We start from the raw sequence: 41270 nt of genomic DNA, 5'->3' as shown, positions 1-41270 counted from the left end.
AACGGGCATTTTTATAGTGGTTCATCCGGGCTCTTTGGGGTCTGGAGAGGTGTGGTAACCACCATTTTCCAAAGATGTCCCGGATGAACAACGTACAGAGAGATCACAACTAACAGTCGACTCTACCCCCGTGCCGGTGCCGCGCGTTCCAGATATGCGTTGCGGCCAGCAGCAGGCTGCCGGTGACCGTCATCGGCGTTTCCCAGTCATGTGAGGGCAGCGCCAGCGCGCCGGCCAGCAACAGGCCCAGACCGGCGCCGGCGGTGGCCCAGGCCAGCACCGGCAGCGGGTGACGTCGCTCGGCCCGCCACAGCGCGTAGCCGGTCAGCGGCAGGGCGATGGCCACGAACAGCAAGTGCACCCATTCCGCTTCGGCCCAGGTGCCGAACAGGGGGAGCGCGGCGGCCAGCAGGGGCAGCGCCAGGCAGTGCAGCAGGCACAGGCTGGACAGGGCGACCGCGCCGGCATCAAGCAGGGCGGCAGACGGCGACTTCATCGGGGGAGGTTCCTTGCGCAACAATTGTTATAAGGTAACATTTTCATTCCGCAGCCAACCCGCTCCGACATGAACACTGTTTCCCGCGCCGACCGTCGCCTTCCGGTCACCGTACTGTCCGGCTTCCTGGGGGCCGGCAAGACCACCCTGCTCAACCAGATCCTGCGCAACCGCGAAGGCCTGCGCGTGGCGGTCATCGTCAATGACATGAGCGAGGTCAACATCGATGCGCAGCTGGTGCGCGAAGGTGGCGCCGAGCTGCGCCGCACCGAAGAAACGCTGGTGGAATTCAGCAACGGCTGCATCTGCTGCACGCTGCGCGACGACCTGTTGCAGGAAGTGCGGCGTCTGGCCGATGCAGGTCGCTATGACTATCTGCTGATCGAATCGACGGGCATCGGTGAACCGATGCCGGTGGCGGCCACCTTCGCGGTGCGCGACGAGCATGGCTTCAGCCTGAGTGACATCGCGCGGCTGGACACGATGGTGACGGTGGTCGACGGCAGCGCGTTCCTTGCCGACTTCGGTTCGACCCTGCGCCTGGCCGAGCGCGGCCAGCAGGCCGGCCCGGATGACGACCGGGGTGTGGTTGACCTGCTGTGCGAGCAGGTCGAATTCGCCGACGTGATCGTGGTCAGCAAGGTGGACCAGGTGGATGACGAAGTGCTGCAGGACACGCTGGCCGTGCTGCGCGGGCTGAACCGCGACGCCAAGCTGCTGCTGTCCAGCTTCGGCGATGTGCCGCTGGCCGAGCTGCTGGATACCGGTCGCTTCGACATGGAGCGTGCGCAACGTGCGCCGGGCTGGGTGAAGGAACTGCGGGGCGAGCACACACCGGAAACCGAGGAGTACGGCATCGGCAGCTTCGTCTACCGCTCGCGACGTCCGTTCCACCCGGCGCGCTTCGCCCGCGCGCTGCAGTCCGGCATGCCCGGCGTGATCCGCAGCAAAGGCTGGTTCTGGCTGGCCAACCGCATGGACTGGGTGGGTGAGCTGAACACCGTGGGCGCTGCGACGCGCACGCAGGCGGCGGGCTTCTGGTACGCCGCACGTGACCGCGTGCGGGCCGGGCTGGAAGATACCGCGCCGTTGTTGCCGCCCACGCCGCTGCCTTACAGCGACCTGGGATGGGCGCGGCAGCAGGCCGACTGCTGGAGCGCGCCGCTGCCGGGGCCGGAAGAATTCCCGGATTCGGCCGCGCACGCGGCGATGCAACGGCTGTGGCATCCCTTGTGGGGCGACCGTCGCCAGGAACTGGTGGTGATTGGCGTGCACATGGATGAGCGCGCGGTGCGTGCGGAGCTGGATGCGTGCCTGCTCAACGACCAGGAGCTGCGTGCGGGGCCATTGCTGTGGCAGCAGTTGCCGCAGGCGTTCCCGGTGTGGAAGCGCTGAGCGGGCGCTGAGGGTTCGGGGTGTGCCGGCCAGCGGCCGGCACTGCCCGCCCCGAGTCGATCCACACAGGGCGTGGATCTACAAGGCGTCACGCCACTGCCAACCCCCGGTGCTCACCTGCAGTACGTGGGTTGGTCGCAATGCCTGCAGCAGGTGCCGGTCGTGGCTCACCATCAGCAGCGCGCCCGGCCACGCCGCAAGCAGTTCCTCCAACGCCTGCAATGCGCTCAGGTCCAGCGCATTGCCGGGTTCGTCCAACAGCAACAGCTGGGGCGCGGGATCGGCGTACAGCACGCTGGCCAGCGCACCTTTCACGCGTTCGCCATCGCTGAGGCTGCGGGCTGCCCGCTGGATGCGCTGTGCATCCAGCCCTAGCAGGGCCAGCCGCGTGCGCAGCTCGCCTGGGTCCGCGCCCGGGTTGGCGGCCTGCACGGTGTCGAGGATGCTGCGCTCGCCGGACAACCCCAGCAGCTGCTGGTCGAGCAGGGCCAGTGGCGCATGCCGTTGCACGGTGCCGCTGCGTGCAGGCAGCTGGCCGGCCAACACACGCAGCAGGGTCGATTTGCCGCTGCCGTTGTCACCGACCACGGCGATGCGCTGGCCGCGACGGATCTCCAGCTGCAACGGTGCACTGCAGCCATGTGGCAGCACCAGCGCCTCGGCCTGCAGCAGGCGCGTGCTGCCACGGTCACCCGCACCGGCGAACAGTGCCAGTTCCGGCGCCGCGTGCACCGCCGATGCCGCTGCGCGCAGATGCTCTGCGCTGGCCTGCAGGCGTTCGGCCTGCACCTGTTGTGCGCGGCCGTGGCTGGCCTCGGCGCGCTGCTTCTGCCGGCCGAGCAGGATCGGGGCCTGGTTGGCCTGCTTCGCATCGCGGTTACCACGCGCCTGGCGTTGTTGTTGCCGTTCGTGCTGTTCGCGCGCGCTGCGTTGCTGCTGGCGGTGCTGGGCGCGCGCATGGTCGAGCTGGGCGGCGGCAGCTTCGCGCTCGGCGGCGCGCGCATCGGCGTAGTGCTGCCACGGCCCGCCATAGCGATGCAGCCCGCGCGCGTCGAGCTCGACGATCTGCTGCATGTGCGCCAGCAGTTCGCGATCATGACTGATCACCAGCAGGCCACCGCGCCACTGCTGCAACCGTTCGTACAGTTGTTGGCGATGGCGTGCATCGAGGTGGTTGCTGGGTTCGTCCAGGATCAGCCAATCGGCACCGCTGGCCCAGGCACCGGACAGCGCGACCTGCATGGCCTGGCCACCACTGAGGCGCGCGGCCGGCTGGGCGGGATCGAGGTCGTCGGGAAGCCGAAGCGCCCGCCATTGCTGCTGCAGGCGTTCGCGCAGATCCCAGCGGTCGCCGACGCAGGCGAAGTCGGCCTCGTCCACGCTGCCGGCTTCGATGCGTTGCAGTGCAGCCAGTTCCGCGCCGACGCCGGCCAGTTCACCGACCGTGCCGGCGGGTGGATAGCCGGGCGTCGGCAACAGGAACACGCGGCCACTGCCGCGCACCTGGCCAGTGTCGGGCAGCAACCGTCCGGCCAGCAGGCGTGCGAGCACGCTCTTGCCGGCGCCATTGGCACCGACCAGGCCGGTGGCGACCGGTTCGAAGGAAAACGCCAGATCGGAAAACAGCGGGCGGCCGTCGGCCAATCGATACGACACGCGATCGAGCGTGAGGGAATGCGGGGTCATGCGACCTCCATGGATGCCGGGTTCTCCCCTGCGCGCAGGGGCGGGAAGAGTCAGGCCGTCTGGTGGGAAGACGGCGGCATCAATGGCGCATTGGTCGCGAGCCTCTGGGAGGAATGAGCGGCCAGTATAGCGGGGCTGGCTGAATGGTTTGATGGCGCGACTCTACAAAGGCATCCACGCATGGCGTGGATCTAATGTGGGCCGGGCATGGGGTGGATCGATCTCCTACGGCACGGTTTCCAGGCGCGCGCTGACGAAGTCGATGAACACCCGCAGCTTCGGAAGCACGTGGCGGCCGGAGGGCCACAGCAGGTGGAAGATGCCGCAGGAATGCACATGCTCGTCCAGAACGGTGACCAGCCGGCCGTCGGCCAGTGCATCGCGCACCGAGTGCACGGGCACGAACGCCAGGCCGATATCGCGCAGTGCCAGCGCTACCCGCGCTTCGATGGTGTTGGCCACCATGTGCACCGGCAGCTCCTGCGGTGTTTCATGGTCGGGCCAGTGGATCGGCCACAGTTCCAGCTTGCCGGTACTGGGGAAGCGATAGTGCAGTAGCGTGTGCTGCATCAGATCGGCCGGTGTGCGCGGCGTGCCGCGCCGCTGCAGGTAGGCGGGTGAGGCGACGATGCGGCGTGGAAACACACCCAGGCGTCGTGCGTTCATGCGTGAGTCGCTGGGCTCGCCGACGCGCAGTACGGCATCGAAACCTTCCTCGATGACGTCGACCAGCCGATCACTGAAATCGAGGTCGAGGCGGATATCGGGGTAGGCCGCCATGAACTCGGCCATCAGCGGCAGGGTCAGGTCGCCCACCAACGGCAGGCCGATGCGCAGCGTGCCGCGAGGCGTGGCGTGCGGTTGTGCCAGCTCGGTGCGTGCGGCATCGCGCTCGTCGAGGATGCGCCGGCAACGCGCCAGGAACAGCTGGCCTTCGGCGGTGAGGGTGATGCTGCGCGTGCTGCGGTGGAACAGGCGCACGCCCAGCGCATGCTCCAGGCGGGCAACGCATTTGCCAGCGGCCGAGGCCGAGATGCCCTGCAGGCGCCCGGTCTCGACGAAGCTGCGGGTATCGGCCGCGTGCACGAAGGTCTGCAGATTGGCGAGGTTGTCCAGGACTGACATGGGCGTGTGGGCGATGAAAGCGGCAGGGTAGGTCGGCGCGGCCGTAGTGGACGGCTCCGCCATCGCAACACTGTGGTGCGGGGTGGCGTGGGGACCGTTGCGGCCTTGCAGTTCCGGCCATCATGCCGATTGCGGACTGCATGGTCCATGATGCCCGGAGCGGCAACCGGCTTTTTGCGCTGCGCCGTGCTGCCTAACGTGGCGGGCCTCTCCCCACGGATTCCCGCGATGAATGCCGCTCCTTCCCTTGAACCCGCGCCGACGCTGCCATCGGTGCAGCGGCTGCTGCAGCAGGTGCACCCGCAGCGCCTGGTCGGTGCGGTGGTGCTGGTGCGCGAGCACGGTGTGCTGCGCCACGCCAGCGCGACCGGGCTGGCCGATCGCGAGTCGGCCACGCCGATGCAGCGCGACCAGTTGTTCCGGCTGGCATCGGTGAGCAAGCCGCTGCTGACCACGGTGATCCTGCGCCTGGTAGCAGAGGGCGTGCTCGACCTCGATATGCCGGTGCAGCGCTGGCTGCCGGACTTCCGCCCGGCACTGGCCGACGGCAGCACGCCGCCGATCAGCCTGCGCCAGCTGCTCAGCCACAGTAGCGGGTTGGGCTATCGCTTCCTCGAAGCCGATGCCGACGGCCCGTATGCGCGCGCTGGGGTCAGCGATGGCCTGGACGCGAACCCGCTCTCCCTGGCCGACAACGTGCGCCGCATCGCGCAGGCGCCACTGCTGTTCGCGCCGGGCAGCCAATGGCTCTACTCGCTGGGCGTGGACGTTGCCGGTGCCGTTGCCGAAGCAGCGACGGGTGAAACGCTGCAGGCACTGTACGAGCGCTTGCTGGCCGCACCGCTGGGCCTGCGCGACACCGCCTTTGCTGCGCGCATCGCGGCACGCTTGGCCACGCCCTATGTAAGCGACGCGCCGCAGCCGCATCGCCTGCAGGAAGGCGAGGTGGTCGCTCCGTTCGAGGGTACGGTCGGCATCGAATACAGCCTCGCGCGCGCCACCGATGCCAGCCGTTTCCCCTCGGCCGGGGCCGGCCTGGTCGGTACCGCCGATGACGTGATGGCGGTGCTGGAAGCCTTGCGTGATGTGCAGCGTTCAGGCCTGCTGCCGCCCGCACTGGCAGCGGAGATGGCCAGCCCGCAGGTCGGCGAGCAGGGACCGCCGGAACCGGCCGGCTGGGGCTTCGGCCTGGGCTTTGCGGTGCTGCGCGATGCGGCCGCAAGCGGCACGCCGCAGAACGCAGGTACATGGCGTTGGGGCGGTGCCTACGGGCACAGCTGGTTTGTCGATCCTGTGCGCGGGCTGAGCGTGGTGGCGCTGACCAACACCCTGTACGAAGGCATGGACGGTGCCTTCGTCGATCAACTGCGCGATGCGGTGTATGCCGATGTGGGGACCGTGCGATGAGCGGCCATGCCATCGATGCAGCCAGCCCCGCCGGTGAAGCCACGCGCCTGCCATGGGCCGGCCTGCTGGCGTTGGCCGGTGGCGGCTTCATCACTCTGCTGACCGAGACCCTGCCGGCCGGTGTCCTGCGGCCGATGGGCGACAGCCTTGGTGTGAGTGATGCGGCGGTCGGCCAGCTGGTCAGCGTGTACGCACTGGGCTCGGTGATGGCCGCATTGCCGATGACCGCACTGACCCAGCGCCTGCCGCGACGCCCCTTGCTGCTCGCTGCGATTGCCGGCTTCGTGCTGGTCAACACGCTGACCGCACTGAGCAGCAGCTATCCGCTGATCCTGGCCGCGCGTTTCCTGGCCGGCGTGAGTGGTGGCCTGCTGTGGTCGCTGGTGGCCGGTTACACCGCGCGCATGGTGGTGCCGTCGTTGCAGGGCCGGGCAATCGCGGTGGCGATGGTCGGATCGCCGTTGGCGCTGTCACTGGGTGTACCGGCCGGTACGTTGCTGGGCCAGCAGATCGGCTGGCGTTGGGCATTCGCGCTGATGAGCGTGCTGGGCGTGGGGCTGCTGGCGTATGCGCGTTGGGCACTGCCGGCCTTGCCCGCCGCCGGTGCCGGCCGGCGCATACCGCTGGGCACGGTGTGGCGCATGCCGGGCGTGCGCAGTGCACTGCTGGTGATGGTGCTGTACGTGCTGGCGCACAACGTGCTCTACACCTACATCGAACCGCTGGCGGTGGAGGCCGGCGCCGGCCCGTGGCTGGACCGCCTGCTGCTGGCCTTTGGCGTGGCCGCCATCGCCGGCATCGGCATTGCCGGCTGGGGCGTGGACCGTCATCTGCGCACGCTGGTGTGGGCGGCGGTGATCGGCTTCATCGTGCCGGTGCTGGCGCTGCTGCTGTGGCCGGGCGACGCGACCGCGCTGCTGCTGGCGACGATCCTGTGGGGCGTGGCCTTCGGTGCGGTGCCTACGTTGTTCCAGACCGCATTGGCACGGCGTGCGGGTGCCGCCGCGGATCTGGCGCAGTCGATGCTGGTGACCGGCTGGAACCTCGCCATCGCCGCCGGAGGCGTTGCAGGGGGTGTGCTGCTGCAGGCGGGCGGCCCGAACCAGTTGGGATGGCTGCCGTTGCTGCTGCTGGCGGCGAGCGCTGCATGGCTGCTGGCGCGGCCGAAGGCCTGGGCCTAGGCCCAGGTCAAACGTTACGGAGGTGCCGGCCAGCGGCCGGCACTACCGTGGTCCACGCCATCCACGCATGGCGTGGATCCAGCGAGCGCAGCGACCCGCGTTTGCTTTTGCCTTTTCCCGTTGATTCCGTGGTGGGACGCTGCAGGAACCTGTCAGAGGCCGGGGCGGTCGGATTCGCGGGGGTGTCCGCGGCATGGATGCCGCGGCCAAGCCCCCATGGACGGGTTTACGGCGTCCCCCGCGAACCCGACCGTCCCGGCCAGCCCTGGGATAGCAGTACGCGACCCGCCACGAGGGGCTCCGCCGTTCGCCGTCCTACTCCACTCCCTCACGCTCGATCGGCACGCTGCGCGGATTCTGCATGTGCTCCCGCGCCGCGCCATAGCGCTGCTGCCGCTTGTGGTGGAATGCCACGAACTCATCCCGTGGCAGCGGCCGCGAGAACAGCCAGCCCTGCGCGAACTCGACCTTCCGGGTATGCAGGTACGCCAGCTGTGCCTCGGTCTCCACGCCCTCGGCCACCACCCACAGGCCCAGCTCCTTGGCCATGTCGATGATGTGCGGCGTCACCGGGCTGGTCGCGCTCTCGGTGCCGATCGCATCGATGAACGACTTGTCGATCTTCAGCGCATCCAGTGGCAGCTGCTCCAGGTACTGCAGGCTGGAGAAGCCGACGCCGAAATCATCAATGGCCACGCTGTGCCCGGCCCGACGTGCCTGTGCCAGCATCGTGCGGGCGCGGTCCAGATCGAGGAAACCGTGTTCGGTGGCTTCCATCCAGATCTGCTGCGGCAGGATGCCGCTGCCGGCCATGTGCTTGGAGATCATCTTCAGCGCACGGCCGCTGCTGATGTCTTCGGCGGCCAGGTTGATCGCAATGTGCGCGCTGCGGTCGGCCACCAGCAGTTCGCGCATGTCGCGCACCACGTTCTCGATCACCAGATCGGTGACTGCGGCGATCATGCCGGCCTCTTCGGCCAGCGGAATGAACAGGTCCGGCCGCACCTGGGTGCCATCCGGGCGCTGCCAGCGCACCAGCGCCTCGGCGCCGACGCAGATGCCGGTATCCAGTTCGATGATGGGTTGATAGTGCAGGTACAGCTCGCGGCGGCGGATCGCCGTGGCCAGCTCGCCGCGCAGGGACAGGCGGCGACGCGACAGCCAGATCACCAGGCCGGCACCGATGGCGGCCAGCAGAACGCCGATCGGCACGAACAGCCAGGCCTGCTGGCGGAAGGTCGCGGCAAGCGCGGTACGCGGCGTGGTTGCGATCGCCAGCCACTCTTCGTTGCGCGCGGTGGCGTACAGGGTGTTGTGGTCCAGGCCCTCACCGGGCGCGCGCAGCAGGGTTTCCAGCAATGCCGGATCCATGCCGTCCTGCCTGGCCAGGAGGCGGCCGTCCGGGCTGGCCAGGGCAAGGCGCACGTTCGGGTCGGCGATGACATCGACGAAGCGGCGCGGATCGACCAGCACGTCGTAGTTGCCATACAGGATCGACAGGACCTGGCGCCGTCCGCTTGCCTCGGGGCGCACATCCACGGCGATGCCGGCGCCATCACTGGTGACGTGGTCGGACCTGGGCTGGTTGACGTCGGACAGGAACGGGCCCCACGACGTGCAGCGCAGCTTGCCACCCTCGAAGTAGCCCATCTGGTCGACCGACGGCGAGGTCATCACCAGCGTCTGCATGCGCCGGATGTGGTCCGGCCCGCACGGATCGTAGGCGCCGGCTTCGGCGGACTTCAACGCGGCCAGCGCTTCCAGGTAGGACTGGTCGGCGCGGCGCAGGGTGCGGCCGGCGATGTCGCGCAGGCGCTGCTGCTCGACACTGACCGCACGGTCCCAGGTGGCATAGGCCATCACCGCGATCGGCACGGCTGCGGCCAGCAGCGCCAGTGCGGTGCCGCCGATGATCACGCGCAGCCGGCTCATGGCCGGGGCTCCAGTGGGGCGGGCAGGGCAGGGCGCATGGTCGGGCCGATCCTTGGGCAGGTGCGGCTATCTGAGCATGGCGCCGGGCCGGGCGGAATGGGATGAATCCGGTATTCGGTCACATTGTGATGAAAGCGGCGAAGTTTGACGGGATTGGCCCATCCGGCGCTGGCGCTCCGGCCTGTGGAGGACTACCGTCGAACGCTTCGCCCGCCCTTTTGCCCGCGCCCATGACCGAGCCCGCAACGCCCCCCGAGCACCTGCGCCGCAGCCTGTCCAACCGCCACCTGCAACTGATCGCCATCGGTGGTGCCATCGGCACCGGCCTGTTCATGGGCTCAGGCAAGACCATCAGCCTGGCTGGCCCGTCCATCGTCTTCGTTTACCTGATCATCGGCGCGATGCTGTTCTTCGTGATGCGCGCGATGGGCGAGCTGCTGCTGTCCAACCTGCAGTACAAATCCTTCATCGATTTCTCCACCGATCTGCTCGGCCCCTGGGCCGGCTTCTTCTGTGGATGGACGTACTGGTTCTGCTGGATCGTCACCGCCATTGCCGATGTGATCGCCATTGCCGCCTACGCGCAGTTCTGGTTCCCCGGGCTTGACGCCTGGAAGCCGGCGCTGGCGTGCGTGATGCTGCTGCTGTCGCTGAACCTGGTGACGGTGAAGCTGTTCGGCGAAATGGAATTCTGGTTCGCGCTGATCAAGATCGTGGCGATCTGCGCGCTGATCATCACCGGCGCCGGCCTGGTGGCGTGGGGCTTCACCTCGCCCAGCGGCCACACGGCGTCGCTGTCGAACCTGTGGAACGACGGCGGCATGTTCCCGATGGGCCTGGTCGGTTTCTTCGCCGGCTTCCAGATTGCGGTGTTCGCCTTTGTCGGCATCGAGCTGGTCGGCACCACCGCCGCCGAAACCGCCGACCCCGAGCGCAACCTGCCCAAGGCGATCAACTCGATCCCGGTACGCATCATCATCTTCTACGTGCTGGCGCTGATCGCGATCATGGCCGTCACCCCGTGGCGCCAGGTGGTGCCGGACAAGAGCCCGTTCGTGCAGCTGTTCGTCCTTGCCGGCATCCCTGCCGCCGCCAGCCTGATCAATTTCGTGGTGCTGACCTCGGCAACGTCCTCGGCCAACAGCGGCATCTTCTCCACCAGCCGCATGCTGTACGGCCTGGCCGAAGAGGGCCACGCCCCGCGCGGGTTGTCGAAGTTGTCACGCGCCGCCGTGCCGGCCCGTGGCCTGCTGTTCTCGTGCCTGTGCCTGCTCGGTGGCACGCTGCTGATCTACCTGATTCCGAACCTGGTGACCGCCTTCACCCTGGTGACGACGCTGGCCACGGTGCTGTTCATCTTCGTCTGGTCGCTGATCCTGGTGGCCTACATGGCCTATCGCCGCCGCTACCCGGAACGCCACGCTGCGTCGATCTTCAAGATGCCCGGCGGTGTTGCCATGTGCTGGGCCTGCCTGGTGTTCTTCGCCGCCGTGCTGGTGCTGCTGAGCCTGCAGGCCGACACCCGCCAGGCGTTGATCGCCAGCCCGGTGTGGTTCGTGCTGCTGGGCGTGGGGTATTGGGTGCGTCGGAGGACCGCGAGATGACCGGGGATGCGGGGGCGGCAAGGCCGAAATCGGGAACGTCGGAAGAGTCGACTGTTAGTCGACTGCTCTCCCGTGGGCTTCCGGAAAACCCCGCGCTGCGCGCGACAGTCGACTGACAGTCGACTCTACCGCCGCCGGCGCCGGTGCCCGCGCGGGTGCAGGGCGCAGCCCTGCCGGCCCCCATTCACCCAACATTAGCGGGCGCGGCCGGATGATCCGGCCGCCATGTCCCGTCACCCGCTCCTGCTTGCGCTGTTGCTGCTGCCCAGCCTGTGGCCCGGGCTGGCCGCCGCGCGCACCGTCTACCGCTGCGTGCAGGGCAACACCGTCAGCCTGGCCACCGCGCCGGAACCCGGTTCACGCTGCACCCCGAAGGAAATCGACGACAACGCCATCCAGACCCCGAACCTGTGGGGCAACATGGGCGTGTTCAGCGGCGTGCTGTACGAGCGCGAGCAGGATGGCGCGCTGGTCTACTCCACCCGCAACCTGCCCGGCTCGCGGGTGTTCCTGAAGTTCACAATGGCCACGCCGCCGGGCGAACCTGCCCACGAAGGCCTGGGCAAGGTCGGCAAGCCGCAGTTGGCGCAGCACGCCAAGCAGTTCAAGGCCGCGGCCAAGGCCACCGGTGTCGATGACGCATGGCTGCGCGCGATTGCCCATGCCGAAAGCAACTTCGATGCGCTGGCGGTCTCGACCAAGGGCGCACAGGGCGTGATGCAGTTGATGCCGGAGACCGCACAGGAATATGGCGTGCGCGATCCGTTCTCGCCGCAGCAGTCGATCGAGGGCGGCGCGCGCTACATGCGCGCGCTGCTGCGCCGCTACAACGGCGATCGCCCGTTGGCGGCGGCCGCCTACAACGCGGGCATCGGTGCAGTCACCCGCTACAAGGGCGTGCCGCCCTACGCCGAAACCCTGGCCTATGTGGACAAGGTGATGGCCCTGTACGCACGCTACCGCGAAGCGATGGGCATCCGTACCGAGGTGCCAGCCCGCTAGGCGGAAGGTGTAGTGCCGAGCCCACGCTCGGCGCCACAGAAAATCGGCTCAGCGCGAAGTGGAAGCGCTGACCAGGTCGTAGCGCTCAATGCGGCCGACGCGTGCCACCTCGGCCTGCACGTCGGCGCGCTGCTTCAGCGCACGCCAGGCCGCATCGATCTTCACGTCACCGGGCAGCGAGGGGTAGGTGCGCATGTCCTGCAGGGAGGCCAGCGCCTCGCCACGGTCGGTGGGGGAGCGCAGCTGTTCGATCAGCACTGCGGCTGCGCCGTCTAGGTTGCCTTCGTCCAGCAGCATCTCGCGATGGAACAGGCGTGCGTCGTCGCGCTGGGCAAGGATCACCGAGCGGGCGGCTTCCACTGCCTGGGCATCGCCGCGTTCGCGGGCGGCAGCGAACTGCAGCAGTGCCTGGGCCGCCTTGCCGTAACCGGCCAGGCCTGGCATGTCATTCACTGCGGCAGCAGCGTCCTGCATGCGGCCCAGCGAACTGAGCACGAAGCCGACGTTGAACTGGTGCTCGGCACCATCCGGGCCCAGCGCACCGATGCGTGCGGCCAGCCTGGCTGTGGCCAGCGCATCGTCGGTACGGCCCAACCGGCGCAGCGCCGTAAGCCGGCTGTTGAGCAGCCATGCCACCCATTCGGCTTCCGCCGCCGAGGGCGACTCACCTTCGGCCGCCGCACCGGCCATGCCATCGGTCAGTGCCAGCACTTCCTCGTTGCGGTCCAGCATCAGCAGCGTACTGCTGAACTCGGCCATGCGTGCGTCCAGCGCCCGGTCGAGCAGGCCGGAGACCCGCAGTTCGTCGAGGTGTTTCTGTGCAGCCTGCACCGGATCGAAGCGGGCATCGGCGCGGTCGACATAGCGATCAAACCGCTTGTCACTTCGCAGGCGGATGATCTCGGCGGGGCCGGTGATGCGCGCCAGCGTGGCGGGAATCCTGTCGCCACGGCCGTTGTCGGCCTGCAGCGTGGCCAGCGCCAGCCACAGCCCGGTGGGTTCCAGGCCGCCGCTCTTCCAGCCGTTGTCGAACAGCGCCTGCAGCAGTTCCATGCGCTGCTGGGGCTGGTCCCGCAGGCGGAACTGCAGGTAGTTGATCGCGTGGTGGTCCACCGGCAACGGCGCGTCGGCATGCTTCAGCGCCTGCACCAGGTGCTTCGTGGCAGGTGCCGGTTGGTTCTCGGACAGTTCCACCGAGACCAGGGTCAGCAGGATCTGCGCGTCGTCCGGCAGTGCTTCCTGTGCGCGCTGCAGGTAGCGGCGGGCCTGATCCGGCTTCTTCTGCACCATTGCGGTCCAGCCGGCCACCTGCGCGGCGCGGCCGCGGTGTTCGGCATCGAAGTCATCCAGCATCGGATCTTCCATCAGCCGTTCCATCGCGATCAGTGCGCCCAGCGTGTTGCCACTGCGCGACTGCTGGATGGCTTCATCCCATCGCGTGGCATAGGCCTGGTGCATCGCATCGGCGGTGACGGACGGCTTCTGCGGCACCACCGTGATCGAAGCAGTGGCGGATGTGCTGGCCAATGTGGCAAACAGCAGGGCGGCGACGGGGAGGATGCGGGGCATGGAGGATTTCCATCCGTGGGAACCGCATTGAACCCGCTGCAGCCAGCGAGAACAAGCGCGACGGATGGAACTCTGGCGTTTGACCGCGTGATTGGCCATGGCGGATCGTGCGTTCAGCGACTATTGTCGGTGCCTCTTCGGACAGCAGGCAGGCAGCGCAGCACGATGGCACGGTGGCAATGGATGGCGGCAGGCGTAGCGTTGGCGACGGTAGTGGCATTGGCCGCAACCTGGTGGGAGACACCGCTGCATACGCTGGCTGAACCGCCGGGTCCGGTTCCAACGCCGCTGGCGTGGACTGCGCAGATCGAACCGCTGGCCGGCGATGGCCACCCGGGTGACCGCGATGGCGCGTCCGCGCAGGCACGTTTCGCCGATCCGTACGCATTGCTTCGCAGTGCCGATGGCAGCGTCTATTTCACCGATGCCGGCGACAACAACCGGATCCGCCGCCGCTTGCCCGATGGTCGCGTTGAAACGGTGGCCGGGCAGGGCGAGGGGCGCGTTGATGGCCCGGCACTGCAGGCCAGTTTCAATACGCCTTCGGGCATTGCCGCCGACGCGCAGGGCAACCTGTATGTGGCCGACACCGGCAACCATGCCATCCGCCGCATCGGCACCGATGGCCAGGTGACCACGCTGGCCGGTGGCGAACAGGGCCACGCCGATGGCCCTGCCGCGCAGGCACGCTTCGATGCGCCGATGGGCATTGCAGTGGATGCGCAGGGCCAGATCTACGTGGCCGACACCTTCAATGACCGCATCCGGGTGATCGGCACCGATGGCAACGTGCGCACCCTGGCCGGCGGCGATCGGCCGGGCCTGGCCGATGGCACCGGCGCCGCTGCGCGCTTCGATACGCCGGTGGCGCTGGCCTTCGACGCGCAGGGCGCGCTGCTGGCGGCCGACCTGTTCAACAACGCGGTGCGCCGCGTAGGCGCCGACGGCACGGTGAGCACCGTGGTCGCCGCCGGTGGCGTGATCAATGGGCCGCTGTCGCTGGCCACCACCCACGATGGCGTGCTGTACGTGGGCGATCTTGATGGCCGCATCGTGCAGGTGACGCCGCAGGGCCACCAGATCGCGCTGGTCGGCAATGGCCGACTGCCGCGCCTGGCCCGCCCAAGCGGGCTGGCGATGGATGCCGATGGCAGCGTGCTGGTGGCCGACGCCGCCAGCTACCGCCTGCATCGCCTGCGCCCGCTGCCGGTGGGCGAACTGCCGGCACCGGCACTGGTCGGCCCGGCTGCCGATGCGGCGTTGCCGGAGACGGGTGGCCGCTGGCCGCTGGCACCGCAGGACGGCTGGCATGAAGTGGTCGGTACGTTGGGTGAGGTGCGCGGCAACTTCACCGGCGAGAGCCGCCACCACCTGCATGGCGGTTTCGACGTGCGCGGTGATGTGGGCCAGACCGTACTGGCGATTGCCGAGGGCAAGATCAGCAGCCCGGTGGCCGCCTGGAACCTGGGTGAGCAGGCCGAGGGCCTGGCGGTGGACCGCCTCAAGTACATCCACATGCGGGTCGGCCGCACCCCGCGCGATGAGCCCTACGATGCGCGCTGGCAGGCGTTGTATGACGAGCAGGGCAAGCTTGAGCGGATGCGCGTGCGCCGCGGCATGCGCATCCACGTCGGCGACCGTCTGGGCAGCGTCAACAACCAGGCGCACGTGCACCTGGCCGTGGGTACCGGTGGTTTCGAGACCAATGCCGTGGCGCTGGGCTTCCACAACTACGCCGATCACTTCGCACCGCGCATCACTGATGTCGCACTGCTGGACGACAACGACCAGCCGATGGCCGCCGGCAGTGATGGCGTGGTGATGGTCGCACGGCAGGGGCGTGGCGTGCAGATCGTGATCGAGGCCTGGGACCAGGTCGACAACAACCTGCCGCGTCGTCGCCTGGGCATGTACCAGGTGGGCTACCAGATCCTCGATGCCGGCGGACAGCCGCTGCAGGGTTACGAGCAGCCGCGCTGGAACATCGTGTTCAACCGCATGCCGCCGCAGAAGGAAGCGGTGCGCGTGGCCTACGCGCCGGACAGCGGTATCACGGTGCATGGCAGTGCGGTGACCCGGTTCCGTTACCTGGCTACCAACACCGTGCGTGATGGCCTGATGGAAACCGGGCGCTGGCAGCCGGCGGCGCTGCCGCCGGGCGAGTACATCGTGCGCGCCAGCGTGCGCGACTACAGCGGTAACGAAGGCGTCGGCCCGCGCGAGATCAGGGTACGGCTGCTGCCATAGCCGCAGCCGGGGCGCCGCAGCGCTCGCGCTCGGCGTCCATGTCTTCCAGCGGCCGCACTTCGATGCTGCCAAAGCGCGCCCAGGGGAAGTCGCGGGCGATGCGCATGGCTTCGTCGCGGTCGCGGGCAACGATCAGGTTGAAGCCGGCCAGCAGTTCGCGGGTTTCGGCGAACGGGCCATCCAGTACACGGCTGTGGCCATCACGCACGCGCAGGGTCTGCGCGGTGTCGACCGGTTGCAGCTTCTGCGCGGCCAGCAGCGTGCCCTCGGCCTGCAGCTTGTCGGCATGGGCCAGGCAGTCGCGCATCAGCGCGTTGAATTCTTCGATGGGCAGGGCCTGCAGCAGGGCAGGCTCGATATAGATCAGAAGCAGGTACTGCTGCATGGGACGGTCCTGGCGGGGGCGGGGTGTCCATGATCGCGCAGGATTGCGCGTGGGCATGTTGCAGCGCGGGAGGCGGCGCCTTCGGCGGGGATCGGCGAACGGCGGAGCCCCTCCGTGGTGGGGTTGGGTTGGTCGCTGAAAGCTGGTTCCTGGCGGTTGGCCGGGCGGGTAGGCGGGTCGGGGGACGCCGTAAACCCGTCCATGGGGGCTTGGCCGCGGCATCCATGCCGCGGACACCCCCGCCCCGCCTACCCACCCGGCCTTGGACAGATCTCTGCAGCTGATCCACCACGGAAAATCACAAACAAGAGCAAAAGCGGATCGCTTCGCTCGCAAAGCCGAGGCCGCCAGCCAATCGCCGTTGTTTTTGCTTTTGCTTTTGCCTTTTTTCTTGATCTTCCCGTGGTGCGTGCCGGAGGCAGGAAACTGTCCAAGGCCGGGTGGGGAGGCAGGGCAGGGGCGTGAGCCGCATGGATGCGGCGACCGAGCTTACATGGACGTACTTGCAGCGTCCCCTGCCCTGCCTCCCCACCCGGCCAAACCCATGAACCCGAGCTTTCAGCGACCAACCCAACCCCACCACGGAGGGGCTCCGCCGTTCGCCGACCTCCGCCGAAGGCGCGCTTTCCGCGCAAGAAAAAAATTTCCAACAGACGTGTCGATTCCCAGCCCCCTGGTTCGTTGTACCCAATGAAGGGCACGCACCACGCGTCCCCACGGGAGACCGCAATGAAAGTGATGGTGATCGTGAAGGCCAACGCCGACTCCGAAGCCGGCCGCATGCCCAGTGAACAGGAATTGTCCGAAATGGGCGCCTTCAACGAGCAACTCGTGGCCGCCGGCATCATGCTGGCCGGTGAAGGTCTGCACGCCACCCAGCGCGGCCGTCGCATTCATTTCGGCGGCGGGGCACCCAAGGTCGAGGCCGGTCCGTTCGGTCCTGCCAGCGAACAGATCGCCGGCTTCTGGCTGTGGGAGGTGCGGTCGCTGGACGAGGCCGTCGAGTGGGCCAGCCGTGCGCCGTTCGGCAGTGGCGGCACGCTCGAACTGCGTCCCTTGATCTCCGCCGAAGACTTCGGTGAAGCCTTCACCCCCGACTTACAGCAGCAGGAACAGCGTCTGCGTGCACAGCTGGAAGGTTGACCCGATTCATCTCCCTGCCGGGCACGACCCGGCACTACTGCCCTGAACCGCACAACGGAGTATTGCCATGAAACTGATTCCCTTCCTCGGCTTCAGCGGCCAGGCCCATGAGGCGATGGCGTTCTACGCCAAGGCACTGGGTGGCCAGGTCACCTCGGAAATGAAGTACCGCGACATGCCGCCCTCCGATGGGTCGCCCGGCTGCAACGAGATGCCGCCGGAAACCCTGGACCACGTCGCGCACAGCCAGCTGGAAATCGGCAGCGCCATCGTGATGGCGGCCGACGGTCCCGGCGGTGGCGAGGGTGGCTCGACCACCATCAATGTCGACGTCGACAGCATCGAAGAAGCCGAACGCGTGTTCGCTGCACTGGCCGAGGGTGGCCAGGTGCAGATGCCGATTGCCGAAACGTTCTGGGCGCACCGCTGGGGCATGCTGATCGACCGCTACGGCAAACCGTGGATGGTCAACTGCATGAAGCAACCCTGATTCCTCTCTTTCTTTCATCCACAAGGAGCTTCACCGATGAGTGCACCGCAACCGCAGATGATCTTCGTCAACCTGCCTGTGCAGGACCTGGAAAAGTCGAAGGCGTTCTTCACCGCGTTGGGCTACAGCTTCAATCCCACCTACACCAATGACGATGCGGCTGGCATGGTCATCAGCGAGAGCATCTACGTGATGCTGCTGACCCAACCTTTTTTCCAGCAGTTCACCAACAAGCCGATTGCCGATGCGCACACTCACACGGAAGTGATCAATGCGCTCTCGGCCCCCAGTCGCAAGGCAGTTGACGAGTTGGTGGACAAGGCACTGGCGGCCGGCGCCAGCGAGCCGCAGCCGGCGCGCGACCTGGGCTTCATGTACCAGCGTGCCTTCCAGGACCTGGATGGCCATCTCTGGGAAATCGCATACATGGACGGCGAGCCGGGCTGACGGCCGCCGCAAGGGAGAACCCTCATGGCTTACGTGGATGCTTACGTGCTGCCGTGCCCACAGGACAAGGTGGGGGCCTACCGCCGCCTTGCCCGCAAGGCCGGTGCGGTGTGGAAGGACCATGGCGCGCTGCAGTACATGGAATGCGTGGCTGACGATGTGGAACCGGGCAAGAGCACCTCGTTCCCGCGTGCGGTCAAGGCAAAGCCCGGCGAAACGGTGATCGTCGCCTTCGTGGTGTTCCGTTCGCGCGCGGCGCGCGACCGCATCAACGCCAGGGTAATGGCCGACCCGCGGCTGGCGTCGCTGGGCCCGAAGGACATGCCGTTCGATACCAGGCGCATGTTCTGGGGTGGCTTCAAGCCGATTGTTGAAGCGTGAGCTGTGGCGCTTGTGCGGGCCGGGCCTGCGTGCTGTGATCGGCGCATGCCCGATCCCGCACTGACGCAGCGTCTGGAAACCCTCTGGCGGATGGAGTCGCCGGTGTTGATCGCGCGCCTGGCGCGGCTGCTCGGGGGCGATGTCGGCCGTGCCGAGGAGCTGGCCCAGGACACCTGGCTGGCCGCGCTGGAGCGCTGGCCGGAACAGGGCATCCCGGACAACCCCGGAGCCTGGCTGATGACCACTGCGCGCAACCGTGCCATCGATGTGCTGCGCCAACACCAGCGGGTGGCGCAGCAGCATGCGCAGTGGGGCGAGGAACTGCACCCAGCGGCGCTGCCGGCACCGGATGACAGCCAGGCGCTGGAGGATGACCTGGGTGACGATCTGCTGCGGTTGATGTTCGTGGCCTGCCATCCGGTGCTGCCGGCCGATGCGCGGGTGGCACTGACCCTGCGCCTGCTCGGTGGCCTGACCACCGTCGAGATCGCACGTGCGTTCCTGCAGCCCGAGCCGACCATCGCCCAGCGCATCGTGCGCGCCAAGCGCACCTTGGCGCAGAAGCAGGTGCCCTATGAGGTGCCGCGCGCGGACGCGATGCCCGAGCGGCTGGCTTCGGTGCTGGAGGCGATCTACCTGGTCTTCAATGAAGGTTACGCGGCCAGCGCCGGCGATGACTGGATGCGTCCGGCGCTGTGCGAGGAAGCACTGCGGCTAGCACGCATCCTGGCGCACCGGCTGCCGGTGCCGCCGGTGCTGGGCCTGCTGGCACTGATGGAACTGCAGGCATCGCGTGTTGCGGCACGGACCGACGCGCAGGGCGCGCCGGTGCTGCTGGACCAGCAGAACCGCGCGCGCTGGGACTGGCTGCAGTTTGAACGCGGGCAGCAGGCGCTGGCCCGCGCGCTGGCCGCCGGTGGTGCTGATGATCCCTATGTATTGCAGGCGCGCATCGCCGCCTGCCATGTGGCTGCGCGTCGGGCTGAAGCCACCGACTGGCCACGTATCGCTTCGCTCTATACCCAGTTGCTGCAGGTGATGCCTTCGCCGGTTGTCGCTTTGAATCGGGTCGTGGCGGTGCTGCGCAGCGAGGGCGCGTTCGCTGCGTGGGCACAACTGCAGCCGCTGCTGGTGGATGCACGCCTGCGCGACTATGCCCCTCTGGAGGTCGTCCGCGCGGAGATACTACAGGCGCTGGGGCGCGACCTCGACGCACGTCATGCTTTTGCCGAAGCCGCCAGACTCAGCCAGAACCAGGCGGAGCGGGGCCTGCTGCGCCAACGGGCCGGACTGCCGCCCCAGGAGTGACTGCGACGAACGCAGCACTTGTCGGCAGGCGCCTGAGCGGCTATGTTTCGCGCCCATCGGACGCATCAGCGTCCGCATTCCGTGCGTATTGACCGAGGAGCGGTTGGATGTATTCAAGGACGAAGAGCGCATCGCGCGCTTTTGCGCGCCTGCTTGCCTGTGCCCTGTGCCTGGCCGTGTGGCCGATGGCCGCGCAGGCGGCTGACAAATCGCAGCAGGCCTACTGGGCCGGTTTTGCCTATACCGCGGATGCCGCTGCCGTGCAGGCGACCACGCCGCATGCGCATGCCGTGCTGGAAAAGCGCGGCCTGATCCCGCTGAACCAGACCCTGGCGCAGGCGCTCAAGCGCCGGCCGCCGGCGAACCTGGAGCTGATCGACCAGCCGGTGGCGATGCTCGACGGCACCACCAGCGCGACTGTGCTGGCCGCCGCACTGGACCGCGAACTGGTCTCGGTCGAGCCGATCGGCAACCAGTACAAAGTGCTGGTGGAAGTGGCCCTGCAGGCACTGTTCTTCGATTTCCGCGAGCGCCAGGTGATCGCGTCCTATCCGCTGACCCTGCAGCGCATCGACGTGCAGGACTATCGGCCGGACAACGACGATATCGACGCGATCGTCGCCGATCTGCTGTACGGCAGCGCCGATACCAGCCTGTCGCAGGTGCTGGCCGCCAGTCTCGCCCAGGCCAAGCTGCCCGACGCCGCCGTGCGTCGCCTGCAGGTCGGTGGCGTAACCCTGTCCGACGCGGTCCGCGCCAAGCTGCCCGACCCCAAGTGGGAAACCCCGCTGCGCGCCACGCTGGCCCATGAACTGTCCAAGACGCTGTCGTCCAATACCGGCGTCGGCCTGCTGCCGCCGGCCTCGGGCCAGGCGATCGGTGGTGCGATGGCCGCCCGCTTTGCCGACGGCAAGGTCTACCAGCTGAAGATTCCCGAGCCGGACTACGTCATCACTGTGCAGGTCGATGCGCTGAAGAACGGCGTCATCAATGAAACCCCGGCGATGAAGACGATGCTGTTCGGCGCATTCTTCACCGCCAAAGTGACCGAGCCCTTCTCCGGCAAGGTCTATTTCGAACAGCCGCTGCGCAAGGGCGCCACCAAGGTGGTGCCGGTCACGCAGTGGCAGGTCGACCAGTGGTCGGCCAGCTACGAAACCCTGCTGGCCGGCTTCGATGCCTTCGCCGGCGCCGCCGCCAAGCGTGCCGATTCGCGCGCATGGCTGGACGAACAGAAGCCGGGCGGCCGCCCGTTGCAGCAGCAGACCCAAGCCCTCCAGGAGTTGATCAAGTCATGTCGTTGATGCGTACCATCCTGCTCATCCTCATCGCGCTGGTGGTGGCCTCGCCGGTCGCCGCGCAGACCGCGAGTTCGCGCGGTACCGGTTCGGCCAGCTACGGCCTGCGCCTGAGCGCCGACACCCGCGCCCAGGCCCTGAACAAGGCCAAGGTCAATGCACTGGAGGCGTACATCGCTGAAACCGGTGCGGCCAAGCTGCGCCTGTTCGAAGCCCGCCGCGCCGAGTTCATCGGCGAGATCGACCGTTATGTGCTCAGCGCCGTGCCGCTGTCGGACACCGAAGACAAGAAGGCCAAGACCTACACCGTCACTGTCCGCGCCGAGATCAACACCACGCTGCTGCAGACCAAGCTGGACGCAGGTTCGGCCGTGGCCGGTGCCACCGCCGCGCAGCGTTCGCTGCTGACCTTCCTGTTCATGGCACGCTCGCAGGACACCGTGCAGTCGTTCCAGGACAAGGAATACCGCCGCGTCGACGCCAGCAGCAGCTACAGCGAGAACACCCGTGAAGGCGACAGCTTCCGTGGCAACTCGGTCAGCACCAACGGCAGCATCAACCAGAACGGTTCGGTGTCGATCACCAGCGGTGGCAGCACCACCCAGCGCAGCGACAACATCAGCTGGAAGGTGGCCAATGCCGCTGAAGTGAACACCGCGATGACCGGTGCCTTCAGCGCCGCCGGCTACGAAGTGGTTGAAGCCGAGTACGTGGAAGGCGAATCGCGCGGCCTGCTGAGCATCGAGCGCATCCGCAAGGACTTCAGCACCGGCAACGACCTGTCTGCCGCCACCCTGCGCGATACCGCCAACGGCATCCGTGCGGCCAACATCCCCTACATCGCCGTCGGTACCCTCGACGTCGGCATGCGCGACCGCGATCCGGCCAGCGGCAACACCCGCGTGTTCGTCACGGTCACCGGCAAGGTGCTGGACGTGACCGGCCGTTTCCCGCGCACCGTGTCGTCGGTGGGCCCGGTGCAGTTCTCCGGCACCGGCCCGAATGAAACCGTGGCCCGTACCAATGCCCTGCAGCTGGCTGCCGAGAAGGCCGCCCAGCAGATGATCAACGAACTGAACGTCAAGGCAGTCCGCTGATCCGCCACCCGGTGGGTGCCGAGCTCGCTCGGCATCGCGCTGGGGTTACCGATTCCCACGTGCCGCTTCGCGGCCGTCTCTCCCAAAGGACACTCATATGATCCGCAATACCGCTCTTGTCGTGGCCATCGCTGCCGCCACCCTGTCGATGCCGGCCCACGCGGGCCTGGGCAAGCTGAAGGACCTGGCCGGTGCCGCCACCGGCACCTCCAGCAGCAGCGCCTCCAGCGCCGCCGCTCCGGATGAAGCCGCGCAGGAAGCGCTGGTGCGTCGTTTCGTCAGCTCGCAGTCGCACTCACTGCAGGCCCAGACTTCGTTCGCCCGCGCCTTCGGCCTGGCCGAGCAGGTTCAGCTGCTGGAAGCCGAGCGCCAGGCGCTGTCGTCGGGTTCGGTCAGCGTCGATGCGATGAAGAAGTCGGTGTCGGTCAGCGAAGCTGCGCAGGCCGCGATCAACGAGCGCCAGGCCGCTCAGCCGGAACTGAACGCTGAATCCAAGCAGCACTACGCCGAAGGCCTGGTCTCGCTGCTGGCGTCGGCAGCCGAAGCACAGAAGCTGGGCGGCGAAGCCAGCAGCTTCACCGCCGGCATGAAGAACCTGGGCGCGACCCAGCTGGCCACCGTTGGCCGCAAGCTGGCAGCGGGCGCATGGGTGGCCAAGGAATCGCCGGGCTTCATCCAGGGCTTGTACGGTTCGACCAAGTCGGCCGTGACCTTCGCCAGGAAGAGCAAGGTGAAGGTGCCGTCCAACGCCGACTCGATGCTCGACTCGATCTGATCCGAGGCGAATCTCCATGCGTATGACAACCCGTTTGATCGGCCTGGGCCTGGCCGCCGCGCTGCTTGCAGCCTGCGGCAAGCAGGACACCCCGGCCGCCGCGCCCGCCAAGGACAAGGCAAGCAGTGCACTGGCCAGCAATGCGCCAGTGGAAGCAGCGTCCCTGCGTGGCACGCCGGATTTCGGCGGCACCACCCAGGTCGCGCGCGAAGCCGACGGCATCGGCAGCACCCCGGAACTGGCGGTGCTGGCGGCGCTGCAGTCGGCCGTGGCGCAGGTCAACGGCGTACGCGTGGCCAGCCAGATGCAGGGCCTGCGCGCAGGCCTGCATGTGGATGTGGATGGCGAACACGTCGGCGATATCCGCGCCGACGCGTTCACCCAGCAGATGATCGCCGGCTCGCAGGGCGCGGTGCTGGGCTATGAAATCCTGTCGCAGGATGAAGTGCGGCAGCTGGACGAGGAAACCATCGCCCGCGTGCGCGCCAGCGATGAAGGCTGGAGCTTCAAGGGCTCGGCGTCGGCCACTGCGTCCGGCGAAGCCTCGGCCAAGAGCGGTTCGGCCTCGGCCAGCGTCAGGGAAAGCTACGACGAGAAGGTCAGCGTCGATGCCAAGCGTGGTGCAAGCTCGTTCGATTCCGACGTGACCCACCGCAGCATGCGCAGCTACTGGAAGGTGCGCGTGCGTGCACAGATCGCCCAGTACCGCGCACCGGACGAACAGGGCAAGCCGAAGATCGTGGTTGCACTGCCGCGCACCAAGGCCGGCAGCTACGCCGTAGGCGATGGCCGCGTGGATGCCGATGAAGTGGCCGACGCGATCCGTGCGCGCCTGTCCGACACGCTGACCCAGACCCAGCGCTTCATCGTGCTGGACCGCGAATTCGGCGACGAACTGCAGGCCGAGATCGACCACATCAACAGCGGCAACGTGCGCCTGCAGGACACCGCGCGCGTGGGCCAGCAACTGGCGACCGACCTGATCCTGATACCGACCATCGAACGCTTCGAGTACCCGCGCAGCGTGCGCAACCTGCGCATGTCCGACCGCCAGGTGACCTCGTACTCCGGTGGCGGCCGCATCACCCTGCGCCTGATCAACGCCACCACCGGCCAGGTGGTGATGTCCGACAGCTTCGACCACCAGCTGGCCTCGACCGGCCCCAGCACCCTGCCGCGCGTGGTCAACGGCCGCAACATGGCCGCGGCGATGATGGAATCGCTGTCGGGCCAGATCGGCACCAGCATCGTCACCACGCTGTTTCCGGTGTCGGTGGTCTCGGTGGACGGTGACCAGGTGGTGCTGAGCCAGGGCGGTGACACCGTGCAGGCCGGCCAGCGCTGGCAGGCCGTGCGCCTGGGCGAAGAACTGAAGGACCCGCAGACCGGCCGCTCGCTGGGCCGCAGCGAACACCCGTGCTGCACCATCCGCATCGACCGCGTCGCTGCACAGACCTCGTACGGCACCATCGAAGACGGCGTCGACGCGATGCGCGGCGGTTTCCGTCCGGGCCAGATCGAGCTGCGCCAGAAGCTGGGCAGCAAGCCGGCTGCCGCCGCCGCAGGCGCGACTGCCTCGGCCGCTCCCGCAGCTGCCGCACGCCCGGCGGCCAAGCCGAAGCCCAAGCCCGCTGCCGCGCCGGCCGAAGACCCGAACTGGTAACAGGCTCAAGCAACACACCGATGGGGTCAGATCCCTTTCCCGCCGGGAAAGGGATCTGACCCCTTCCTGTTTCAGTCCGTGTCGACCAAGGTCGACACCCACCAACAGCAGCGGGAAGCTGTCGAAGGCGGGGTGGGTCCGGTTGCGGGGGTGTCCGCGGCATGGATGCCGCGGCCAAGCCCCCGAGGACGGGTTTACGGCGTCCCCCGCAACCGGACCCACCCCGCCATCCCACCGAATGCCTGCTTCTGCTGTTGCTGTTGCCCTGGCATCGGCAGGTGCAGGGCGCAGCCCTGCCGAATCCCATTACACTCCAGAAGGATTTCCTGCTGGAGAGAGCAATGAAACGAGTAGCACTGGGCCTGCTGGCCCTGTCGGTGTCGAGCGCACTGATGGCGGCGACCCCGAAATTCGATGGCGCGCGGATCTCCGCCGACGTCAAGGAACTGGCCTCCGACGCCTACGAAGGCCGCTCCCCGGCCACCGCCGGCGAAGAAAAGACCATCGCCTTCCTCAGCAAGCAGTTCGCCGACGCCGGCCTGCAGCCGGGCGGTGACCTCAAGGACGGCAAGCGCCTGTGGACCCAGGCCGTGCCGCTGCGCAAGGGCGACATCGTCGGCGCGCCGCAGTTGGCATTGCGCCAGGGCGGCAAGACCCTGCCGCTGGAACAGGGCAAGCAGATTGCCGTGCGCGCCGCCATGAACGGGGCCAGCAACGTCGACATCAGCAAGGCCCCGCTGGTGTTCCTCGGTTACGGCGTGAAGGCCCCGGAGCGCAACTGGGACGACTTCAAGGGCGTGGACCTGAAGGGCAAGATCGCCGTCGTGCTGATCAACGACCCGGACTTCGAGACCGGCCAGGGTGACTTCGACGGCAAGGGCATGACCTACTACGGCCGTTGGACCTACAAGTACGAAGAAGGCGCCCGACAGGGTGCGCTGGGCGTGCTGATCGTGCACGAGACCGCACCGGCGTCGTACGGCTGGGCGACGGTGGCCGGCTCCAACACCAACACCATGTTCGACGTGGTGCGCGACAACCCGGCTGACAGCCACCCGCTGCTGGAAGGCTGGATCCAGCGCGACCTGGCCGTTGAGCTGTTCCGCTCGGCCGGGCAGGATTTCGAGGCGCTGAAGAAGAAGGCGCAGCGGCGCGACTTCACCCCGGTGCCGCTGACCGGCGCCAGCCTGGACGCGAAGTACGCGGTGAAGACCGAAGTGATCACCTCGCACAACGTGGCCGCGCGCCTGGAAGGCAGCCGCCACCCGGACGAGACCATCGTCTACAGCGCGCATTGGGACCACATCGGCGTGGGCGAGCCCGACGCACGTGGCGACCGCATCTTCAATGGCGCACTGGACAACGCCAGCGGCACCGCCTCGCTGATCGAACTGGCTCGTGGCTTCGCCAAGGCCAAGCGTCCGGAGAGGTCAGTGCTGTTCCTGGCGGTCACCGCCGAGGAAAAGGGCCTGCTGGGTTCGGAGTACTACGCCACCCATCCGCTGTATCCGCTGGAAAAGACCGTGGCGGTGATCAACATGGACGGCATGGCGCCGTTCGGGCCGTCACGTGACTTCGGCATCTACGGTGCCGCGCGTTTCGAGCTGCTGGACCAGCTGAAGGACGTGGCCAAGGGCTGGGATATCCGCTACACGCCGGACCCGAAGCCGGAAGCCGGCCTGTTCTTCCGCTCCGATCACTTCCCGTTCGCCAAGCGTGGCGTGCCGGCGCTGTCGTGGTCGGCCGGCCAGGACTGGGTGGACGGCGGGGTGGCCGCAGGCAAGAAGGCCTCCGAGGACTACACCGCCAAGCGCTACCACCAGCAGGGCGACGAATGGCAGCCGGACTGGGTGTTTGCCGGTGCCGCCCGCGACCTGGAAGTGCTGTACACGCTGGGCAACCAGCTGGCCAACACGCGCAGCTGGCCGAACTGGAGCAAGGACGAATCGTTCCGTGCCGTGCGTGACGCCAGCGCCGACCAGCGCAAGTAAGGGCATGCGCCGGGTTCGCCCGGCGCCTCCCGGGCAGTGCCGGCCGCTGGCCGGCATCCCTGTGATGCATGCGGAGAAAGTGGGGAGCCGGCCAGCGGCCGGCACTACCAGATGGCCTTCCATCCCCGCTTTTCCGGCCTTCGTCGCAGCCCGCTTGTTTGCCCGGCGGGCCGCTCTATGCTCGGCTCACCCCCTTCCTCCAAGGCGCCGCCGTGTTCGCCAGCCTCTCTCTCCTGATCCGCCACCTGCTGGCCTGGGCCGCCGCGCTGGTTGTCGCCGGCATGGTCTGGAGCGGCATCTTCAGCGGCATGAACGATGGCCCGGGCTGGGTGTTCGGCCTGCTGGCGATGTTCCTGATGATCTCCGCGCTGGGCAGCGCGATTACCCACGTGCGCCGGGTCTGGCTGGTGGCCGGCCGATTGGATTCGACCACGTTGTCCGGGCGCCAGCGCCGCCAGGTGGAACTGCCGATGGATGCCGGCCAGGCCTATGCCGTGGTGGAAGCGGCGATTGCCGAACTTCCGCGCGTGGAAGATGTGGAAAGCTCGGCCGGCAGCCTGCAGGTGCGCGCCTACGTGCGCCGGGTGGACCTCTGGAATGGCCGCCAGCCCTCGCGCTGGAACCTGCCGGCGCGGCTGGCGATCAAGCGCAACAGCGTGCTGGCGACGGTCACGCCGGGGCAGGGCACCAGTACCGTCACTCTGCTGTTCGAACCGGATGCTGGCTGGTGGGCCGATCTGCTGGCGCTGGATGAGGGCAGCAACTTCGAGAATGCCGAAGCGGTCACCCGCGCGATCAGCCGCCGCGTGGCCGACCAGCGCCGCGATGAGCAGGCCGCCGCCGAACAGACCCAGGTGGAAAAGGAACTGTCGGTCGCGCGCTTGAACCTGCTGCATGCGCAGGTGGAGCCGCACTTCCTGTACAACACGCTGGCCAACGCGCAGGTGCTGACCCGCACCGACCCGGCACGTGCCGAGCAGATGCTCGGCCACCTTATCCAGTACCTGCGCAGCTCGTTGCCGCAGGTGGACGAGTCGGTGTCGACGCTGGGCGTGGAGCTGGAACGCACGCGCGCCTACCTGGAGATCCTGCGCATCCGCATGGGCGCACGGTTGGCGGTGGAAGTGCAGGTACCGAATGAGCTGCATGGCGTGCACCTGCCGGCGATGGCACTGCAGACGCTGGTGGAGAACGCGATCAAGCACGGCCTGGAACCCAAGCCCGGCGGTGGCACGATCTGGATCCTGGCGCGTGGCTTCGATGACCATGTGACCGTGACCGTCGCCGACGACGGGCTCGGCTTCGGCCAGGGCACCAGCGGCACCGGCATCGGCCTGAAGAACCTGCGCGAACGCCTGCGCCTGACCTGTGGCGAGCAGGCCGGCGTGGCGATCGTTGCCAACTTCCCCAGCGGTGTGGCCGCGACCATGACCTTGCCGCAGACACACAAGGAGCGCAGCCATGCCGCTTGAAGCCCTCATTGCCGAAGACGAGGAACTGCTGCGGCAGTCACTGGTGGAACAGCTGCGCCGGTTGTGGCCGGAGCTGAAGCTGGTGGCCGAGTGCGAGGACGGCGCCAGTGCGCTGGAGCAACTGGCCGAGACGCAGCCGGACATCGCGTTCCTCGACATCCGCATGCCCGGCATCAGTGGCATCGAAGTTGCGCGCTCGCTGTCCGAGCTGAGCCCGCGCACCCAGGTGGTGTTCGTCACCGCCTATGACCAGTACGCCATCGACGCGTTCGAGCAGGGCGCGATGGATTACCTGCTGAAGCCGGTCAGTGACGAACGCCTGCTGGCGACGCGTGAGCGCATCCTGTCGCGGCTGCCATCGGCGCGCCAGGATGACGGCGTGCTTGAACGCCTGCTGCAGCGGCTGGGTCCATTGCAGGGTGCTGCCGAGCGCCCGCCGCTGGCCTGGATCACCGCCAGCAACGGCCGCGAGACGCAGCTGATCATGCTGGAAGATGTCGCCTACTTCCGTGCCGACAACAAGTACACCACCGTGGTCACCGCTGCCGGCGAGAGCCTGTTGCGCACACCATTGCGCGAACTGCTGGAAGTACTCGACCCGCAGCACTTCCGCCAGATCCACCGCTCCACCATCGTCAACATGAAGGCTGTGGCGGCGGTCAGCCGCGACGATACCGGGCGCGGTGTGCTGCGGCTGCGGGGCCGGACGGAAACACTGGTGGTCAGCCAACCATTCATGAGCCTGTTCCGCGGCATGTAGCCGCACCGCACCTTTCCGCTACCAGGAGCATTGCATGCGTCTTTTCCTGCTTGCAGGCCTCGCTGCACTGGCGCTTGCCGGTTGCCAGAAGTCCACCGAAACCGCGATCACCCGCACCACTGCCAATGGCGTGGACACGCTGTACAGCAAGCGCACGGTAGTGGACGGCGTGGCGCGTTTTGAGTGCATGGCCAGCCGCAGCGGTCAGTGCCATTACCTGTTGCTGGACCCGGCCTGTCGTCCTGACGCCGCGTGTGCGAGAGCGCCGATACGGTCGTTCGCGTTGGCGGTCGGCACCACCCAGGAGTTCAGGGACCTGCCGAAGGGCTTCGCCCAGTGCGTCAGCGAGGATCGGAAAGAACAATGCCACCGTGAGTGATCACGGTGGCATTGTGGGTCCCCCCGCTTCCCTGAAGGGTCAGTAGGCAGGCTGCAGTGTCAGGTCGTGGTGGTGCTCGTTCTCGCCCACGTGGTTGAGGCGGCCGACCAGTTCGGAGTGCTGCTTCATGCGCCCGATCTCGGTCATGATGCGGATGTCCTCGTGGCGCAGCTCGCGCTTGGCGGTGACCGCCTGCTTGTAATCGAGCACTTCCGGGTAATGCTCGGCCAGTTCCAGGGCCTCGGCCACGTGCTCGACGCTGTCGGCCTTGGAGCTGATGCGTGCGCGACTGTTGAACGCCTTCATCCAGCGCTCGAAACCGGCCTGCTGATCGAACATGTTGGCCATGAACCAGATCACGAACAGGATCGAGACCCACGAGCCGAACACGACTACCACGCGGGTGAACGTGATATGGAAGTCGTCACGCCACAGGTAGTTGGCGATCAGGCCAAGAATCAGCAGCGAGGCCGCCTGCCAGCCGACGATCGAGGCGATCAGCCATTGGCACTTGGCCTGCGCCAGCACGGCTACTTCATCGCGGATCTGCTGCTCGCTGAGATTGCGCCAATGCGCGACCTGTTTATCGAACGGGCTGCTGTAGAGCTCGTTGTCGCGAAGCAGAATTCCCAAACCCTTGAACAAAGCAATCATGGCTGGCTCCTTGTGGAACGTGCGTCGATCAGCATTGGACGGTGTGGCGGGTCCAGTTCTAGCACTTCCAGCGAGCCGTGCAATGGGCGCCATGCCAAGCCGCGTAAGCGCCTTCTCTGAATCGGTGAATGTTGCTGCATCGCAGCATCGAGGCCGGAGCCTGCGACAGGATGTCGCAGGGTGAAATGTGCTGCGGCCGCACATGAAACCGTGGCTGAGTGCGAAGACTCGCCGCCGGCGTCGTGATCGCCCAGAATCGGGGCCGACCGCGCAACTCGCGGCCACCCTTTCGCTTTTCCTGGACCTGTGATGCCGGCTCTGCTGCAGCGACTCTCCCGCCCCGTCACCGCGCCGATCCGGCGCTGGGTACTGGAGGCCTTCCCCCGTGGTCAGAGCGGCATCGATTACGACCAGCCGCTGGGTGACCCGGGCTGGTTTGGACCTGACAGCGTGACCTGGCGCCTGCACGCGGAGTTCCCCTCGATGCTGGCCGGGGGCCTGTGTGCGCTGATGCTGCAGACCCTGCATCCGCGCGCGCTGGCCGGGGTCTACGACCACTCCAATTTCCGTCAGGACCTGGTGGGTCGCCTGCGTCGCACCACCGCGTTTGTCGCCGGTACCAGCTATGCACCCAGCGGGGAGGTAGAGGCGCTGGTGGCCAAGGTGCGCCGCATCCATGCACAGATCCGCGGCCAGACCGCGCAGGGCGAGCCCTACGCGGCGGACGATCCACAACTGCTGACATGGGTGCACGTGACTGAGGCGTTTGGTTTCCTGCAGGGCTTTCGTCGCTACGGGCGCGAGGTGCCGGCGCACATCGCCGACCGCTACTACGACGAGTACCGCCGCGTGGCCGAAGCACTGGGTGCGGTGGATGTGCCGCGCAGTGAAGCCGAGGTGGCAGCGTACTTCTGCGCGCGGCAACCGGAGCTGCGTGTGGACGAGCGCTCGCGTGAAGTGCTGGAGGTGTTGTCCGGCGTGCGCCTGCCGGTACCGGTGCCGGGGCTGTCGCGCGAGGTGTTCCTTGGCGCCGGTGCGGCACTGCTGCCGGACTGGGCCGAAGGCATGCTTGAACGCAGCGGCCGCCAGCGTGCGCAGGCGGCCGCCTCAGCGAAGCTGATGCAGGGCATGGCGCCGCTGTTCCGCCGTGCGCTGCCCGATGGCCTCGCCAGCCGCGCCTGTGCGCGCATGGGCGTGCCGGTGGAAGCCCTGCGCGAGTGGCCCACCGTTCCCCGGTAGGTGCCAACCTTGGTTGGCACGCGCTGCGCGATAAAGCTTCATCCACGCATGGCGTGGATCTACTGACGCCATGGTTCTGGTAGGTGCCAACCTTGGTTGGCACGCGTTGCGCGATAGAGCTTCATCCACGCATGGCTTGGATCTACTGATGCCATGGTTTTGGTTGGCACACGCGTTGCGCGCGGTGCCGCAGAAGGGCCAACCAAGGTTGGCCTCTACCAGAGCGGATGCGGCAGTATATCCACGCCATGCGTGGATGGGCCTCACCCGGCCGACTTCAACCCACGCAACAGCATCTCCAGCGCCACCGTCGCTTGCCGCAGGCGCGTGTCGCCATCCTCGCCCTCGGCGATCCAGAACGCGGCCTCGGCCAGGCTGCCGTAGATCAGCGATGCCAGCGCCTGCGCATCCACCGGCATCGCTACGCCCTGCGCGATCAACTGTTCGATCAGGCGCTGCATCGAGTGCACGCAGTGGCGCTGCGATTCCGGTGAGGCGCCACCCAGCACCGCGCGCGCGTCACGCAGCACGATGCGCTGGATCTCCGGCTCCAGCGCCATCTCCAGATAGGCACGGCAGCGCTGCACGAAACCGTCCCAGGCATCATCCGCGCCATCGCTGATCGCCTGCAGGCGCAGGTCGGTCTCGGCATCGAGCTGGGCGACCACTGCGGCCAGCAGTCCCTTCTTGTCGCCGAAGTGGTGGTAGAGCGCACCCCGCGTCAGGCCGGCCTGGGCGGTCAGGTCATCCATCGAGGTGGCGGCATAGCCATGCTCGCTGAACACGCGGCGGGCGGTGGCCAGCAGGCTGGCACGGGTTTCTTCCATCTCGGCGCGGGTGCGACGGACCATCCGGAACTCCTTACATACGCAGTGCATGATTATTTACATACGGCGCGTATGAATGTAGGCTCTTATTCATACGCTCTGTATGTATTGTCGTGGCGCCGGGAGCGCCAGGCAAGCCGCTGCCCTGGAGATCCCGATGGCCACCCCCTACCGCGACCTGTTCGCCGCCCCCGGCACCGCCCGCCTTGCCTTGGCCGGCCTGCTGGCCCGCCTGCCGCTGCCGATGACCGGCATCGGCATCATCACCCTGCTGTCGCAGCTGCGCGGCAGCTATGCCTTGGCCGGTGCGGTGTCTGCCACCTTCGTGCTGACCTATGCGCTGCTGTCACCGCAGGTATCGCGCTGGGTCGACCGGCGCGGGCAGGGCAGGGTGCTGCCATGGGCTACTGCGGCCAGTGCGGCAGGGTTGTTGCTGCTGCTCGCGTGCACGCTGCTGGCTGCGCCAGACTGGGCGCTTTTCGTCGCCGCCATGCTGGCTGGGTGCATGCCCAGCGTGTCCGCAATGGTGCGCGCACGCTGGACTGCGATCCATCGCGGTCGCCCGCAGCTGCAGACCGCGTATTCGCTGGAGACCGTGTTCGATGAGGTGACCTTCATCGTCGGTCCACCGTTGTCAGTGGGGCTGTCGGTGGCGGTATGGCCACAGGCCGGCGTACTGGCGGCCGCCCTGCTGCTGGTGGTCGGCGTCGCCGCATTGGTGCTGCAGCGGGGCACCGAGCCGCCGCTGCAGCAGCACGAAGGTGCAACTCCCTCGGGCTCGCTGCTGCGGCACACGGAGATCCGCCTGCTGGCGTTGCTGATGCTGGCGATGGGCGTGATTGTCGGTACGGTCGACATCACCAGCGTGGCCTTCGCCGAACAGCGGGGGCAGCCGCTTGCCGCCAGCGTGGTGCTGTCGGCCTATGCGCTGGGCAGCTGCGCGGCGGGCCTGCTGTTCGGGGCACTGAAGCTGCAGGCGCCGTTGCGGCGCCTGTTGCTGCTCGGTGCAGCAGCTACCTCGATGACCACCCTGCCGCTGCCGTGGGTCGGCAGCCTGCCCGGGCTGGCCGTGGCGGTGCTGCTGGCCGGGGTGTTCTTCGCACCGACGATGATCGTGGCGATGTCGCTGGTCGAACAACGCGTGCCCGAATCGCGCCTGACCGAGGGCATGACCTGGCTGCTGGCCGGATTGAACATCGGCGTGGCGCTGGGCGCGGCGCTGTCCGGGCAGAGCGTCGATGCGGGGGGCGTGCGTAGCGGCTTTGTCGTTGCACTGGTGGCAGGCGGGGGCGTGCTGCTGTTGGCCGTACTCGCGCGACGTGCCTTGCGCCCGTCTGCTGCATCCACCACCCCTGAAGGCATCATCCCGTGAGCGCTTCATCGCCTGCGCATGCCGCGCCTGTGCATCGCCATCCGTGGTGGGCCGTTTCTGCGGTTGGCCTCGCCACGTTCTCGGTGGTCACCACCGAAATGCTGCCGGTCGGCCTGCTGACCCCTGTCGCCGAAGATCTCGGCGCGTCCACCGGCACCGCCGGCCTGATGATCTCGCTGCCGGCCCTGCTGGCGGCAGTGTTCGCACCGCTGGTGGTGATCGCAGCCGGCGGCATCGATCGTCGTCGCATCCTGTGCGTGCTGCTGGGGCTGCTGCTGGTCGCCAACGTTGCTTCGGCGCTGGCACCCGGCATCGGCTGGCTGCTGGCCGCGCGCGTACTGGTGGGGTTCTGCATGGGCGGGATCTGGGCCATCGCTGGTGGGCTGGCAGCCCGCCTGGTACCGGCGCATCGCATCGGCCTGGCCACCTCGATCATCTTCGGGGGCGTGGCCGCAGCATCGGTTCTGGGGGTGCCGCTGGGTGCACTGATCGGCGACGCCCTGGGCTGGCGCTTCGCGTTCGCAGCGATGGCGCTGTTCAGTGCGGCGGTGATGCTGCTGCATCTGTGGGTGGTTCCCGCGTTGCCGGTGGTGGCGTCGGTGCGCCCGGCGCAGTTCGTGCAGCTGCTCGGCCACCGTGGCCTGCAGCGCGGCCTATGCCTGACGCTGCTGCTGGTAGCGGGTCACTTCATTGCGTTCACTTATGTACGCCCGTTGCTGACCCTGCGATCGGGCGCGGATGCCGCTTGGATCGGCGCGCTGCTGTTCGCCTATGGCATGGCGGGCATCGCGGGCAACTTCATCGCCGGGCCACTGGCCGCTCGTCACCCGCGCGGCATGCTGCTGGCGATCTCTTGCGGCCTGCTGCTGACGCCGTTGTTGTTCCTGTGGCTGGGCGGCACACCCACCGGCGGCATTGTGGTGCTGCTGCTGTGGGGCCTGGCCTATGGCGGCGTGTCGGTCGGCCTGATGAGCTGGATGATGAAGGCAGTGCCGCATGCGGTGGAGATCGCCACCGCGCTGTATGTCGGTGTGTTCAACATCGGCATCGCAATGGGCGCGTGGGGAGGTGGATGGCTGCTGGATGGCGTGGGCCTGCATGCGAATCTGTGGGCCGCGGCCGGGCTTGCCATGGTCGCCACGCTGGTGATTGCCACAACGCGCCGGTAGATCCACGCCATGCATGGATGGCTTGTAGTCCTGTAGACCTGTAGATATGCCGACTAACGTCGGCATCCACCCGAGCGGGGCATTTGCCAACCAAGGTTGGCAGCTACCAGAGCGAGGCATGTGCCGACCAAGGTTGGCATCCACCCGAGCGGGGCATTCGCCAACCAAGGTTGGCAGCTACCGGGAAATGAAACGGGCGCCTCGCGGCGCCCGTTCCGGTTACATCACCACACCTTGACCCGCTTGTCCGGGGCCAGGTAGAGCTTCTGGCCTTCCTTTACTTCGAACGCCGGATACCAGGCGTCGATGTTGCGCACGGTGAGTGCGCGGAACTGCCCTGGCGCATGCACATCGGTCAGCAGCGAGTTGCGCAGCGCCTGCTCGCGGCTCTTGCTGCGCCACGCCTGGGCGAAGCCCAGGAAGAAGCGCTGGTCCGGCGTGAAGCCTTCCAGGGTCTGGCCCGGCTTGCCCTGCAGCGACAGCTGGTAGGCATCGTAGGCAGTGCCCAGGCCGGCCACGTCGGCGATGTTCTCGCCCAGGGTCAGCTTGCCGTTCACATGCACGCCCGGGAACGGCTCGTAGCTGCTGAACTGCGCGGCCAGCGCATCACCGGCGGCGTTGAACTGCTTCAGGTCCTCGGCGGTCCACCAGTTGTGCAGCTTGCCGGTCTCGTCGAACAGCGCGCCGGCGTTATCGAAGCCATGGCTGATCTCATGGCCGATCACCGCGCCGATCGCACCATAGTTCACTGCGTCGTCGGCGGCACCGTCGAAGAACGGCGGCTGCAGGATCGCGGCCGGGAACACCAGGCGGTTTTCCAGTGGCACGTTCATCGCATTGATGGTCTGCGGCAGCATCGCCCACTCGCTGTGGTCGACTGCCTTGCCCAGCTTGGCGATGTTGCGCTGGTACTCGAACAGTTCGGCGCGCTGCGCATTGCCCAGCGCGTCATCACGGCGGATCTCCAGGCCGGTGTAATCACGCCACTTTTCCGGGTAGCCCATGCCCACGGTCAGGCCGGCCACCTTGGCCTTGGCGCTGGCCTTGGTCTGCGGCGACATCCACGCGAGCGCATCGATGCGCTTGGCGAAGGCGGCGATGATGTTCTTCGCCATCTCGTCCGCGCGTTCCTTGGTCCTGGCGTCGAAGTGCTTCTCGACGTAACGCTTGCCGATCGCTTCGCCGACGGCATGGTTGGCGTCGTCCACCGCACGCTTCCAGCGGTCGCTCTGCTGCGGCGTGCCGCTCAGCGCGGTGCCGTGGAAGGCGAAGCGGGCATCGGCGAACTTCTTCGGCAGGTAGGCAGCGGCGCGGTCCAGCGCGTGGAAGGCCAGGTAGTCCTTCCAGGCATCCAGCGGCTCGGTGGCGACCAGCCTGGACAGGCCGGCCACGGCCTTGGGCTGCCAGACGATGAAGTCCTGCTGCTTGCCCAGTGCGGCCGCGTCGAGGAAGGCGCTCCAGTCCATGCCCGGCGCCTTCGCATTGAAGTCGGCCTGGGTCCACGGATTGGCACCCTTGGTCACGTCATTGGTTTCTTCCTGGGTGGCGTGCGCCTGCGCGATCTTCGTTTCCAGCGCGAGAATGCGCTGTGCCTTGCCCGCCGGATCGGCGACGCCGGCCAGCTGCAGCATCTGTGCGATGTAGGCCTGGTACTGCTTGCGCAGCTCGGCCATGCGGCCACCGCCCAGGTAGAAGTCGCGGTCGGGCATGCCCAGGCCGCCCTGCACCAGGTACGGCGCGGTGCGGTCCGGCTGCAGCAGGTCCACCGACACCCACAGGCCGAACAGGCGGTCGGTGTAGAAGTTGGTGGCATTGAGCAGGTCGACGTCGGCGCGCATCTCGCCGCCGAGGGCACGTGCCAGGCCAGCCTTGTCGGCGATCGCATCGATGGCCTTCAGCTGCGGCTGCACCGGGGCGATGCCGTGCTGCTCGATGCCGGCTTCGTCCATGTAGGCGGCGTAGTAGTCGCCGATCAGCTTGTCGTCACCGCTGGCCTGCGCATTGCCGGCCGCACCCTCGAGGATGGCGCGGGTGTCGGCCAGGGTCTTTTCAGCGATGACGTTGAAGCTGCCGAAGCGCGAACGGTCGGCCGGAATCTCGGTGTTCTTCACCCAGGTGCCGTTGGCGAAGCCGAAGAAGTCATCGCCGGCCGCGATGCTGCGGTCCATGCCGCTGGCATCGAAGCCGAAGCTGCCCAGCATCGGCTTGGCGGCAGCGGGTGCAGCCTCGGCGGGCTTGGCGGTGCCAGCGGCCGGATCGGCCGGACGGTCGCAGGCAGCCAGGGACAGGCTGGCAACGATGGCCAGTGCCAGGGTGGGACGGCGCAGCTTGGACATGGACTTCTCTTGCAGCGGAAAACCCCAAGTCTAATCCGCCGCAGCCCGGCTGGCCGTCCCTGTGGCTGGCCGGTCCTGTGCAGGATCTGGCTGAACGCGCCGAAGCGATCTTCACGCCGTCACCGGGGTGGTGCATGCTGGGCCCTGGAGCCCTGCGCGGACACGGGGAGGTGGCCATGCAGGACGGGGTCAGGCGTCAAGAATGGCGTCCGCCGGCCGTTGAGGTCGGGGATGTGGAGGATTCGTTCGCGCATGAAGCCAGCCGACTGCACAAGGAAGATCGACCGATGCCCGCGTTGAAGCGGGCGTTGGCCCGTCCGTTGCGCGCCATCACCTGGGGCGGCGTGCTGCTGGGCCTGTTGCTGGTGGCCGGATTGGCCACCATGCTGGCCAACGACCATCACCGCCGCCTGGAGGCGGCGCAGCGGCAGAGCCGGGCGCTGGCGGTGGGGAGCGAGCGCCTGCTGGCGCTGGAACTGCGCAATCTGGAGCGGGCGATGACCGGCATCGCCGGCGATGCCGGTGAGTTGTTCCGCAGCGTGCCGTCACAGGCTCCGGCACTGCTGGAGGCGGCCATCGGTGGCGTGCTGCGCCGCCACGCTGAACTGCACAGCATCGTGGTGCTGGACCGCCACGGGCGCGCGCTGACCGCCGGGCGCGGCGACCTGCAGCTGCCGCTGTGGACCGACCCGCTGCGCCGGGGGCAGGGCAGTGCCCTGTACATCGGCCCGCCGCAGCGGGCCAGCGATGGCGACTGGGTGGTGCCGCTGGCACTGCCGATGGCCGGTGAACGCTGGCTGTTGGCACGGCTGCGCTGTGGTGAACTGCAGCGCATCGCCGGCGGCCTGGATGTTGGTCCCAACGGGCTGGTCTCGATCACCGACGCCGAGGGTTACATGCTGGCGCGCGTGCCCGATCCGCATGGCACGGTCGGTCGCCGCTACGACCTGCCGCGGCGTGACCTGCTCGGCAAGCAGGCGGTGGTCGAGCTCGGCAGCCTGCCCGGCGTGGTCGATGGTGTGCCGCGCATCACGACCATCAGTACGCTCGACCGCAGCCCGCTGGCGGTGCAGATCGGCCTGGCCGATGAAGACGTGCTGGCACCCTGGTGGCCGTACCTGCAGGCATCGGTGGCGATCGTGCTGGCCTACGTCGTGGTGCTGCTGGTGCTGCTGTATGCGGTGCGCCGCAGTACCCGCAGCCAGCAGGCGATGGCCGAGGAACTGAAGGCGGGCCATGCCGAGCTGCGTCTGGCCCATCAGGTCGGGCGTGTCTGCACCTGGTACGTGGATGAGGACGCCGCGCTGCTGCGCTGGTCGCCGCTGGCCCGCGAGATCTTTGGGGTACAGACCGACGCCTTGCCGGTCGCGGATTTCTTCGCGCGCGTGCATCGCGATGATGCCGCGCGCCTGCAGCAGGCTTTCGACCAAGCCTTTGCCGGCGGCGCAGTGCTCGACCAGGTGTTCCGCCTGGTGCTGCCCGGTGGTGAAGTGCGCTGGGTCGGCGCGCGCGGACAGCGGGTGGAGGTGGCCGACAGCGAACGACGCATGATCGGCGCGTTGACCGACCTGAGCGAACGCTATCAGGCGCGCGAGCAGATGAGCGAAGTGGAACGCCGCTTCCGCCTGCTGTTCGACCGCAACCCGGCGCCATTCTGGGTGTTCGACCCGGACACGCTGCGCTTCATCGAGGTCAATGACGCGGCGGTGCGCCAGTACGGCTACAGCCGCGAGGAGTTCCTGGCGATGAGCATCCTCGACATCCGCCCGCGCGAAGGCTGGGACGAGGTGCGTGGTGCCATCCAGCGCGCGCAGGTGGGCGATCCCCCCGACGCAACCGTGCGCCTGCACCGGCGCAAGGACGGCAGTGTGTTCGAGGTGCGCGCACACCTGTCCAAACTCGATTTCGACGGACAGCCCGCGTGCCTGGTGCTGGCCGAGGATGTGAGCGAACGGCTGGCCTACGAGCGCGACCTGGCCTACCAGGCACGGCACAACCCGGCCACCGGCCTGCTCAACGTGCGTGCATTGACCGACCAGCTGGATGAGCAGGGCGAGGGCTATACCATCGCCTTCGTGCAACTGCGCGGACTGCAGCTGGTGGCCGATACGCTGGGCCGTGAGATCGGTGATGCCGTGCTGCAGTCGATGGCGACCCGCCTGGGCGGGTTGGGCGCACGCTGCGGCACGCTGGCGTTCCAGCCGGCGGAGGACTTCGTGTTCGCCATCGGTGCCGAGCACGATACCCAGCGCGTGCTGGACGACCTGCTGCAGATCGTGTCGGCGCCGATGCGCGGCAAGGATTCACTGCACCAGTTCGAGCCGCGCATCGGCGTTGCGGTGCATGTGGCCGGTGACGGCCATAGCGCCGAACAGGTGATCGGCATGGCCGCGCAGGCGGCGCACGCGGCGCGTGCCGAGGGCAACGTGGTGGTCTGGTTCGATGCGGCGGTGACCACACGGCTGGCCGACCGGCTGCGCCTGGCCGGGCGCATCCATGCCGCCATCGACAACGAATTCCAGCTCTATTTCCAGCCGATCCGGCATGCCAGCGATGGCACCCCGGCCGCCTTGGAGGCGCTGCTGCGCTGGCCGCAGGCCGACGGCAGCTTCATCCCGCCCAACGAGTTCATCCAGCTGTGCGAGGAGACCGGGCTGATCCTCGCGCTGGGCCGCTGGGTGATCCGCGCGGCGGCGAAAGCGCAGCGCCGGCTGGTCGAGGCCGGTTGGGGCGAGCTGCCGATCGCGGTCAATGTATCGGCGGTGCAGTTCTTCAACAGCGACCTGGTGGCCGAATTCACCCGTGCCCAGCAGGACTTCGGCCTGGCCCGCGGTGCCCTGCACGTGGAGCTGACCGAGAGCAGCCTGATGCGCAAGCCGGGGCAGGCGATGCAGACCATGCAGCGCCTGCACGAGCAGGGCATCAGCGTGTCGCTGGATGACTTCGGCACCGGCTATTCCAGCATGTCCTACCTGCAGCACCTGCCGCTGGACATACTGAAGATCGACCGCAGCTTCGTGGCGGACGTGGAAACCAATCCACGCAACGCCTCGATCTGCCGCGCACTGCTGTCGCTGGGCCACAGCATGGGCCTGACCATCATCGCCGAAGGCGTGGAGACGCCGGGACAGCTGGACTGGCTGGCTGCGCACGGCTGTGACCAGGTGCAGGGCTACCTGCTGGGACGGCCGGCACCGCTGGAACGGATCATCGACGCGCTGGATGAGGTCGCCGCCTAAGTGGTAGTGCCGGCCGCTGGCCGGCATTCGCCCAGGACCGGGAGGTGTCTGATTGCCGGCCAGCGGCCGGCACTACCGCAAACGCCAGGCTCGGCTACACCCCGGTTTCCACCAGGTGGTCGATGAAGCTGCGCACCTTCGGTGCCAGGTGGCTGCGGCTGGTGTAGACCGCGAAGATGCCGATCGGCGCGGCCTCCCACTCGGGCAGGACGCGCACCAGACGGCCATCGGCCAGTGCGTCTTCCAGCAGGAAGTCCGGTTGCAGGATCACGCCCATGCCGGCGATCGCCGCTTCGCGCAGCACGTCGCCGTTGTTGGCGTGCAGCAGGCTGCTTACCGACACCTTCACTTCACCGCCGGGCCCCTGCAGCGGCCAGTTGTTGCCTGCGGCCCAGTAGCTGTAGCTCAGGCATGCGTGTGCCTGCAGCTCCTGCGGGGTCTGCGGGGTGCCGTGTGCGGCCAGGTAGGCCGGCGCGGCACACAGGCTCACCCTCGATTCGCCCAGGCGGCGCGCGATCAGCGTGGGACCGGGCTCGCGGGTGATGCGGATGGCCACGTCGTAGCCTTCCTCGACCATGTCCACCAGCCGGTCGGACAGCGCCAGGTCCAGCTCCACCTGCGGGAAGCGCTGGCGATAACTGGCCAGCAGCGGGCCGAGGCGGGCAATGCCCCAGCTCACCGGTGCGTTGATGCGCAGCGTGCCCGAAGGCTCCAGCGCCTGCGCGCCGATACTGGCCTCCAGCGCGTCGAATTCGGCCAGCAGGCGCACGCACTGGGCGTAGTAGGCGGCGCCGGCACTGGTCGGGCTGACCCGGCGCGTGGTGCGGTGGAGCAGGCGGGTGGACAGGCGCTTTTCCAGCGCCGCGACCTGGCGCGTGACGCCGGCGGTGGACATGTCCAGGGCCTGGGCGGCGGCACTGAAGCCGTTGCGCTCGACCACCGCCACGAACACGCGCGTCGCCTCGAGGGTGTCCATTGTTGCGCCTTGTGAAATAAATACGGTCAAACGATCGTATTTATCGGCCAGTGAAGGCGCAATAACCTGTGCCCACTTCCTTCAAGGTGCTTTGCCATGCACACCACGACCGCTCCTGTTTCGCCGCTGGCGCCGTATGGCGCCACCCTGCTGCGCCTGGCTCTGGGCGTGCTGTTCCTGGTCCACGCACTGACCAAGCTGCTGGTGTTCACCCCGGCCGGTACG

The 41270-nt window shown here is 67.7% G+C and carries 34 protein-coding genes (1 of these 34 cut by a window edge); 24 read left to right on the top strand and 10 right to left on the bottom strand.

The window, feature by feature from the left end; translation table 11 throughout:
• Positions 1–109 precede the first annotated feature (109 nt).
• Positions 110–496: a MerC domain-containing protein gene (locus tag H4O10_RS09200; protein ID WP_049453406.1), complete on the bottom strand. Its 387-nt coding sequence runs from the start codon at positions 494–496 to the stop codon at positions 110–112.
• A 69-nt stretch (positions 497–565) separates the two neighbouring features.
• Between H4O10_RS09200 and H4O10_RS09195 the strand changes: the two genes are divergently transcribed.
• Positions 566–1891 carry a GTP-binding protein gene (locus tag H4O10_RS09195; protein ID WP_088470122.1) on the top strand — a complete coding sequence of 442 codons (1326 nt, stop codon included), beginning with the start codon at positions 566–568 and terminating at the stop codon, positions 1889–1891.
• A gap of 78 nt (positions 1892–1969) precedes the next feature.
• Here the strand turns inward: H4O10_RS09195 and H4O10_RS09190 are convergent, their stop codons facing one another.
• Both H4O10_RS09190 and H4O10_RS09185 read right to left on the bottom strand, forming a co-directional pair.
• Positions 1970–3577, bottom strand: a complete 1608-nt coding sequence (locus H4O10_RS09190; RefSeq protein ID WP_049453401.1) for an ATP-binding cassette domain-containing protein — start codon at positions 3575–3577, stop codon at positions 1970–1972.
• A gap of 225 nt (positions 3578–3802) precedes the next feature.
• Entirely contained in the window at positions 3803–4702 is a 900-nt protein-coding gene (locus H4O10_RS09185) for a LysR family transcriptional regulator (RefSeq protein WP_005407877.1), read from the bottom strand.
• 228 nt (positions 4703–4930) lie between these two features.
• Here H4O10_RS09185 and H4O10_RS09180 point away from each other — a divergent pair, with 228 nt between their 5' ends.
• Both H4O10_RS09180 and H4O10_RS09175 read left to right on the top strand, forming a co-directional pair.
• Positions 4931–6109, top strand: a complete 1179-nt coding sequence (locus H4O10_RS09180; protein ID WP_049453400.1) for a serine hydrolase domain-containing protein — start codon at positions 4931–4933, stop codon at positions 6107–6109.
• A complete protein-coding gene (locus tag H4O10_RS09175; protein ID WP_049453397.1) occupies positions 6106–7290 on the top strand; it encodes an MFS transporter in 1185 nt (394 codons plus the stop codon). The genes H4O10_RS09180 and H4O10_RS09175 overlap by 4 nt, the downstream gene beginning before the upstream one ends.
• A gap of 315 nt (positions 7291–7605) precedes the next feature.
• Here the strand turns inward: H4O10_RS09175 and H4O10_RS09170 are convergent, their stop codons facing one another.
• Complete coding sequence (locus tag H4O10_RS09170) at positions 7606–9222, bottom strand: EAL domain-containing protein (RefSeq protein ID WP_049452203.1); 1617 nt, start codon at positions 9220–9222, stop codon at positions 7606–7608.
• A 230-nt stretch (positions 9223–9452) separates the two neighbouring features.
• On the opposite strand from H4O10_RS09170, the gene cycA reads away from it, so the two are divergent.
• Positions 9453–10826 carry a D-serine/D-alanine/glycine transporter gene (cycA, locus tag H4O10_RS09165; protein WP_049433473.1) on the top strand — a complete coding sequence of 458 codons (1374 nt, stop codon included), beginning with the start codon at positions 9453–9455 and terminating at the stop codon, positions 10824–10826.
• A 225-nt stretch (positions 10827–11051) separates the two neighbouring features.
• Positions 11052–11828, top strand: coding sequence for a lytic transglycosylase domain-containing protein (locus H4O10_RS09160; RefSeq protein WP_049452202.1), 777 nt, complete (start codon positions 11052–11054; stop codon positions 11826–11828).
• A gap of 48 nt (positions 11829–11876) precedes the next feature.
• On the opposite strand, the gene H4O10_RS09155 is transcribed toward H4O10_RS09160, so the two are convergent.
• Positions 11877–13397 (bottom strand): hypothetical protein, encoded by a 1521-nt coding sequence (locus tag H4O10_RS09155; protein ID WP_049452201.1) that lies wholly within the window; start codon positions 13395–13397, stop codon positions 11877–11879.
• 165 nt (positions 13398–13562) lie between these two features.
• Here H4O10_RS09155 and H4O10_RS09150 point away from each other — a divergent pair, with 165 nt between their 5' ends.
• The gene (locus H4O10_RS09150) at positions 13563–15644 is read left to right on the top strand and encodes a gluconolaconase (RefSeq protein WP_049452200.1); all 2082 of its coding nucleotides are present in this window, start codon (positions 13563–13565) and stop codon (positions 15642–15644) included.
• On the opposite strand, the gene H4O10_RS09145 is transcribed toward H4O10_RS09150, so the two are convergent.
• Positions 15622–16029, bottom strand: coding sequence for a YciI family protein (locus H4O10_RS09145; protein ID WP_010484148.1), 408 nt, complete (start codon positions 16027–16029; stop codon positions 15622–15624). The two genes, H4O10_RS09150 and H4O10_RS09145, sit on opposite strands and share 23 nt — an antisense overlap.
• A gap of 729 nt (positions 16030–16758) precedes the next feature.
• Here H4O10_RS09145 and H4O10_RS09140 point away from each other — a divergent pair.
• From H4O10_RS09140 to H4O10_RS09080, 13 genes are all read left to right on the top strand, one after another.
• The gene (locus H4O10_RS09140; RefSeq protein WP_033833692.1) at positions 16759–17172 is read left to right on the top strand and encodes a YciI family protein; all 414 of its coding nucleotides are present in this window, start codon (positions 16759–16761) and stop codon (positions 17170–17172) included.
• 67 nt (positions 17173–17239) lie between these two features.
• Entirely contained in the window at positions 17240–17662 is a 423-nt protein-coding gene (locus tag H4O10_RS09135) for a VOC family protein (RefSeq protein WP_005407887.1), read from the top strand.
• Between the two features lie 36 nt (positions 17663–17698).
• Positions 17699–18109: a VOC family protein gene (locus H4O10_RS09130; protein WP_049430110.1), complete on the top strand. Its 411-nt coding sequence runs from the start codon at positions 17699–17701 to the stop codon at positions 18107–18109.
• 24 nt (positions 18110–18133) lie between these two features.
• A complete protein-coding gene (locus H4O10_RS09125) occupies positions 18134–18490 on the top strand; it encodes a DUF1428 domain-containing protein (protein ID WP_049452545.1) in 357 nt (118 codons plus the stop codon).
• A gap of 45 nt (positions 18491–18535) precedes the next feature.
• Positions 18536–19798: a sigma-70 family RNA polymerase sigma factor gene (locus H4O10_RS09120; RefSeq protein ID WP_182681003.1), complete on the top strand. Its 1263-nt coding sequence runs from the start codon at positions 18536–18538 to the stop codon at positions 19796–19798.
• A gap of 107 nt (positions 19799–19905) precedes the next feature.
• Entirely contained in the window at positions 19906–21102 is a 1197-nt protein-coding gene (locus tag H4O10_RS09115) for a hypothetical protein (RefSeq protein WP_033833696.1), read from the top strand.
• Positions 21093–22193 carry a hypothetical protein gene (locus tag H4O10_RS09110; RefSeq protein WP_049452543.1) on the top strand — a complete coding sequence of 367 codons (1101 nt, stop codon included), beginning with the start codon at positions 21093–21095 and terminating at the stop codon, positions 22191–22193. Before H4O10_RS09115 ends, H4O10_RS09110 begins: the two co-directional genes overlap by 10 nt.
• A 97-nt stretch (positions 22194–22290) precedes the next feature.
• Positions 22291–22968, top strand: a complete 678-nt coding sequence (locus H4O10_RS09105; protein ID WP_012479008.1) for a hypothetical protein — start codon at positions 22291–22293, stop codon at positions 22966–22968.
• 16 nt (positions 22969–22984) lie between these two features.
• Positions 22985–24631, top strand: a complete 1647-nt coding sequence (locus tag H4O10_RS09100; RefSeq protein ID WP_049452542.1) for a CsgG/HfaB family protein — start codon at positions 22985–22987, stop codon at positions 24629–24631.
• A gap of 341 nt (positions 24632–24972) precedes the next feature.
• Positions 24973–26622 carry a M28 family metallopeptidase gene (locus H4O10_RS09095; RefSeq protein ID WP_049453916.1) on the top strand — a complete coding sequence of 550 codons (1650 nt, stop codon included), beginning with the start codon at positions 24973–24975 and terminating at the stop codon, positions 26620–26622.
• 212 nt (positions 26623–26834) lie between these two features.
• On the top strand, positions 26835–28094 hold the full coding sequence (locus H4O10_RS09090) for a histidine kinase (RefSeq protein ID WP_005407896.1): 1260 nt from the start codon (positions 26835–26837) through the stop codon (positions 28092–28094).
• Entirely contained in the window at positions 28084–28854 is a 771-nt protein-coding gene (locus H4O10_RS09085; RefSeq protein WP_049453918.1) for a LytTR family DNA-binding domain-containing protein, read from the top strand. The genes H4O10_RS09090 and H4O10_RS09085 overlap by 11 nt, the downstream gene beginning before the upstream one ends.
• Positions 28855–28888: 34 nt before the next feature.
• The gene (locus H4O10_RS09080; RefSeq protein ID WP_049395680.1) at positions 28889–29233 is read left to right on the top strand and encodes a hypothetical protein; all 345 of its coding nucleotides are present in this window, start codon (positions 28889–28891) and stop codon (positions 29231–29233) included.
• A 39-nt stretch (positions 29234–29272) separates the two neighbouring features.
• On the opposite strand, the gene H4O10_RS09075 is transcribed toward H4O10_RS09080, so the two are convergent.
• Positions 29273–29887, bottom strand: a complete 615-nt coding sequence (locus tag H4O10_RS09075) for a hypothetical protein (protein WP_005407899.1) — start codon at positions 29885–29887, stop codon at positions 29273–29275.
• 309 nt (positions 29888–30196) lie between these two features.
• Here H4O10_RS09075 and H4O10_RS09070 point away from each other — a divergent pair, with 309 nt between their 5' ends.
• On the top strand, positions 30197–31126 hold the full coding sequence (locus H4O10_RS09070) for an oxygenase MpaB family protein (RefSeq protein ID WP_049402669.1): 930 nt from the start codon (positions 30197–30199) through the stop codon (positions 31124–31126).
• 263 nt (positions 31127–31389) lie between these two features.
• Here the strand turns inward: H4O10_RS09070 and H4O10_RS09065 are convergent, their stop codons facing one another.
• Positions 31390–31977, bottom strand: coding sequence for a TetR family transcriptional regulator (locus H4O10_RS09065; RefSeq protein WP_033833700.1), 588 nt, complete (start codon positions 31975–31977; stop codon positions 31390–31392).
• Positions 31978–32110: 133 nt separating this feature from the next.
• On the opposite strand from H4O10_RS09065, the gene H4O10_RS09060 reads away from it, so the two are divergent.
• The gene (locus tag H4O10_RS09060) at positions 32111–33325 is read left to right on the top strand and encodes an MFS transporter (RefSeq protein WP_049453922.1); all 1215 of its coding nucleotides are present in this window, start codon (positions 32111–32113) and stop codon (positions 33323–33325) included.
• Positions 33322–34494, top strand: coding sequence for an MFS transporter (locus tag H4O10_RS09055; protein WP_049453924.1), 1173 nt, complete (start codon positions 33322–33324; stop codon positions 34492–34494). The genes H4O10_RS09060 and H4O10_RS09055 overlap by 4 nt, the downstream gene beginning before the upstream one ends.
• Before the next feature lie 224 nt (positions 34495–34718).
• Here H4O10_RS09055 and H4O10_RS09050 read toward each other — a convergent pair whose 3' ends face one another.
• Complete coding sequence (locus tag H4O10_RS09050; RefSeq protein ID WP_033833703.1) at positions 34719–36830, bottom strand: M13 family metallopeptidase; 2112 nt, start codon at positions 36828–36830, stop codon at positions 34719–34721.
• Positions 36831–37006: 176 nt separating this feature from the next.
• Between H4O10_RS09050 and H4O10_RS09045 the strand changes: the two genes are divergently transcribed.
• Complete coding sequence (locus tag H4O10_RS09045; protein WP_088470414.1) at positions 37007–40069, top strand: EAL domain-containing protein; 3063 nt, start codon at positions 37007–37009, stop codon at positions 40067–40069.
• Between the two features lie 94 nt (positions 40070–40163).
• Here H4O10_RS09045 and H4O10_RS09040 read toward each other — a convergent pair whose 3' ends face one another.
• Positions 40164–41045, bottom strand: coding sequence for a LysR family transcriptional regulator (locus H4O10_RS09040; RefSeq protein WP_049453928.1), 882 nt, complete (start codon positions 41043–41045; stop codon positions 40164–40166).
• Positions 41046–41141: 96 nt separating this feature from the next.
• Between H4O10_RS09040 and H4O10_RS09035 the strand changes: the two genes are divergently transcribed.
• Positions 41142–41270, top strand: partial view of a DoxX family protein gene (locus H4O10_RS09035; RefSeq protein ID WP_005407907.1) — the beginning only. 282 nt of this gene lie beyond the right edge of the window; only the first 129 of its 411 coding nucleotides appear in the window; it begins with the start codon at positions 41142–41144; the stop codon falls past the right edge of the window.

The organism is Stenotrophomonas sp. I18B00994, from assembly GCF_014145825.1.
In the GTDB taxonomy this organism is placed as follows: domain Bacteria; phylum Pseudomonadota; class Gammaproteobacteria; order Xanthomonadales; family Xanthomonadaceae; genus Stenotrophomonas; species Stenotrophomonas maltophilia.
Note: the sequence above shows the minus strand (reverse complement) of the source record. Positions and strands in the feature narration are given on the sequence as shown.

What these genes read in the sequence shown, in the direction of transcription:
- H4O10_RS09190 (WP_049453401.1), bottom strand. Translation starts at nt 3,577, where the DNA reads ATGACCCCGCATTCCCTCACGCTCGATCGCGTGTCGTATCGATTGGCC.
- H4O10_RS09185 (WP_005407877.1), bottom strand. Translation starts at nt 4,702, where the DNA reads ATGTCAGTCCTGGACAACCTCGCCAATCTGCAGACCTTCGTGCACGCG.
- H4O10_RS09135 (WP_005407887.1), top strand. Translation starts at nt 17,240, where the DNA reads ATGAAACTGATTCCCTTCCTCGGCTTCAGCGGCCAGGCCCATGAGGCG.
- H4O10_RS09075 (WP_005407899.1), bottom strand. Translation starts at nt 29,887, where the DNA reads ATGATTGCTTTGTTCAAGGGTTTGGGAATTCTGCTTCGCGACAACGAG.
- H4O10_RS09175 (WP_049453397.1), top strand. Translation starts at nt 6,106, where the DNA reads ATGAGCGGCCATGCCATCGATGCAGCCAGCCCCGCCGGTGAAGCCACG.
- H4O10_RS09045 (WP_088470414.1), top strand. Translation starts at nt 37,007, where the DNA reads ATGCAGGACGGGGTCAGGCGTCAAGAATGGCGTCCGCCGGCCGTTGAG.
- H4O10_RS09110 (WP_049452543.1), top strand. Translation starts at nt 21,093, where the DNA reads ATGTCGTTGATGCGTACCATCCTGCTCATCCTCATCGCGCTGGTGGTG.
- H4O10_RS09180 (WP_049453400.1), top strand. Translation starts at nt 4,931, where the DNA reads ATGAATGCCGCTCCTTCCCTTGAACCCGCGCCGACGCTGCCATCGGTG.
- H4O10_RS09040 (WP_049453928.1), bottom strand. Translation starts at nt 41,045, where the DNA reads ATGGACACCCTCGAGGCGACGCGCGTGTTCGTGGCGGTGGTCGAGCGC.
- H4O10_RS09200 (WP_049453406.1), bottom strand. Translation starts at nt 496, where the DNA reads ATGAAGTCGCCGTCTGCCGCCCTGCTTGATGCCGGCGCGGTCGCCCTG.
- H4O10_RS09120 (WP_182681003.1), top strand. Translation starts at nt 18,536, where the DNA reads ATGCCCGATCCCGCACTGACGCAGCGTCTGGAAACCCTCTGGCGGATG.
- H4O10_RS09140 (WP_033833692.1), top strand. Translation starts at nt 16,759, where the DNA reads ATGAAAGTGATGGTGATCGTGAAGGCCAACGCCGACTCCGAAGCCGGC.
- H4O10_RS09125 (WP_049452545.1), top strand. Translation starts at nt 18,134, where the DNA reads ATGGCTTACGTGGATGCTTACGTGCTGCCGTGCCCACAGGACAAGGTG.
- H4O10_RS09155 (WP_049452201.1), bottom strand. Translation starts at nt 13,397, where the DNA reads ATGCCCCGCATCCTCCCCGTCGCCGCCCTGCTGTTTGCCACATTGGCC.
- H4O10_RS09160 (WP_049452202.1), top strand. Translation starts at nt 11,052, where the DNA reads ATGTCCCGTCACCCGCTCCTGCTTGCGCTGTTGCTGCTGCCCAGCCTG.
- H4O10_RS09150 (WP_049452200.1), top strand. Translation starts at nt 13,563, where the DNA reads ATGGCACGGTGGCAATGGATGGCGGCAGGCGTAGCGTTGGCGACGGTA.
- H4O10_RS09080 (WP_049395680.1), top strand. Translation starts at nt 28,889, where the DNA reads ATGCGTCTTTTCCTGCTTGCAGGCCTCGCTGCACTGGCGCTTGCCGGT.
- cycA (WP_049433473.1), top strand. Translation starts at nt 9,453, where the DNA reads ATGACCGAGCCCGCAACGCCCCCCGAGCACCTGCGCCGCAGCCTGTCC.
- H4O10_RS09050 (WP_033833703.1), bottom strand. Translation starts at nt 36,830, where the DNA reads ATGTCCAAGCTGCGCCGTCCCACCCTGGCACTGGCCATCGTTGCCAGC.
- H4O10_RS09145 (WP_010484148.1), bottom strand. Translation starts at nt 16,029, where the DNA reads ATGCAGCAGTACCTGCTTCTGATCTATATCGAGCCTGCCCTGCTGCAG.
- H4O10_RS09105 (WP_012479008.1), top strand. Translation starts at nt 22,291, where the DNA reads ATGATCCGCAATACCGCTCTTGTCGTGGCCATCGCTGCCGCCACCCTG.
- H4O10_RS09170 (WP_049452203.1), bottom strand. Translation starts at nt 9,222, where the DNA reads ATGAGCCGGCTGCGCGTGATCATCGGCGGCACCGCACTGGCGCTGCTG.
- H4O10_RS09070 (WP_049402669.1), top strand. Translation starts at nt 30,197, where the DNA reads ATGCCGGCTCTGCTGCAGCGACTCTCCCGCCCCGTCACCGCGCCGATC.
- H4O10_RS09095 (WP_049453916.1), top strand. Translation starts at nt 24,973, where the DNA reads ATGAAACGAGTAGCACTGGGCCTGCTGGCCCTGTCGGTGTCGAGCGCA.
- H4O10_RS09100 (WP_049452542.1), top strand. Translation starts at nt 22,985, where the DNA reads ATGCGTATGACAACCCGTTTGATCGGCCTGGGCCTGGCCGCCGCGCTG.
- H4O10_RS09060 (WP_049453922.1), top strand. Translation starts at nt 32,111, where the DNA reads ATGGCCACCCCCTACCGCGACCTGTTCGCCGCCCCCGGCACCGCCCGC.
- H4O10_RS09115 (WP_033833696.1), top strand. Translation starts at nt 19,906, where the DNA reads ATGTATTCAAGGACGAAGAGCGCATCGCGCGCTTTTGCGCGCCTGCTT.
- H4O10_RS09130 (WP_049430110.1), top strand. Translation starts at nt 17,699, where the DNA reads ATGAGTGCACCGCAACCGCAGATGATCTTCGTCAACCTGCCTGTGCAG.
- H4O10_RS09065 (WP_033833700.1), bottom strand. Translation starts at nt 31,977, where the DNA reads ATGGTCCGTCGCACCCGCGCCGAGATGGAAGAAACCCGTGCCAGCCTG.
- H4O10_RS09085 (WP_049453918.1), top strand. Translation starts at nt 28,084, where the DNA reads ATGCCGCTTGAAGCCCTCATTGCCGAAGACGAGGAACTGCTGCGGCAG.
- H4O10_RS09195 (WP_088470122.1), top strand. Translation starts at nt 566, where the DNA reads ATGAACACTGTTTCCCGCGCCGACCGTCGCCTTCCGGTCACCGTACTG.